This window comes from Pseudoalteromonas sp. S16_S37 (assembly GCF_014694405.1).
Lineage (GTDB): Bacteria > Pseudomonadota > Gammaproteobacteria > Enterobacterales > Alteromonadaceae > Pseudoalteromonas.
Genome location: NZ_JAAUWV010000025.1, coordinates 1 through 57,671, shown reverse-complemented (window position 1 = coordinate 57,671; position 57,671 = coordinate 1). Strand labels below are relative to the sequence as shown.

52 protein-coding genes and 3 pseudogenes (1 of these 55 running past the window's edge) are annotated in these 57,671 nt (G+C 40.5%); 26 read left to right on the top strand and 29 right to left on the bottom strand.

What is annotated here, in order from left to right; translation table 11 throughout:
• Window positions 1-118 carry the start of a 4-hydroxy-tetrahydrodipicolinate synthase gene (dapA, locus tag HC733_RS12465; protein ID WP_190365371.1) on the bottom strand. It extends 797 nt beyond the left edge of the window, so the window shows 118 of its 915 coding nt (coding positions 1-118); it begins with the start codon at window positions 116-118; its stop codon lies off the left edge, out of view.
• 220 nt (window positions 119-338) lie between these two features.
• Between dapA and HC733_RS12460 the strand changes: the two genes are divergently transcribed.
• Window positions 339-992 (top strand): DUF6058 family natural product biosynthesis protein, encoded by a 654-nt coding sequence (locus HC733_RS12460; protein ID WP_190365370.1) that lies wholly within the window; start codon window positions 339-341, stop codon window positions 990-992.
• Between the two features lie 46 nt (window positions 993-1,038).
• Here the strand turns inward: HC733_RS12460 and HC733_RS12455 are convergent, their stop codons facing one another.
• From HC733_RS12455 to HC733_RS12445, 3 genes are all read right to left on the bottom strand, one after another.
• A complete protein-coding gene (locus HC733_RS12455; RefSeq protein ID WP_190365369.1) occupies window positions 1,039-1,827 on the bottom strand; it encodes an MBL fold metallo-hydrolase in 789 nt (262 codons plus the stop codon).
• Between the two features lie 129 nt (window positions 1,828-1,956).
• On the bottom strand, window positions 1,957-2,220 hold the full coding sequence (locus HC733_RS12450) for a hypothetical protein (RefSeq protein ID WP_190365368.1): 264 nt from the start codon (window positions 2,218-2,220) through the stop codon (window positions 1,957-1,959).
• A 165-nt stretch (window positions 2,221-2,385) separates the two neighbouring features.
• Window positions 2,386-2,745: a cytochrome b562 gene (locus HC733_RS12445; RefSeq protein WP_238937538.1), complete on the bottom strand. Its 360-nt coding sequence runs from the start codon at window positions 2,743-2,745 to the stop codon at window positions 2,386-2,388.
• A 177-nt stretch (window positions 2,746-2,922) separates the two neighbouring features.
• On the opposite strand from HC733_RS12445, the gene HC733_RS12440 reads away from it, so the two are divergent.
• Together HC733_RS12440 and HC733_RS12435 are read left to right on the top strand one after the other, a co-directional pair.
• Window positions 2,923-3,981: an ABC transporter substrate-binding protein gene (locus HC733_RS12440; protein ID WP_190365366.1), complete on the top strand. Its 1,059-nt coding sequence runs from the start codon at window positions 2,923-2,925 to the stop codon at window positions 3,979-3,981.
• Between the two features lie 199 nt (window positions 3,982-4,180).
• Window positions 4,181-5,797: a S8 family serine peptidase gene (locus tag HC733_RS12435; protein ID WP_190365365.1), complete on the top strand. Its 1,617-nt coding sequence runs from the start codon at window positions 4,181-4,183 to the stop codon at window positions 5,795-5,797.
• 30 nt (window positions 5,798-5,827) lie between these two features.
• Here HC733_RS12435 and HC733_RS12430 read toward each other — a convergent pair whose 3' ends face one another.
• From HC733_RS12430 to HC733_RS12415, 4 genes are all read right to left on the bottom strand, one after another.
• Window positions 5,828-6,646 carry an EamA family transporter gene (locus tag HC733_RS12430; RefSeq protein WP_190365364.1) on the bottom strand — a complete coding sequence of 273 codons (819 nt, stop codon included), beginning with the start codon at window positions 6,644-6,646 and terminating at the stop codon, window positions 5,828-5,830.
• A gap of 1 nt (window position 6,647) precedes the next feature.
• Window positions 6,648-7,595, bottom strand: a complete 948-nt coding sequence (locus HC733_RS12425; RefSeq protein ID WP_190365363.1) for a kinase — start codon at window positions 7,593-7,595, stop codon at window positions 6,648-6,650.
• 133 nt (window positions 7,596-7,728) lie between these two features.
• Window positions 7,729-9,978, bottom strand: a complete 2,250-nt coding sequence (locus tag HC733_RS12420; RefSeq protein WP_190365362.1) for an acyl-CoA dehydrogenase — start codon at window positions 9,976-9,978, stop codon at window positions 7,729-7,731.
• A 466-nt stretch (window positions 9,979-10,444) separates the two neighbouring features.
• Window positions 10,445-11,281, bottom strand: a complete 837-nt coding sequence (locus HC733_RS12415; RefSeq protein WP_190365361.1) for an ion transporter — start codon at window positions 11,279-11,281, stop codon at window positions 10,445-10,447.
• Between the two features lie 411 nt (window positions 11,282-11,692).
• On the opposite strand from HC733_RS12415, the gene HC733_RS12410 reads away from it, so the two are divergent.
• The 3 genes and pseudogenes from HC733_RS12410 to HC733_RS12400 all read left to right on the top strand — a co-directional run.
• A complete protein-coding gene (locus HC733_RS12410) occupies window positions 11,693-12,541 on the top strand; it encodes a helix-turn-helix transcriptional regulator (RefSeq protein WP_190365360.1) in 849 nt (282 codons plus the stop codon).
• 63 nt (window positions 12,542-12,604) lie between these two features.
• The gene (locus tag HC733_RS12405; RefSeq protein WP_203219210.1) at window positions 12,605-13,156 is read left to right on the top strand and encodes a YbhB/YbcL family Raf kinase inhibitor-like protein; all 552 of its coding nucleotides are present in this window, start codon (window positions 12,605-12,607) and stop codon (window positions 13,154-13,156) included.
• Between the two features lie 50 nt (window positions 13,157-13,206).
• Window positions 13,207-13,461, top strand: a pseudogene (locus HC733_RS12400) (transposase); the annotation flags it as partial.
• A gap of 69 nt (window positions 13,462-13,530) precedes the next feature.
• On the opposite strand, the gene dcm reads toward HC733_RS12400, so the two are convergent.
• From dcm to ybaK, 5 genes and pseudogenes are all read right to left on the bottom strand, one after another.
• Window positions 13,531-15,213 (bottom strand): DNA (cytosine-5-)-methyltransferase, encoded by a 1,683-nt coding sequence (gene dcm, locus HC733_RS12395; protein ID WP_203219209.1) that lies wholly within the window; start codon window positions 15,211-15,213, stop codon window positions 13,531-13,533.
• Window positions 15,214-15,321: 108 nt separating this feature from the next.
• On the bottom strand, window positions 15,322-16,926 hold the full coding sequence (locus tag HC733_RS12390) for an MvaI/BcnI family restriction endonuclease (protein ID WP_190365358.1): 1,605 nt from the start codon (window positions 16,924-16,926) through the stop codon (window positions 15,322-15,324).
• Between the two features lie 180 nt (window positions 16,927-17,106).
• A pseudogene (locus tag HC733_RS12385) lies at window positions 17,107-17,223 on the bottom strand (transposase); the annotation flags it as partial.
• A gap of 160 nt (window positions 17,224-17,383) precedes the next feature.
• A pseudogene (locus tag HC733_RS23640) lies at window positions 17,384-17,539 on the bottom strand (RHS repeat-associated core domain-containing protein); the annotation flags it as partial.
• A gap of 72 nt (window positions 17,540-17,611) precedes the next feature.
• On the bottom strand, window positions 17,612-18,070 hold the full coding sequence (gene ybaK, locus HC733_RS12375) for a Cys-tRNA(Pro) deacylase (RefSeq protein WP_190365356.1): 459 nt from the start codon (window positions 18,068-18,070) through the stop codon (window positions 17,612-17,614).
• Window positions 18,071-18,172: 102 nt separating this feature from the next.
• On the opposite strand from ybaK, the gene HC733_RS12370 reads away from it, so the two are divergent.
• Entirely contained in the window at window positions 18,173-18,394 is a 222-nt protein-coding gene (locus HC733_RS12370) for a hypothetical protein (protein WP_190365355.1), read from the top strand.
• A gap of 60 nt (window positions 18,395-18,454) precedes the next feature.
• Here the strand turns inward: HC733_RS12370 and dnaJ are convergent, their stop codons facing one another.
• Entirely contained in the window at window positions 18,455-19,588 is a 1,134-nt protein-coding gene (dnaJ, locus tag HC733_RS12365; RefSeq protein ID WP_190365354.1) for a molecular chaperone DnaJ, read from the bottom strand.
• 131 nt (window positions 19,589-19,719) lie between these two features.
• Window positions 19,720-21,642: a molecular chaperone DnaK gene (gene dnaK, locus HC733_RS12360; RefSeq protein ID WP_190365353.1), complete on the bottom strand. Its 1,923-nt coding sequence runs from the start codon at window positions 21,640-21,642 to the stop codon at window positions 19,720-19,722.
• A 218-nt stretch (window positions 21,643-21,860) separates the two neighbouring features.
• On the opposite strand from dnaK, the gene HC733_RS12355 reads away from it, so the two are divergent.
• From HC733_RS12355 to HC733_RS12340, 4 genes are all read left to right on the top strand, one after another.
• Window positions 21,861-22,664 carry a thioesterase family protein gene (locus HC733_RS12355; protein ID WP_190365352.1) on the top strand — a complete coding sequence of 268 codons (804 nt, stop codon included), beginning with the start codon at window positions 21,861-21,863 and terminating at the stop codon, window positions 22,662-22,664.
• Between the two features lie 78 nt (window positions 22,665-22,742).
• Complete coding sequence (locus tag HC733_RS12350; RefSeq protein WP_190365351.1) at window positions 22,743-23,951, top strand: PqiA/YebS family transporter subunit; 1,209 nt, start codon at window positions 22,743-22,745, stop codon at window positions 23,949-23,951.
• On the top strand, window positions 23,944-25,599 hold the full coding sequence (gene pqiB / locus HC733_RS12345) for an intermembrane transport protein PqiB (protein WP_190365350.1): 1,656 nt from the start codon (window positions 23,944-23,946) through the stop codon (window positions 25,597-25,599). The genes HC733_RS12350 and pqiB overlap by 8 nt, the downstream gene beginning before the upstream one ends.
• A complete protein-coding gene (locus HC733_RS12340) occupies window positions 25,600-26,214 on the top strand; it encodes a PqiC family protein (RefSeq protein WP_190365349.1) in 615 nt (204 codons plus the stop codon). It begins immediately after the preceding gene.
• On the opposite strand, the gene HC733_RS12335 is transcribed toward HC733_RS12340, so the two are convergent.
• Window positions 26,189-26,695, bottom strand: coding sequence for a GNAT family N-acetyltransferase (locus tag HC733_RS12335; RefSeq protein ID WP_190365348.1), 507 nt, complete (start codon window positions 26,693-26,695; stop codon window positions 26,189-26,191). The genes HC733_RS12340 and HC733_RS12335 overlap by 26 nt on opposite strands.
• A gap of 52 nt (window positions 26,696-26,747) precedes the next feature.
• Window positions 26,748-29,627 (bottom strand): insulinase family protein, encoded by a 2,880-nt coding sequence (locus HC733_RS12330; RefSeq protein WP_190365347.1) that lies wholly within the window; start codon window positions 29,625-29,627, stop codon window positions 26,748-26,750.
• 111 nt (window positions 29,628-29,738) lie between these two features.
• Between HC733_RS12330 and HC733_RS12325 the strand changes: the two genes are divergently transcribed.
• The 3 genes from HC733_RS12325 to ushA all read left to right on the top strand — a co-directional run bounded on the left by HC733_RS12325 (window position 29,739) and on the right by ushA (window position 32,103).
• The gene (locus HC733_RS12325) at window positions 29,739-30,164 is read left to right on the top strand and encodes an MAPEG family protein (protein ID WP_190365346.1); all 426 of its coding nucleotides are present in this window, start codon (window positions 29,739-29,741) and stop codon (window positions 30,162-30,164) included.
• 100 nt (window positions 30,165-30,264) lie between these two features.
• Window positions 30,265-30,450 carry a hypothetical protein gene (locus tag HC733_RS12320; RefSeq protein WP_190365345.1) on the top strand — a complete coding sequence of 62 codons (186 nt, stop codon included), beginning with the start codon at window positions 30,265-30,267 and terminating at the stop codon, window positions 30,448-30,450.
• A 72-nt stretch (window positions 30,451-30,522) separates the two neighbouring features.
• Window positions 30,523-32,103, top strand: a complete 1,581-nt coding sequence (gene ushA / locus HC733_RS12315; RefSeq protein WP_190365344.1) for a bifunctional UDP-sugar hydrolase/5'-nucleotidase UshA — start codon at window positions 30,523-30,525, stop codon at window positions 32,101-32,103.
• Here the strand turns inward: ushA and HC733_RS12310 are convergent.
• The 4 genes from HC733_RS12310 to HC733_RS12295 form a co-directional block, all read right to left on the bottom strand.
• The gene (locus tag HC733_RS12310) at window positions 32,098-32,736 is read right to left on the bottom strand and encodes an acyl-homoserine-lactone synthase (RefSeq protein WP_190365343.1); all 639 of its coding nucleotides are present in this window, start codon (window positions 32,734-32,736) and stop codon (window positions 32,098-32,100) included. The two genes, ushA and HC733_RS12310, sit on opposite strands and share 6 nt — an antisense overlap.
• Before the next feature lie 17 nt (window positions 32,737-32,753).
• Window positions 32,754-33,122: a 4-fold beta flower protein gene (locus HC733_RS23635; protein WP_446727640.1), complete on the bottom strand. Its 369-nt coding sequence runs from the start codon at window positions 33,120-33,122 to the stop codon at window positions 32,754-32,756.
• A gap of 194 nt (window positions 33,123-33,316) precedes the next feature.
• Window positions 33,317-34,243, bottom strand: coding sequence for a hypothetical protein (locus HC733_RS12300; RefSeq protein WP_190365341.1), 927 nt, complete (start codon window positions 34,241-34,243; stop codon window positions 33,317-33,319).
• Window positions 34,233-34,964 carry a PhnD/SsuA/transferrin family substrate-binding protein gene (locus tag HC733_RS12295; protein WP_238937536.1) on the bottom strand — a complete coding sequence of 244 codons (732 nt, stop codon included), beginning with the start codon at window positions 34,962-34,964 and terminating at the stop codon, window positions 34,233-34,235. The genes HC733_RS12300 and HC733_RS12295 overlap by 11 nt, the downstream gene beginning before the upstream one ends.
• A 388-nt stretch (window positions 34,965-35,352) precedes the next feature.
• On the opposite strand from HC733_RS12295, the gene HC733_RS12290 reads away from it, so the two are divergent.
• From HC733_RS12290 to HC733_RS12280, 3 genes are all read left to right on the top strand, one after another.
• Window positions 35,353-36,213 carry a S1/P1 nuclease gene (locus HC733_RS12290; protein ID WP_190365340.1) on the top strand — a complete coding sequence of 287 codons (861 nt, stop codon included), beginning with the start codon at window positions 35,353-35,355 and terminating at the stop codon, window positions 36,211-36,213.
• Between the two features lie 29 nt (window positions 36,214-36,242).
• Complete coding sequence (locus HC733_RS12285; RefSeq protein WP_190365339.1) at window positions 36,243-39,341, top strand: TonB-dependent receptor; 3,099 nt, start codon at window positions 36,243-36,245, stop codon at window positions 39,339-39,341.
• A gap of 192 nt (window positions 39,342-39,533) precedes the next feature.
• Window positions 39,534-42,854 (top strand): TonB-dependent receptor, encoded by a 3,321-nt coding sequence (locus tag HC733_RS12280; protein WP_190365338.1) that lies wholly within the window; start codon window positions 39,534-39,536, stop codon window positions 42,852-42,854.
• Between the two features lie 57 nt (window positions 42,855-42,911).
• Here HC733_RS12280 and HC733_RS12275 read toward each other — a convergent pair whose 3' ends face one another.
• Window positions 42,912-43,346: a MarR family transcriptional regulator gene (locus HC733_RS12275; RefSeq protein WP_190365337.1), complete on the bottom strand. Its 435-nt coding sequence runs from the start codon at window positions 43,344-43,346 to the stop codon at window positions 42,912-42,914.
• A 128-nt stretch (window positions 43,347-43,474) separates the two neighbouring features.
• On the opposite strand from HC733_RS12275, the gene hmgA reads away from it, so the two are divergent.
• Window positions 43,475-44,770 carry a homogentisate 1,2-dioxygenase gene (gene hmgA, locus HC733_RS12270; RefSeq protein ID WP_190365336.1) on the top strand — a complete coding sequence of 432 codons (1,296 nt, stop codon included), beginning with the start codon at window positions 43,475-43,477 and terminating at the stop codon, window positions 44,768-44,770.
• A 68-nt stretch (window positions 44,771-44,838) separates the two neighbouring features.
• Window positions 44,839-45,465, top strand: a complete 627-nt coding sequence (gene maiA, locus HC733_RS12265; protein WP_190365335.1) for a maleylacetoacetate isomerase — start codon at window positions 44,839-44,841, stop codon at window positions 45,463-45,465.
• 2 nt (window positions 45,466-45,467) lie between these two features.
• Here the strand turns inward: maiA and HC733_RS12260 are convergent, their stop codons facing one another.
• On the bottom strand, window positions 45,468-45,698 hold the full coding sequence (locus HC733_RS12260; RefSeq protein WP_152087769.1) for a TIGR02647 family protein: 231 nt from the start codon (window positions 45,696-45,698) through the stop codon (window positions 45,468-45,470).
• 96 nt (window positions 45,699-45,794) lie between these two features.
• Here HC733_RS12260 and HC733_RS12255 point away from each other — a divergent pair, with 96 nt between their 5' ends.
• The gene (locus tag HC733_RS12255; RefSeq protein WP_190365334.1) at window positions 45,795-46,085 is read left to right on the top strand and encodes a DUF1496 domain-containing protein; all 291 of its coding nucleotides are present in this window, start codon (window positions 45,795-45,797) and stop codon (window positions 46,083-46,085) included.
• Window positions 46,086-46,109: 24 nt separating this feature from the next.
• A complete protein-coding gene (locus HC733_RS12250; protein ID WP_190365333.1) occupies window positions 46,110-46,355 on the top strand; it encodes a VF530 family protein in 246 nt (81 codons plus the stop codon).
• An 18-nt stretch (window positions 46,356-46,373) separates the two neighbouring features.
• Here the strand turns inward: HC733_RS12250 and HC733_RS12245 are convergent, their stop codons facing one another.
• The 3 genes from HC733_RS12245 to HC733_RS12235 all read right to left on the bottom strand — a co-directional run bounded on the left by HC733_RS12245 (window position 46,374) and on the right by HC733_RS12235 (window position 49,394).
• Window positions 46,374-47,069 (bottom strand): transporter substrate-binding domain-containing protein, encoded by a 696-nt coding sequence (locus HC733_RS12245; protein WP_190365332.1) that lies wholly within the window; start codon window positions 47,067-47,069, stop codon window positions 46,374-46,376.
• 122 nt (window positions 47,070-47,191) lie between these two features.
• Complete coding sequence (locus tag HC733_RS12240; protein WP_190365331.1) at window positions 47,192-48,304, bottom strand: arginase family protein; 1,113 nt, start codon at window positions 48,302-48,304, stop codon at window positions 47,192-47,194.
• Window positions 48,305-48,614: 310 nt separating this feature from the next.
• Window positions 48,615-49,394: a DUF2189 domain-containing protein gene (locus HC733_RS12235; protein WP_190365330.1), complete on the bottom strand. Its 780-nt coding sequence runs from the start codon at window positions 49,392-49,394 to the stop codon at window positions 48,615-48,617.
• A 155-nt stretch (window positions 49,395-49,549) separates the two neighbouring features.
• Here HC733_RS12235 and udp point away from each other — a divergent pair, with 155 nt between their 5' ends.
• The gene (udp, locus tag HC733_RS12230) at window positions 49,550-50,305 is read left to right on the top strand and encodes a uridine phosphorylase (protein ID WP_190365329.1); all 756 of its coding nucleotides are present in this window, start codon (window positions 49,550-49,552) and stop codon (window positions 50,303-50,305) included.
• A 64-nt stretch (window positions 50,306-50,369) separates the two neighbouring features.
• Here udp and cdd read toward each other — a convergent pair whose 3' ends face one another.
• The 3 genes from cdd to ppc all read right to left on the bottom strand — a co-directional run bounded on the left by cdd (window position 50,370) and on the right by ppc (window position 54,572).
• Window positions 50,370-51,236 (bottom strand): cytidine deaminase, encoded by an 867-nt coding sequence (gene cdd, locus HC733_RS12225; RefSeq protein WP_190365328.1) that lies wholly within the window; start codon window positions 51,234-51,236, stop codon window positions 50,370-50,372.
• 44 nt (window positions 51,237-51,280) lie between these two features.
• Window positions 51,281-51,649 carry a hypothetical protein gene (locus HC733_RS12220; RefSeq protein ID WP_190365327.1) on the bottom strand — a complete coding sequence of 123 codons (369 nt, stop codon included), beginning with the start codon at window positions 51,647-51,649 and terminating at the stop codon, window positions 51,281-51,283.
• Window positions 51,650-51,938: 289 nt separating this feature from the next.
• Entirely contained in the window at window positions 51,939-54,572 is a 2,634-nt protein-coding gene (ppc, locus tag HC733_RS12215; protein ID WP_190365326.1) for a phosphoenolpyruvate carboxylase, read from the bottom strand.
• A gap of 120 nt (window positions 54,573-54,692) precedes the next feature.
• On the opposite strand from ppc, the gene HC733_RS12210 reads away from it, so the two are divergent.
• From HC733_RS12210 to HC733_RS12195, 4 genes are all read left to right on the top strand, one after another.
• On the top strand, window positions 54,693-55,076 hold the full coding sequence (locus tag HC733_RS12210) for a thiol-disulfide oxidoreductase DCC family protein (protein WP_190365325.1): 384 nt from the start codon (window positions 54,693-54,695) through the stop codon (window positions 55,074-55,076).
• Window positions 55,069-55,791 (top strand): SDR family NAD(P)-dependent oxidoreductase, encoded by a 723-nt coding sequence (locus tag HC733_RS12205; protein WP_190365324.1) that lies wholly within the window; start codon window positions 55,069-55,071, stop codon window positions 55,789-55,791. The genes HC733_RS12210 and HC733_RS12205 overlap by 8 nt, the downstream gene beginning before the upstream one ends.
• A gap of 32 nt (window positions 55,792-55,823) precedes the next feature.
• Window positions 55,824-56,474, top strand: a complete 651-nt coding sequence (locus HC733_RS12200) for a flavin reductase family protein (protein ID WP_190365323.1) — start codon at window positions 55,824-55,826, stop codon at window positions 56,472-56,474.
• A 171-nt stretch (window positions 56,475-56,645) separates the two neighbouring features.
• Window positions 56,646-57,383, top strand: a complete 738-nt coding sequence (locus HC733_RS12195; protein WP_190365322.1) for a tetratricopeptide repeat protein — start codon at window positions 56,646-56,648, stop codon at window positions 57,381-57,383.
• Window positions 57,384-57,671: the final 288 nt, after the last annotated feature.

Here is a 57,671-nt window from a genome sequence, read left to right as displayed (position 1 = left end):
CAATCTGTGCTTCTACCAGCTCATCATAAGTATCTAGATCAATTTCACCGTTGACGTTGTAAGGTGTTTTGATTGCCGTAATTAGGCTCGCTTGTTTTATCGTTTGAATCGTTCGCATAGTGCTCTAATTTTGCAGTTGTCGAGTTTGCGCACTGTTTTACCACAAATCACTTTATTATCCGAGGGTCAAAGCGCTAAATTTTTCCAAAAAAAGTAAATAGCTCAATCACACACCACCTTTGTTTACCATGGCTACGGGGCAAAACTATCTTTTTGCTTGAAAAAGACATAAACATGGGTCAAAATCAAAACACTGTACATATATCCAGTTAACTACTATGAGCTTAACTAACTATTTAAATACCTATTTTTACCACACCGACGAACTCTGCCACGCATTGAAGATTGATGCTGAACAACTGTTTGCTTGGCAAGAACAAGGATTATTCCCAAAACCAAGTTACAGTATTCAAAATCAAATAAAATGCAGCTCTTTTTTAGGCATTTATGAATGCGAAGAATTTACCGACTATTACCCTAGAGGCTGCGCCCAATGGGGGCTTGATTTAGTTAAGCATAAAGCTTCTAACTCTGCTCATGCCTATGAACTTTTTTATCAGCAATATATGCAAAGTTTGAGCAAGTACCAACAACAGGGCTTTAGCTGCCAAGACGAACGCTTTAATGACGATTTATGCGAGCAAGTGCAAAATGCATGGCAACAGTTTCTATGTAGTAAATACGGCGCTATTAGCCAAAATGGACTGGTTGAAGAGCTTGTACAAATTGAATTAGGTCGCGCTATAGTAGATGAAATAACTGAAGACAGAACAGCTGCAAGTATCAATCAAGAACTGCGTCCAAGATTATTACAAGCCATTAAACTACTTAACCGTGCCTTTAGTCATCCGGCAAAGCATGAACGTAGTCTCTCATTGCGTGAGCGCTACATCGACGCATTAATTTTAAAATATGATCTATCAATTAAGTAGTTGCGACTACCCTGTAGCCGCAACTTCGGTGATTGTTAATTGCGACTCAAAGCTTCTTGTCATTATCTATTACTGAAACCGTTCTTTTTATAAAACGGTGAAACGCTTTTTCTGGCAAAAACTGCTTTTGCTTGTCGTAGTTAAATTTTTCAATGAGTGCTAATATTTGCGGATCATTGGCAATGTTAGATGTAGTTCTACCCGCAGTATGAAGCGTTTTCACTCTGTCTATCCACGCTAAAGTATTTTTTTTGAACGCTCTTAATTGCGCTTTATCTGCAATACGGCCATGGCCAGGCACTATAATGGTCTGCTCATCACCTATATTTAAAATTTTGTCTATTGCTTTGGTAAAACCTTTGACGCCTCCGACATAAAATGTAGGGTGCCAGCTGGTATCAAACACATCGCCTACAAATACAACATTGCTTTGCGGAACATAATACACAAAATCATCAGAGCTATGAGAACGCATTTCATAAAGTATGATGCTAGCGTTTGGTTGATTAACCACCGCACCAAGGCGCTCAAAAAATGCATTGCCACCGATATGATCAGAGTGTCCGTGAGTATTAAGCACATAACGAACTGGGGTTTGACTATTGTCTAAAGATTGGATGGTGTTGTGTAAACGACTAAAGTGCTCGTTTCCGGGCATGGGATCAATTAAAACCAATCCTTGTGGTGTTTTAATTAGACCTATATTTGTCGAGCTATCGCTGCTTTTCAGCAGAGTAACCTGCTCTGTAATAGGCTGCACAGCAATTGTGTTATTGCCATTGGCGTAGGCTAAATTGACTATAACAAATAATAAAACAGATAATATGGGCTTCATAAAACTTCCTTTGTCAAACGCTTAAACGCAGTTAAACATAGACAAAGGAAGTAGATATTGCAAAACAGTCAAATTGGTACATTATTACACAAGATTACGTGAGTTCAGATATCAAAAACAATATATAAACTATTGATATTCCTGCTCAAAATGAGCCCTCATAACTTCAAAAGCCTTTAACACATCAAGCTGGGATTGACATAATTCATCGTACCAATTATCGAACTTTTCATCGTCGTCTTGTTCGCTTAATGCCTGATACTGGGCTAAAAGCTCGATAATATCGCTGTGAGTACAAGCTAGTCCATCCAGCTTTTCAGTCAATGATGAGTGGTCTTTATTTTTTAATGTCGCAATGACGCTATTATCTAATTGTTGGTTTTGTTCCGTCATAGCGGCTCCCTATTAAACATTACGCTCTATTATTTATATCAGGCTGGCTACGAATAGCTAGCCCAATTCTGAACAGTTGCACAATATTCAAACGGTTTACGACAAAAATTAATAATACTGACTTTTTAGTAGAGGAATTAAACAAAACCCAGTCTCAGTTGTTGGTTAATTCCCGAACAACAAGTCCCAAATACTGGGGGGTTCATGTAATTTGTGATATTGCTTTCTCAATTCGTCTATTTCTTGTAGCCTCATTTTAGCTTCGGCTAACTTCCCCTGCTCGGCCAATAATTTACTGGTGTCGATAACATTCAAGACTTTGTTAAGCCCTTGTTGCGATTCATCTTGCAACTTTGCTGTAAATGTATGCTGTTTGCTAATAAGCAGGTGCTTTTTGAATTCATCAATTTGTGCTACTAAGTCTTGCTGTGATTGACTTTTCATAGCTTGCTTGTATGCATGGCCCATATTTTTCATTGTCACTTCTAAATCGCTGCTTTGCTTGGCTAAAACAAGTGAACTCATACAAAATAAAACTAGGCAAAAAATTCGATACATATATCCTCCCAAAAGTAGAGTCGCATTATAGTGATCTTTTGAACTCGAACAAAGTGATACCAAGCAGGCATTACTTTTGTAGAGCACGTGTTTTTATATTTTTGTGCCATAATAATTACTTAAATAAAAATAAGGAGGTAGGCGTTGCTAAAAAAACTCGTGTCTTTGTTGTGTATTTTATTTTTTGCTATGACTTGCCAAGCACAACAGGTAAAAATCACTTTTGTTAATCCTGGTTTCTCGCAAGATAATCCAACAGGGAGCTTTTGGCTAAATGTATCCGCCTTTATGCAAGCTGCAGCAGATGACTTAGATGTCGACTTAAACATTATGTATGCTGAGCGTAATCATATTCAGATGAAACACGTCATAAACAGTGCTCTAACGAGAAAAGACCATTACATTATTCTTGTAGATGAAAAGTCAGCAGCAACACAAGCATTACTGACGTCAACACAAGTACACGACAAAATCATCTTTTTGTTAAACAAACCGACAAAACAAGAGTTGATCCGCTTAAGAGCACGTGGTTTTGGTATTTTGGGATCTATAGTTCCTGATAATTACCAAGCGGGACGTCTGCTGATACAAGAATTAGAAAACCGTGTAATAAAATCGAAGAAAAACCCCACCATTAGCACGCTCGCTTTGCTTGGAGAGTCAGCAACAGACGCAGCGAAACTGCGTGAACAAGGTTTGTTGAGTTATAGCAACCGTTCTTACTATTTAAAACTTTTGGAAAGAGTGAACGCGAATTGGTCTGAGCAAGAAGCTTATAATATTACGAAAGGTTTGCTGCAACGCTTTAACAATACAAAAATAATTTGGGCAGCAAATGACGCGATGGCAACTGGTGCTGTCAGGGCGGCAACTGAACTTTCTATGCGTCAACATATCCTGATCGGTGGAATAAACTGGGATAAAGATCAACATACAAGGCTTGATGTATCTGTAGGAGGTCACGTCACTTTAGGTGCTTTAGCTATCATTAAAATTGCTGATTTTGACGTAGATAATAAAAACTACATAGGAGATTTGAAACTACCTATCTTTAAGGCTTACAAACCAAAGTATGAGAGTTTGTATAAAGCTATACATACAAAAGAATTGGGAAAAATCGACTTCAGATACTTTTCGCACACACACACTACTCCAGCCCCACAACCATTCACCCTAGACAATATGACAGCGCTAGTAAAATAAATTTTTAGTTAAATAAAACAAAGCTTGTGTATATTTTTTGTTCAAAATGGTTTTTAATTTAAAGTTTCAGACCATATAAATTTATTCATAAATTAAATATCCACTCACACCAAACAGCTCAAAAAACACACTATTGACATGCTTTAATTTACCTGTTTTATTTACAGCGGTTAACAACATGTAAAAAAGGTAACTTAAAATGAAAAAAATGGTTTCTAACAGCGCAAAACTTTCAATTCTATCAGCATGTATCGGGGCTGCTCTAAGTGTAGGCACCGCATCTGCAGGTGAAGGTCAACGCGTAATCGTAACACTAAAAGACAACGCAATCAGTACACTACCGTTATCTGTATCTGCGTCAGATGCTGCAAACTATAAGCAACAAGCGCTTACTTCATTTGCACATCAATTAAATCTGGACCCAATGACAGCGCTGCCAAGTGTGAACGCAGTCGTTATGGAAGTAACACCCGAAAAGCTTGAGGAGCTTAAAGCAAACCCACAAGTTTCTAATGTTGAAGAGGATCCTAAGCGATTCCTGATGGCTGAATCAACGCCATATGGCATCACTATGGTTCAAGCAAATCAACTAACTGACAACATGAGCGGCAATCGCAAAGTATGTATCATGGACACAGGTTATACACTTAACCATCCGGACCTTCCTAGCACAGGTATTACAGGTGATGATGGTTATGGCTCAAACGACACTGGTAACTGGTATAACGACGGAAATGGTCACGGTACACACGTAGCGGGTACAATTGCAGCCATCGGTGGTAACGGTCAAGGTGTTGTGGGCGTGAATCCATCTGGTCAACTTGGCTTACACATCGTAAAAGTATTTAACGACCAAGGTAAATGGGCATACGGTTCTGACCTAATCAAAGCAATTGAGCAGTGTGAAGCAGCTGGTGCGAATGTAACAAGTATGAGTTTAGGTGGCAGCGGCAGCTCAACAGCTGAACGCAATGCGTTCCAACAAAGTTATAACCGTGGCGTATTGCACATTGCAGCTGCGGGTAACGGCGGAAATAGCAGCCTAAGCTACCCAGCATCTTACGATGCAGTTGTGTCTGTAGCTGCGGTTGATAGCTCTGAAAACAAAGCATCGTTTTCACAATACAACAGTCAGGTAGAAATTGCGGCGCCAGGTGTGGGTGTTAACTCTACTTGGAACAACAATGGCTACAAGTCAATCAGTGGTACATCAATGGCTACACCACACGTATCTGGTGTTGCGGCTTTAGTATGGAGCCACTTCCCTAACTGTACTAATGATGAAATTCGTAAAGTACTAAACAATACCGCTAAAGATAAAGGCGCGGCTGGCCGTGATACATCTTATGGTTACGGTATTGTACAAGCAAAAGCAGCGTATGATTACATCGCACAAAATGGCTGTGGTGACCCTGTTGGTGGTCCAGTTGCAAGCTTTAGCTTCAGCGTAAATGGTACTACTGTTAAGTTCACAAACTCATCAACAGACGCTCGTAGCTATTCTTGGCAGTTCGGCGATGGTGCGAGCAGTTCTGATATGTCTCCTAGCCACACTTACGCAGCAGCTGGTACGTACCAAGTAACGTTGACTGCAACTGATGGTGCAAAATCAAACTCGGTGACTCAATCTGTACAAGTTGGTGACGTAACACCTCCAGGCTGTGACGGTATCTCTGCTTGGTCTGCATCAAAAATGTATCAAGTGGGTGACCAAGTTTCATATAAAAACTACAAATATGAAGCAATTTGGTGGTCTCGTTCGGCGCAACCAGACATTTTCAGTAATGTTTGGAAACGTTTAGGTGCTTGTAACTAAGCCCGATTTTGCGCCCACTCTGTGGGCGCTTTACCTTACTAAAAGCCCACTGAATAACAATACACATAACACGCCACACAATTGCCCTTTACTAATTTGTTCCTTGTACGCAAATACGCCAATCATCAGCGCACTTGTAATTCCTATCGCACGTTTTAAACCTTCAACGATACCTGGTTGAAGCTGCGTGATTGCAATGAATTGCAAAATAAGCGCGCAGGCTAAAAGCACCACAGATAATAGCCACCAAAAAGTCTTTTCTTTGACTTTCTTGTAGTCCAGCTTTACCCGTAGCAATAAGGCGGTGGCAATCAATATAATAAATGTGATGTAGGCAGCATGAAATTCTTTAGAACCATATTGCAAAGCAAACTTATCAAGCACAATACAAAAGCCCCAACACAATGCCGCTAACAGTGCCTGCCAGATACCCTTTTCATTTGTTTTAAAACGCCCTCCGAGAACCAAGAAGGAACTGACCGCGATACCTACTATCCCGATACTCTGATTGAAACTAAGGGGGTCGGATAACCATAACCATGCAAGTATTGCCGAACAAACTGGCGTAAACGACATCATCGGCAATACAATAGCAAGTTTACCAACTGACAGTGCTCGAATAAACGACACACTGCCAATAGCGCCCATCAAGCCACTAGCTGTTGCCACAAAGTAATAGTTACTTGATGGAAAGCTAGCTTCTCTCATCAGCCACATACACACAAAAATTGGCAAAACAAGCGCACTAAAAATAACCGACATTAATGGCGCATCGTATGACTTTGAGAGCTGTTTTCGACAGGTGTCAAATCCAGCCCAACATAAAGCGCAAAGTAAGGCATATATCATGCTATTGGCGAACCTGTGACAAAGTGAATGAAGTATGCTCAAGCATATACTGATTTATTTTAAAATGGTCAGGTTTCCACCCTAATAAAAATCGATGAAAGTCAGCCCAAACTAGCGGCCACAAAGCTTGCCAATGACTAACAATATCCAGAGCCTGCTGCTCTGATAACAAAGCTTCTAACTGGCTAACAAGTTGTGAGAAGTAAAATGCTAATAGTTCGTCAGCATAGGCATATAAGCTACTTTCATCAAAAACACTGGTAAAATATAGCATAACATCTTGTACCCCTACCCCAGCTCCCACATATTGAAAATCGTAACCAATCACTTCTAACGCGTCATTTAGAGCAAAGTTCGCGGCTTTAGCATCCCCGTGTATTGTACATTTGTATCGACATTCGGTGATCAGCGCATTAATATGTTGCACATGGGTCTTTAACGCATGATGCTGCATTCTCTGCAATTCATCTGGCCTTGTGGCTAAATGCCAATATCCTCCTTGCTGCCACCCAATTCCTTGATACCTATTAAGCGAACGGCTGTGAAAATGTGCCAACCAGCTCAATATTGCATGATGCTGTTTTAGCGATAAATCTGTATGTTGTACAAATCCATCTTTGTTAAAATCTCTAAGTACCAGACATGTTGAATTATCCTGCTGCGCAGTAAATATCAGTTTTGGTATAGCGCACTGCTTTTGAATACTGCTACTGTGCTGTTGATAAAACTGTAATTCAACAGCGTAAGATTTTAATTTTCGTGATAACGCAAAATCAGATTGCTCAATATGCCGGTGTGCCAATTGCTTGGGGACCTGCGAGTATTTAACAACAACGTCTTGTCCATCAAGCGACATCCTTTTTACTTCACCACACCCACTCCAAAGTACAGTGTGTTTATCTTTATCAATAATGTCGTTAAATTTTTCACTTAGAAACTGATATAACATAATGTTTTTAGGGTTAGTTTTTATCAGACCCTAGCACGTTTTAGGCATAAAAAAAGCCCCTAAATATATCAGGGGCTCTGTGTTTATAATTAAGTGCCGATACTGCTGACACTTAGGCATTGTTGAATGTTGTTTAGCTTGCTTGCTGCACCTTACCAATTGGCTGAGCATTGTCATCTAGCAAGTTTAAGTCAAAGTCGAACTCATCAACTCGAATCGCTTTTTCACGTTTCTTGTTGTAGTCGATTAACTGCGCATATTCTTGCGAGCTGATTAAGTTTGCCGCTAGCGCATTATCAAGCGTTTGTGCAAAACGTACACCTGCTTTTATCTCTTTGCTACGAAGCGCTTTTTTAACTTTAGCTAACAAGTCTAGACATGCCATTTTTGCTTTATAGGCTTGTTCATTAATGTCATGACCATCGCCTGCTGTTGGCTTGATAAGATGCGTAAGCTGCGCTTTAAATGCGGTGTCCATTTGTGCTGCTTTAGCAAGCTCACGTACCAAGTCATCACTGATAGCTGGCATTCTGTGCGTGTAATGCATAGTAATAACACGCATAAACTTACGAGTTACAGGTGCTGGGAAGTTATCTAAAAACTTATGTAGTGCGTTTTCAGCGTTTTGCAAAGCCCAACGTGTCGCGTAATGGAAGTAAGGCGCCGCTGCTTGTCTATCTGCTACCGCTACTTTTTGCTCGTAATACTTAATAGACGCCATAGCTGCGTACAGGTAACTCATTACATCACCTAAGCGTGCTGAAAGCATTTCTGCTTGCTTAAGTTTGCCACCTAATACAAGTAGCGAGAAGTCGGCGTATACAGCAAGTTTTGCAGATAACTGGTGCGCCGCTTTTTCATAGGCTTGTACTTCAGGTAATGAAGATTTGCTACCAGCAGTAAACGGTAACACACCTAAACGCAATGCACGTAAGCTATTCGCTACACTGTAACCCACCGTTTTACGTAAAATCTTGTTAAATGTTTTATCTGCGTCTTTGTCTTCACTGTGAATCGACTCAACCATAGACTGAAGATATGGATGACAGCGCATTACACCTTGACCAAAAATCATCAGGTTACGAGTTAAGATATTTGCACCTTCTACCGTAATAGCAATAGGCTGAGCAACATAACCACTGGCAAGGGTATTTTGTGGGCCGTTTTGAATTGCTTTACCCGCTTGAATATCCATTGCTGAATCAAGCACGTCTCGACCGATTTCAGTCATATGGTACTTCGCAATTGCAGTAACAACTGACGGTTTTAAGCCCATGCCTAAACCTTCGGTTGTTAGCACACGCATCGCTTCTTGAAGGTAAGTTTTACCTGCAATATCAGCCAGCTTCTCTTGAATACCTTCAAATTGACCGATAGACAAACCAAACTGTTCACGAACTGCAGCATATTCTGATGCTGATTTAAGCGCTACCTGAGATGTCGAAACACCTAATGCTGGCAGTGAAATACCGCGACCCGCACCTAAACAGCTTACAAGCATCTGCCAACCACGGCCGATGTTTTTCTGCCCACCAATGATAAAGTCCATTGGAATAAATACTTTTTCGCCACGTGTTGTACCGTTATAAAAACGAATACCCATAGGATCATGACGATTACCTAATTCAACACCAGGGTGTGATTTTGGAATAAGCGCACAAGTAATTCCTAGATGCTCTTTACCACCTAACAAGCCATCTGGGTCTTCAACTTTAAATGCTAAACCAAGTACTGTCGCAATTGGTGCAAGCGTAATATAACGCTTATCCCAAGTAACTTCTAAACCGACAACTTCTTCACCATTGTATTGGCCTTTTTTAACAATACCAATGTCTGGAATACCACCTGCATCTGAACCAGCTTCAGGGCTTGTCAGTGCGAAACATGGAATTTCGCGACCGTTTGCAAGACGCGGTAAATAATGTGCTTGTTGCTCTTGTGTACCGTAATGAAGAAGTAACTCACCTGGGCCTAACGAGTTAGGAACCATGACCGTTACAGCAACTGCAGATGACTTAGTTGCGATAGTGCCAACAATGGTAGAGTTTGCATAAGGGCTGAACTCAAGACCACCAAATGACTTAGGAATAATGAGTGAGAAGAATCGTTCTTTTTTCAAGAACTCTAAAATATGATCAGGCAGATGTTTGCTGTTTTGAATAACAGAATCATCAATCATCGCCATTAATTCTTTTACTGGGCCGTCTAAGAATGCTTGTTCTTCAGCGGTTAGTTTTGCTTCAGGCACTGCTCTTAGCGCGTCAAAATCAGGCTTACCACGATAGATAGACCCTTCAAGCCATACATCACCTGCATCAAGTGCTTCTTGTTCTGTTACTGAAATGCTAGGTAAAACTTTTCTTAGTTGTGTTCTTAAACTCATAATCAACTCATCCGACCAGATAGATATACCTACATTACGGCACAAAAATGACAATAGATCAATCACTCTAGAAACATTTTTTACGAGTTCTTTACTGCAGTTTCATTTAATTAAGAATATTTGTAAGTAAATTAGCGGCTTACACGTGTACGCTGAAAGCGAGCTTTTCCTGACAAATTGGATTTACGTGCGCGGTGTGTTTCTTATTTATCTAAGTGCATTGATTATTAAGACTTATAGTAAAAAAATGCCAACCGCTTTATCTGACAAACACTGTCGATATCTTCTTGTTCGGATTAGAATTTGGCTAATGGTTGCGCTTTATTAGGTATGTACTAATCTGGGAATCTGCTGGTGATGGCTAAACTCGGCCTTTGACGCCATCTAACCCAAAGCAAGGGTTGCACTTTGCTTTGGGTTAGATGGCAAACAATTAATGATTGTTACGCAATAGTGCCTTATCGCCTTACAAGGCGCTTTCTTTTTCTGTTACGTCTTTGGTACTTTGCTGTTGTTGTACAATCAAGGCTTTTAACTGTTGGATCTCACTATGTAAATCTTCTATGGTCGGTATATTTTTAGCCTCTTCTTTGGCCTTTCTCAGCTTCGAGCGCTCCTCTTCCATAACGTTAACCACGATACCAATAACCATATTTAAAAATGCAAACGCAGTGAAGAAAATAAAGGTTAAATAGAACACCCAAGACATAGGATATACTTCCATCGTCTCATATTGGATATCAGTCCAATCTTCAAAAGTCATGATCCTAAATAGCGTTAGCATAGATATTGCTATATCTCCCCACAGCTTAGGGTTTATGTCTTTAAACACAAAGCTGCCAATAGCGGCATAGATATAGAAAATAATAAACATTAATAAAATGACATAACCCAGTTGTGGCATCGCTTTTAATAGTGAGTTTATTAACACCCTTAGCTCAGGTACTACTGACACCATTCGCAGTACCCTAAACACTCGAACGAGTCTTGCAAGTAAAGCCATTTCACTGTCGTTGATAGGAATTAAGCTAATCACAACCACTAAGGTATCGAAAACATTCCAACCCTTTTTGAAGAAGCTTTTTTTATCATCATCGGCAATGAAACGCACAGAGAGCTCAAATAGGAAAAACAAAGTAATAAAAATATCAAGCACATGAGTAACAGAAATTGCACCACTGGAGAGTGGGAATGTCTTGGCACCTATTTCAAGGGCTGAAATGATGATCACTGCAACTACCGATAGCTCAAATGCCTTGTTGTTTTTTAACGCGTTTAGTTGGGATTTAATATTTTCGTACATACGTTACCAAAAGTTAGACCGTTACAATGGTTACTGATTAAATTGGTGAGGATTATATCCTAATGGCATCAGAAGTAGATGAAAATTTCGTTCCTCTTTGAGATAAATTTTTCCTACTTAAGCTTGCGCAAAAAACGCCCAAATTCATATCGCATTTATTCCATTATCCAACAGCCATCAGGGAAAAAAGATACATTCTTAAGAGTTTGCGCTTTTAATTTAAGCTTTATATGTATTTTAGGTTGATGCTGCTCTGTGCAACTTAGGCATTGGGTTAAAGTAGCTGTTTACGTTATTTACAAAGCAGCTCAAAGCGCGTTATTTTACTGTATCACAATTTGAGTAGATCACTGGTTCTTCTATATCGTCTGTGATAATTAAAGTTATAAAGCAAGTTAGTTGAGGAGCCTAATGCAGGCATTAATTCAAAGTATTAATTCGGTAACATCTATAGGCATCGACTTACCCTTTGCTATTTATCGAGCATATCACGAGCAGAGACTATTCGATGTGCCCGTTGCTAAGCCTACGCTGGTTGTCGTAATTAACGGCAGCAAACAACTTGGTAAACTAGGGAATATTATGTGTAATGCGGGTGAATTTGTTTTTTTATCTGATAGTCCTAAGCTCGATATGCGTAATATTCCCAAAGACGATATCTATCAAGCCTTGTTGATTGAGTTCGATGCCAACGACTTTACTGTTTTTGAGCGTTTACAAATAAACCGTGAACGCAAAAGTATTATAAGTGAGCATTACAGCGCCCCTTTATCAAAAGAGTTACTGGCTTGCATTACGCAGTTTGTAGATAGTGTATCTTGGGCTAACGGCGATATTATTAGGCACAGAAAACAAGAAATATTGTTATTACTGCACACATTAGGTTTTGAACACATTCCATTTATGACTCACCGTGTTAGCCTAAGCAATCAGATATATGGAATATTTAAAAGCAATGGATTTCAAGAGCTAAGATTAGCTCAGCTGTGTAGTTTACTGGCAATGAGTGAATCAACACTTAGACGAAAATTACAAGCTGAAGACGTAACGCTACAACAAATAAAAGATAAAGCGAGGCTGGGCCATGGACTACATTTATTGCAGGCAACATCCAAGCCCATAGGTGATGTAGCAAGTTTATCAGGGTACACCTCACAATCCCGCTTTACAGAAAAGTTTAAAAGTCACTTTGGCATCACCCCATCAGAACTAAGAAGTACAAAGTTGAAGGATATGGGCGAAAACTTGACTGTTTTTTAATAACACTCGCTGCGCTTAGAGTGGCAATATGCGCGTAATGAATTAACAAAAAGGTTTCACCACATGAAAACAATAGCAAATCACCTTTTGGTACTATCTATGATGGCTCCCTTTGCTAGCACAGCGCTGACATTAACAAGCAATGACATTGCACAAGGTGAGTTCATGAGCAAAAAACATGAGTTCACAGGGTTTGGTTGCAGTGGCGATAATTTATCCCCGCATTTAGCTTGGCAAGACGCTCCTAAAGGTACAAAGAGTTTTGCAATTACAGCCTATGACCCGGATGCACCAACAGGAAGCGGCTGGTGGCATTGGCAAGTTGTAGATATACCTGTCTCAGTCGTTGAGATGAAAACGGGTGTAGGGATTAATACCCAAAGCAAACTACCAGACGGCGCTAAGCAAATCAGTAATGATTATGGCGTTGAAAACTTTGGCGGTGCTTGTCCTCCTAAAGGTCATGGCGTGCATCGATACCAGTTCACCATTCATGCCCTTTCGGTAGAAAAACTCTCATTGTCAGCGTCGCCATCATCGGCATTAGTTGGTTATATGATCAACGCAAATAGCCTAGGTTCAGCAACGTTAGAGGCGTTGTATCAAAGAAACTAGTCATAAAAAGGCACATTTAAATTATGTGCCTTAAAGCTCAACAGCTTGCAAGTACTATCTTCAATTACCCTGAAGACATCAGAAAAGCCATTTACACCACTAACGCTATTGAATCGCTGAACTCAGTTATCCGCAAAGCGATTAAGAAGCGCAAGCTGTTTCCACATGACGATTCGGCTAAAAAGGTGGTTTACTTGGCTATTGAGCAGGCATCTAAAAAATGGACAATGCCGATAAGAAATTGGAAATCGGCCTTGAATCGATTTATGATCGAATTCGAAGACCGATTAAAAGATGTTATTTAAAACTGGCAGTTACACAAAATGTGTTACAGGGTCGTTGGAAATGGAAAATGTTCCAACGCACAAGCTTAGTTATCTGTTTGATTGTACGATTAATGGTTCTAGTAAGTGTGCAACAGCTCTAAACACAGGAACTACAACTGAGTTGCCAAATTGCTTATAGGCTTTGTTATCAGCGCATACTATTCTAAAGTCTTTATCGAATTCACCATTTCTATACTGAGGTGGTTTTTCGAATCCCATTAGTCTTGCACATTCTTGCGGAGTTAGTCGTCTTGGGGTTTTATATTTAGCATCAAATTGTGCAGCATATCGGCCAAACTTTTCATCATATATAGCCTCAGCTTCTTTAGTTAAAGATTTTATGACTTCTTTGTCTTCAGCAGAGCTTTTCTCAATATGCTTGGAAACATAGTCTAAACAAAACTCTTCTCGCTCTCGGTTTTTTTCAATGGCTGGTTGCTTTCTAGAATTTAGATATTCTGTTTCTAAATCATGTTGATTCACTAAAATTTCAGAACCGTCTTTATAATAACGAGCAGAGAGAGTTCGTGTAGTTGCGTTCTCATCTTTTGGGTTTACTAAACCAAAACCGAAGCCATTACCTTTTGTTTGGTGCTTGAGTGCATAGTGATACAGATAGCTCCACAAGTTATTTGTAAGAGTGTACTTTTTCTTAGCATCATCATCTAAATCACATAAGATTTCTTGCAGTGTATATCTTTTCTCAGGGTAAAACTGCGCAACATTTTTTAATGAAAAATCTATAAAGTTTGGGTTCTTCTCAATCAAATCATTACGAATACCAACAATAACAACTCTTTCTCTATGCTGAGGAGTAAACTCTGCACCATTCAAAATAATAGGTTCAGGTTTTCGTTTTTTTACTTTGCTAATAGCTTCTTCTATATCGCCACCAGCTTCAGAAATATCCGCAATAAAATATCCCAAATTATGTAAAGCACGAATGATAGTGGCAAAAGTTTTGCCCTTATCATGACTCTTTAAATTTTTTACATTTTCTAAGACAAAGAATTTGGGCGTTCTAGCTCCAATAATTTTTTCAACATCAAAAAAGAGAGTCCCTTGAGTTTCACACTCAAAACCATGTGAACGGCCTAAGCTATTTTTTTTCGACACACCGGCCAAAGAAAAGGGTTGGCATGGAAAGCCGGCGAGTAATACATCGTGTTCAGGAATATGTTTTAAAATGTGTTCTTTTTTTTCTTCTGAGCCTATAGACTCATTACCGCTTAGAGTAATTTTAGTAATGTCCATTAAGCTAGAGTTTTTTGCAGGGTTATCTACCTCTGAGTCTATGAAATAAGGCAGTTCTGCTTCATCAACATAGTAGTTCGATAAATACGTTTTTCTTGCGTCGGCATCCCACTCCGATGTAAATACACATTTACCACCGATCTCCTCAAACCCTTTTCTTATACCACCAATACCGGCAAAAAGATCTATAAATTTAAATGACGGGTTATCCCAGTGACTAGGTTTTTGCGGCAATAGTGCCTGCTTGATCTTTTCAATGGTATTTTCGCTTATGATAATATTACTTTCGGTTGGTGCCTTTTTCCATTGGTTGAGTTTCTCCCTAGTAACTTCTTTTATGTTCAAACCAAGTTGGTCATCATTTAACTTTTGAGCAAGTGACTTTTGGTCATAAATAGTAAGTAACAGCTTGAGAAGTCTATCGGTATCTTGCTTTTGCTGGTGGATTCTATTTTCAGCTTCTTTATCAGCAAGCATAATTTCTTTGTGATACATCTTAAGAAGAATCTACAAAAAGGGAATTAATAGTGTGAATCTATCACACATTTTTCCCTTTTTATATAACAACTGTTTAAATAAACAGTGTTAAAGATCTACTAGCTCAACTTCATCATAGAGTTTAGTAGCATCTCTGTAGATGTCATTTATTCTCCATTGTGATCGTCTCTTATTGAGCTTGGGGTTACTTTCAACATATTTAGGTGCAGGATCTAAAATGATCGTACCGTCATGAATGGAATTAAAAAGTCTCGATATTTGAGTTCTTTGACACCATATAGCTTTAGTATCAAATTCCACTAAGAACTTATATCCTTGTTCAATTTGAGAAAGGTTATCGTTTGTGAGCTTTTTGACCGGGTAATAAACTGTTTCATTGTGTTTCACGCCCCAGCTATTTAACAATCGCTCAAAAGACCATACAGCCGCTTCTAGGCCTTCATCGTCAACTAGTGCCACCCTTAAATTTCTAGACTGAGCATCAATGCTTCGCTTAGGGTCATAATCAGACAATATAAATTCGTCTTTACTCTTACCTTTATCTAGATATAAGATTTTTAAAGTGAGCTTTGATTTTTCATTACGAATGTTTGCTCTATGAATGCCAGTAAAACGGTATTCATCTTCTCCCTTAACATATCCATACTTTTTCATAAATTCAGGAAAACTCTGCTGGTAAAGACCGCCATCAGGCTCAGGTGTAAACAAAGTCACCTTTTTCTGTGAAATAGCTTTTAGCTCTATTCCAAAAATATCACCATCCTTATCTGCATTTGGCTTAATGCCAAGCGCATGTTCTAGTGTATACCCACATACTTGTGTTCCTGTAAATGGAATTGTATTGCCGTCTTTATCTAATCTACAGCCCAGTAAGGTTTTACCGGAAATTTTTTCAATTAATAAAGTCTGTAAATCATTTGTGCGATCGTCAGCTTTACCTAGCGATGCACTCTTAATGACCCCAGAACTAACAGCATTTTCCAACAGTTTAAAATCACTTGAAAACTGTTCAGATGGGTCAACAATCATCATTGCTATGGCTTCGCCGGAGCGAGTTGCACCAATAACTAAATATCTATCAGGAATATTTGCTAATTTCGTATACTCGACTGACATTGAGCGTGGCATTTCATTTTCTATGGTCTGAAAGCCTGAGAGACGTGTTTCAGGGTATTGTGCATATAAAATTGCGCGGCAAGCTTTTACTGTGTGAAGAGTGTTGTTTTTTGATAGCCATGAAAAACGAGTAAACACAGCTTCGGGGATTCTTTTACCGGGTTTTGATGCTCTCTTAGTTACGCTAAAAGATTCATCCCGCTCTTTAAATTTTAAGTCAAAAATTGAGTTAAAAACACTGATGCTTTTATGGATGTAGACTTGGTTTTTATCGTTATTATTCGTTGAGAGCTTTTTTAAAAAGAGGGATTCGCAATGATGTGCTTTTAGGCGGGTAAATACATCATGTAACGATTCTATATCATTCAAGTCTAAAGAATTTAAATTATAAGAGTCAGACTTAAGCGTACATGAATCTAAGGGGTTGGTCTTTGCTGAATCAGAACTTTTGAAGTGGGAGTAATAAAATTCTTTTTTACAACTTTTACATATTAATTTATAAGAAGAATGGTTGCGGTTTTCAATTCCGTTTTGTATTTCTCTTTTCCCACCACATATACATTGCAACTTTTTCATAAAGTATTTATTCCGTTAACTTGACTCTCATACTTAATAGTAACTTTATCTCTTAGAGAATGCTCCTAATTTATTGATAGTGTTGATTATTAAACTTTTTTTCCATCAGCTCGAAAAGGCTTTTTTTAATCATTTAAGTGATATCACTTCCTATGGCTTGTGCCTTTCTTAGCTGAGTAAGTTGTAAAATGTGCCTGAAGAAACTCTCATCTCTCTGCAAATATCGTCAACCTTTGTTCCTGCTTCATGTTGTTTAATCGCACGAAAAATTTGTTCTTCTGAGTAACATTTTTTCATTTTTAGATCTCCATTGTCTCCAGTTTATTGGTAAATCTCATCAAAGTCATGGTGTTAAATTTGGGGGAAAGGTCAGTATCAGTAAAACCCAAGCTATATTACCCATGGTAACAGTACAGCCTACTGCATTTTTTCCTTTAATACTCGTCCCGGTAGAACAATACCCACTCGGATCCGTCCCCGCCAGCGGATTATTCATAATATACGAATACGGATTTATCGACTGACTATTCCCCGGACTCTGTATAACAGGATCCACACTCATAAACCGACCAAGGTTATAATCATACAACCGACCGTTCATATGAACTGATTGAACCATCTCATCCAGAGATTACTGCAATTGCGTTTTGCTTTTCCTATCAGCGTTTAGTTTATTAAGTCTCCGCTAAAACTGTGCAACCGTTGCGCTGCACAGTTTTATGCAGTCGTTGGGAGCGATAGCCACTTCTAATCCTCGCTTGCCGGCGCTGACGTAGATTTTATCAAACTGCTGCGCGTCACTGTGTAATAAGGTGTTTAAACGTTTTTTTTGTGCAAAAGGGCTGATCCCCCCAATTAAATAGCCTGTGGTATTTTGTGCTTTTTTGGCATCCGCAAGCATGGCTTTTTTACCCTTACAAGCTTTAGCAAACGCTTTTAGGTCTACCTGACGGGTTGCTGGCAAGATAGCAACATGCAACACACCATCCACATCCACCAGCAAGGTTTTAAAAACTTGCTCAGCGTTTAAATTGAGTTTTTCTGCGGCTTCATTGGCAAAGTTTTGTGAGCTTGGGTCGTGCTCAAATTTAAGCACGTCAAAATTGATTTTTTGTTTTTCTAATAATTTGATTGCCGGTGTCATAACGTCTTCCTTTCAAAGTACTTTTAAAATACCTAAAGTTAGACAAACGTCAACTCTCGACTAAAATCTAAGCTATCACTCAGAAATGAAATGAAGTGCAATATGTACAAAAAAGCGCTGTTTTTCATGTTCTCGGTGATTGTGGTGTTTGCATTTTTGAACTTTATGCACAACGAGTATGAGGTATGGAGTAACAATCTAGCCTGTGATGCAAAATGCGAACTACTCGGCTGTAAAACAGGGCGGTTATTATTGGGCCAAAACAACCAAACAATTGCCTGTAAATGTGAAAGTAAACATGATTATTTAGTGCTGTTAAATTAATAACGGCAAACAAAAACGGCGCAAAAGCGCCGTTTTTTTTACTTAACTCGAAGAGCTAACTTACTTAGTTAGGTCGTCAAAAAACTTTTTTACACCGTCAAAGAAGCCTTGCGCTTTAGGGCGATTTTTACTGTTATCTCCCCCCATGCTTTCTTCAAATTCTTTGAGTAGCTCTTTTTGACGCTCGTTCAAGTTGATTGGTGTTTCAAGTACCACTTTACAGATCAAATCACCCACAGCACCGCTGCGTACTGACTTAACGCCTTTACCGCGCATACGGAACATTTTACCTGTTTGGCTCTCAGCTGGGATCTTAAGATTTGCTCGGCCATCTAGAGTTGGCACTTCAATCTCACCACCCAGTGCTGCTGTGCTAAAGCTAATTGGCACTTCGCAATATAAGTTATTGCCATCGCGTGTGAAAATTGGGTGTTCACGTACTGCAACCTGCACGTATAAGTCGCCCGCTGGTGCGCCATGTAAACCTGCTTCACCTTCACCCGAAAGACGAATACGATCGCCCGTGTCAACGCCAGCTGGAATTTTCACAGACAATGTTTTGGTTTTTTCTACACGACCTTGACCATGACACTTGTTACAAGGGTCTGAAATAATTGAACCCGTGCCCTGACACGTTGGACAAGTTTGCTGTACAGCAAAAAAGCCCTGACGCATCTGAACTTGGCCAGCGCCATGACATGTTGTACAAGTTTTTGGCTTAGAGCCTGCTTTTGCACCACTACCATCACATGGGCTACAACTGACCCAAGTTGGTACTTTAATTTCAACTTCTTTACCACGAACCGCTTCTTCAAGCGTCAGATCCATGTTGTAACGTAAATCTGCACCACGTTGCTGGCGAGATTGACGACGACCACCGCCACCAAAAATATCACCGAATACGTCACCAAAAATATCGCCAAAGTCACCTTGACCGCCACCGAAACCACCGTGGCCACCACCATTTTGATCAAAGGCTGCATGGCCGTATTGGTCATACATCTGACGCTTTTTGCTATCAGTTAGTACTTCGTAAGCTTCTTTTACTTCTTTGAACTTAGTTTCTAGCTCAGCATCGCCCGCCGTACGGTCTGGGTGATACTTCATCGCCAAGCGTTTATACGCTTTTTTTATGTCACGTTCGCTGGCATCTTTGCTAACGCCTAGTACTTCGTAATAATCACGTTTTGACATAGTTATCACATTACTCTAGTTAAATGGTGAGCTTATGCTTACCAATAGGCTAAACAAAAAGTCACCCAAAATTTACATACACTAAGGGCGCGTCAAGCGAAATTCGCCAGCGCGCCCTTGCAAGTCAACAATTACTTGTCGTCTTTAACTTCTTCAAACTCAGCATCAACAACATCGTCGTCTTGCTTAGAAGAACCTTGCTTAGCACCCGCATCAGAACCTGCTTGGCCTGCTTGCGCTTTAGCCTGAGCAATTTCCATTAGCTTTTGAGATTTCTCAGCTAATGCTTGTACTTTAGCGTCGATCTCTTCTTTGCTGTCGCCTTTAATTGCTTTTTCAAGGTCGCTTAGCGCAGCTTCAATCGCTTCTTTGTCTTCTGCTGGTAATGCATCGCCCGCTTCTTCAATTTGCTTACGAGTGCCGTGAGCCATTGCATCAGCTTGGTTGCGTGAAGATACTAGCTCTTCGAACTTTTTATCTTCTTCTGCATTCGCTTCAGCGTCACGTACCATTTTTTCTACTTCTTCATCACTTAAACCTGAAGAAGCTTGGATTGTGATCTTCTGCTCTTTACCTGTATCCTTGTCTTTAGCAGATACATGTAAGATACCGTCCGCATCAACATCAAAAGTAACTTCGATTTGTGGTACACCACGTTGCGCTGTGCGAATACCTTCTAGGTTAAATTGACCTAGAGATTTGTTATCGCTTGAACGCTTACGCTCACCTTGCAACACGTGAATTGTTACCGCTGACTGGTTGTCTTCAGCTGTTGAGAATGTTTGCGACTTCTTGGTTGGGATAGTCGTGTTTTTCTCAATCAATGCTGTCATTACTTGACCCATTGTCTCAATACCTAGCGATAGAGGACATACGTCAAGTAGTAGAACGTCTTTTACGTCACCAGCAAGTACACCACCTTGAACCGCAGCACCTACCGCTACCGCTTCGTCAGGGTTAACGTCTTTACGAGGCTCTTTACCGAAGAACTCTGCAACCGTCTTCTGAACTAGTGGCATACGAGTTTGACCACCAACCAGGATGATGTCGTTTACATCGCTTACTGACAAATCAGCGTCAGCAAGTGCTTGTTTAAGCGGCTCGATTGTCTTGGTAACTAGGTCTTCTACTAGTGACTCAAGTTTTGCACGAGTTAGCTTAACGTTCATGTGCTTAGGACCACTCGCATCAGCCGTTACGTAAGGTAAGTTCACCTCAGTTTGCTGTGCAGAAGAAAGCTCGATTTTTGCTTTTTCTGCTGCTTCTTTAACACGCTGCATCGCTAGCGGGTCATTTTTAAGGTCGATACCTTGGTCTTTTTTGAACTCTGCAACTAGGTAGTTGATAACACGGTTGTCAAAGTCTTCACCACCTAAGTGCGTGTCACCATTAGTTGCTAGTACTTCAAATGTGTGCTCGCCATCTACTTCATCGATTTCGATGATAGAGATATCGAATGTACCACCACCTAAGTCGTATACTGCAACAACGTTGTCGCCTTGCTTTTTATCCATACCGTAAGCAAGCGCAGCCGCTGTAGGCTCGTTGATAATACGCTTAACTTCAAGACCTGCGATACGGCCCGCATCTTTCGTTGCTTGACGTTGTGAGTCATTGAAGTATGCAGGTACTGTGATAACTGCTTCTGTTACTTCTTCACCTAAGAAGTCTTCTGCAGTTTTCTTCATTTTTTTCAGTATTTCTGCTGAAATTTGTGGTGCAGCACGTTTTTCGCCACGTACTTCTACCCATGCATCGCCATTGTCTGCCTTAACAATTTTATAAGGCATAATGCCGATATCGCGCTGTACTTCTTCGTCCTCGAAACGACGACCAATCAAACGCTTAATTGCAAATAAAGTATTTTGTGGGTTTGTTACCGCTTGACGCTTAGCCGGCTGACCTACAAGTGTTTCACCTTCTGCTGTGTAAGCAATGATTGAAGGAGTTGTACGATCGCCTTCTGCGTTTTCGATAACGCGTGCTTTATCACCGTCTAGTACTGCCACACAAGAGTTAGTAGTACCTAAATCGATTCCAATAATTTTACCCATGAATCTTCTCCGACTTCAAAATTCGTTGTTCTGTTAGATGCTTTGTAAATAGGGGCGAGAAAATTGAATTCAAGCGCAAATTTAAAAAAAAATGCTGTTTTTTGAAATTTTTTTCTGTTTGTGCCTTTTTTGGTCAAAAAAAGACAATAAAAAGGCAATTGACATACTGGTTTGACCAGTTAAGCTAAACAAAATGATAAATAATTTTAGGTAATTCCATGACATTTGATCAGCTTATCAATAATCCAGCACTTGCGAATAATGATAGCCAGTTAAGTTTTCCTGAAAACTGGTGCCAAGGGCGAACTGCGTTCGGGGGCTTATCAACCGCATTTATGCTTAAAAGCATGCTTTACAGATTAACCGATGATCGTCGTTTATTGTCTTTAAGTACAAACTTCGTAGGGCCACTTTTAGCTGGTGAGCCGTTCCAGATCACGACTCAAGTTTTACGCAGCGGTAAAAATGCCACACAAATGCTTAGCACACTGACACAAGCTGGAAATGTTTGCCTGATTGCGCAAGGCTGCTTTGCAAAAGACAGAGATTCAGCCATTGAAGTGCCAAGTGCCGACAAATGTACTTTAGGGCCTGTCCAAGAAGCGCATATATTACCCTATCAAGAAGGCGTGATGCCGGCATTTTTTCAGCATGTAGCATTGAACGCGCAACAAGGGGCTTTACCTTTTAGTAATGCCAAAAGCTCTAATTTAGGCGGTTGGATGAAATTTAAGGTTGAACCAGAACATCACCTCAACGCACTTCATTTACTTGCTTTAGCTGACGCTTGGCCACCAACACTGCTGCAAATGTGCCGTGCACCGTCACCTGCTAGCAGTATGTCTTGGTACATTGAATTTCTAAGTGATATTAATTTACCTAAGGATGCGTGGCTTGGTTTTGAAGCAATTACACATCACAGTGCAAAGGGTTACGGCGTAGAAGATGCCAATATTTATGGCCCTGACAGGCAATTACTTGCATTGAGTCGCCAAACCGTGGCGGTATTCGATAACCAGTAAGTAGTTAATCCTTAGCAAATTTGCACTCAATCAGCATTTGCCGCAAACTGATATAAATATTAGTTTTTAGGCAAAATTGTGATTCTCGCGTGCAAACACTGTGACAAATTGATTAATGTTGGGCAAATAGGGCGTCAGCAACGTGCTATCTGCCCTATTTGTCATACACATCTTGTAAGTTGTAAAAGCGAGCAGCAACAATGGCTAAATGCTTTTAGCTTCGCATCTTTGCTGTTTTTATTCTCAAGCTTATACCCGCCTTTCATATCGTTTTCACAGCGCGGTTTGAGCCAACAAATGAGTTTATGGGATGCGGTGTTCTTGCTGAGCGATAAATACAGCACAGCACTGGCATTAATGTTCATATTTACCATTTTAATAATGCCCCTAATTGTTTGCTTTTTAGTACTACTTACCAACAGTCGCCTGTGGAACAGATTAAACCCTCATAATGCACGTTGGATAGCAAAAACGCTAAGCTATATTATGCCCCTCAACTTGGCGGATATTTTTCTTGTTGCAGTGCTAGTTAGCACATTTAAGCTAATGTCTTATGCCGAGCTATCGATGGGATATGGTTTTTGGGCCTATGTGTTGTTCGTGTTTTGTTTTGTCGAATTACTCACGTTAATAGACGCCAATACCCTATGGCAGCGACAGCAAAAACAATTTGAACCCAAGCCATTGTTGTGCGGAAAAAGTGCACTATCGCAATCATTAAAACAATGCAGTGTATGTGGCCAGCTGACCTCTCAAAGCCATTGTCCGCGTTGTTATGCGAAAACACATTTTAGAAAGCCTTATGCCACTTCAAGAGCATTTGCTTGGATGCTCACTTCACTGGTTTTAATGCTACCGGCAAATATGTTGCCGATAATGAATACCATCAATCTTGGGCAAAACACTTTTGCGACAATATTTTCTGGCATTGTTATTATGTGGCAAGATGGCTCTTATCCAATTGCTATTATTATTTTTGTAGCAAGCATCTGTATTCCTCTGTTCAAAGCTGGGGCATTGTTTTATCTGCTGTTTGAGGCAAAAATGTGTAATAACCCAAAACGGGCTAGTCAATTATATCGATGGCTTGAATGGATGGGAAAGTGGTCGATGATAGATGTATTTGTGGTTATTATATTGGTTTCTTTGGTGCAACTGGGCACAGTGTTAACGGTAGAACCGCAAATTGGCATCGTGTTTTTTGCCGTAATGGTATTGTGCCAAATGATGGCTGTGCATAGCTTCGATCCACGTATTTTATGGGACAAATTAGAAACCAATGAATGAACATGCTTATATAGAATCCAAGCCTAAATTTTCCGTGATTTGGTTCGTTCCCATCATCGCTTTGTTTGTAACAGCGTGGATGCTCTATCAGCATCAGCTCAATCAGGGTCACACTATCTTTATAAAAATGACTAATGCAGATGGCATAGTTGCAGGTAAAACAGAAGTACGTGTGCGCAGTGTAAAAATAGGCACAGTGCAATCTCTGCGTTTGCAACTTGATCAAAATGCTGTGATAGCAAAAGTACAAATTGACAATATGTATACTTCTTTGCTCACTGATGATGCAAAAATTTGGGTTGTAAAGCCGCGTATAGACGAGTCAGGAATATCCGGCATGAACACCTTGCTGTCGGGTATTTACTTAGAGCTTGAACCTGGTAGTAGCTCAGTTAAATCTTCATTATTTACTTTGCAAGATGAGCCTGCATTAATTGGCTCAGATATCAAAGGAAAAAGATACAAACTCAAATCACGTCATGCCGAAGTATTGGACGTAGGGACCGGTATTTATTTCAGAAATTTTAAAGTGGGTCAAATAGAGTCAGCCAACTTTAATACCGAGAGTCTTGCAATGGAGTATGGTATTTTTGTTTTCTCCCCATACGATAAACTGATATCCAATAACATGATTTTTTGGGTGTCATCTGGTGTATCTGTAAACTTATCAACTGAAGGTATCCAAGTTTCAACAGGTAGCCTTTCTAAATTGATCAAAGGGGGGATTTCCGCTGATTACCCTCCAAATCAAAAGCCAAACGCCGAGGCAACTCAAAACTCAGGCTTTACGCTTCATGAAAACTTTTCCGTTGCGCTTGAGCAGCGTTTTGATGATTTTGACTTTTACCTTATTGAGTTTGAGCAATCGGTTCGAGGGCTCAGCACTGGTGCACCAGTAGAATATCGCGGTCTGCGCATTGGTACTGTTGAGCAAGCGCCGGCTCAATTGCAACGTGATGGTCAACCACTTTATTTTCAACAAGGGAATACGTCTATACCCGTGCTTATTCGCATTGAATATGGCCGAATATTTGAAAAAAGTCAGCTTGCCAAAGAGTATTGGCAAAAAAATATAGAACAATGGATTAGAAATGGATTGAGAGCATCATTAAAAAGTGGCAATATGTTAACAGGTGCGGTGTATATAGAGTTAGACTTCTATCCTGAAGCACCAAAAGCCAGTGTGACCACAGCTTCGCTATACCCAACACTGCCAAGTGTTTCTAGCGGCTTTACAGCACTGTCTGAGCAGGTTACTAAATTGTTAAACAAAATTAATGACCTGCCACTTAACGATACATTGGTACAACTGGACGGAACGTTGGAACAATATAGGCAAATGGCAATGGAAATGAATCAATTAGTTAGCTCTTTTAACCAAAGCGGTACGGCAAATAAAGTGAACGAAAACTTAGATAACATCAGCACAACGCTGACTCAGCTTACCTCTAGCTTAAAACAATTTGAAAAAACCTTAACGCATTATCAGCAGGACTCTTCGATGGTGGAGCAATTAACTGACACCCTAGAAGAACTAGAAAGCCTGTCAAACACATTAAAACCTTTTGCTAAAAGTTTGAATGAACAACCAAATATGCTTATTTTTAATAAGAATAATATTGCTGATCCAGAGCCAAGGAAAAAATAAATGCGTTTAATTGGGGGGTGTTTAATCGCTATATTGCTTGGAGCTTGCACCGGAGCAAGCAACAATGTCAGTAGTTATTACACATTTTCGATTCCGCTTGCTCAAAAGCAAAGTAATCCTGCTAAAGATAGCAATTTAGTTCTTTTACTAGATCAAGTGAAAGTGGTGGGTGTTAGTGATCAACAGAGCTTAGTACAACTGCTAGAACACAACAGAGTCTCTGTGGCGCAAAACAACTTTTGGGCAGAGCACCCTAGCTATATGCTTAATAAAGCGTTGTTAGCTTCTTTACAAAACGATTTACCCCAGTGGCAAATTTTAAGTGCCAACACTCCTTCGCCTACGCCAACGCCTCTAGTGCTGAGCGTTGAGGTGAACGAGTTAGCAGGCCATTATCAAAATGGTGCGCTAATTAGCGGTCACTGGTTTATTTATAAACAAACAGAGCAAGAAAAACAGTTACTGACATATAAGCCGTTTGTCTTCACCACTGAGCTAGGTGATAACGGCTTTGCAGCATTAGTTGCTGCACTACAAACATCTTGGTTAGAGTTAGCGCAGCAAATTGCGTTGGAGTTAAATCACTATGCTAAAAATCCAAACGATAAAGATTAGACTCTTTGAGCGTGGCATCCAGCACCACTTTGGACTGATACTTTAAACCTACTGCATTGAGAAGGTTAATACTCGCTTGATTGTTTGGCAAAGTGATCGCCAAAATTGAACTGAGTTTAAGCTTATCTTTGGCAAAGTTTAATAACGATAAAATCGCTTCTCTTGCGTAACCCTGCCCCGTAAACTCGTCAAGAAACGCGTAACCAATATCAGGTACATTGAAAACTGGTCGTTGATAAAAGCCTGCAATCCCAATGGCAGTACCATCTTTGAATGTCACTATATAGGGGGCTTTTTCACCTAATTCATAGGCATCAAAAAACGCTCCTTTTATATAGTTACGCGCATCGTCTATCGAACGAATGTGTTTATCGGCAATGTTGTCAATAAAACTGCGTTGATTTAACAAAGTAAAAATAAAGTCGCTGTCATCAAGCGTTGCCTTACGGATAGAAAGACGTTCTGTATTGATTATTATCATTATTATTCCACAAAAAGGCCAGTACCTGTTGAGTATACTGGCCGATTTTTATTTATTGCAACGTAATATGCTTATATAACTCTTCAATTGAAGCTAATTTTTTTTGCTTAGGTAGCTGAGCAAATGGCTTATCTTGGAACTTCTTCCCTCGCAGCTGAATATTAAGGCGCGCAGCCGATGGGTTCAGCATTGTTTGCTGATAATATGTTTTCACATCAGCCAAAGTTACCTGCTCTACCGCTTTAATCAGTTTCTCTTTTGAATCATATTGGAAATTTTCTCTGTACCAGTCAGACAACAACGGAGATAACTCTTCACTTAAGTTTTTGGGTGCTTCATTAAAAGATACTAACAGTGCATTTTTGAGCTGCAAGAAAGTATCGTTGTCCAATTCTTCTAGAGCTTTGGCATATTGTGTTTTGTACTGCTCAAAACGAGCTTGCATAGATGCCACATCCATAACTGGGGTTTGAATGTAAAAACCAATAGCAGAATAGTCGTCAATATTCTGAGCTGTTGCACCTACCGCATAACCTAATTGTTCCTCAGTACGCAACGTATCAAAAATATGTGTACGTAAATGGCTCACAAGCACACCTGCTGCAGCTTTTTGCTTAAAACCAGCCTTGGGATGAACAACCAAGTCGAGTAAGCCAACGTCCGCGACATCAAGGTCTTGTTGCCAAACCAACGTTTCTCCGCTCTTAGGCTGCCAATATGCTGTTTTAACGTAGTCAGTGATCTGCTGAGATTTAGGCAAAGCCCCTTTGACTGCTTTGGCAACGACAATCAAGTCCGCCTTATCGTAATTACCATAGCCAAAAATACGTACTTGATTATTCGTCAATAACTGTGATTGGATTTCATCAAACTGTTTCAAAGTTAATTGACTAGCAGCGTTTAGTAACGCCTGAGTATCAAAGCTGCCAGCTCTAATTAATCTATGATATTGACCAAACACTTGACTGATTGGAAATTGCTTACCTTCATTTTGCAGACCTCGACGGTATCTATCTATCGCTTGAGCAAACTCTTCCTGAGACACTGAGACTTTTAACGCTCCCATAGCTTGTGACAATAATAGTGATTGCTTATCAGTAAAGCCTGAAACGTTCATAACCAGTCCATTACTTGGTGATAGTGACATTGACATGCCTGCAACACTGGCCTCAGTTGCTAGTTTACTTTGTCTCATAGCAAACAAGTCAGCCCACACAGCTAATGCAACATCTACATCGATATTAGTCATTGGTTCTGGTGAATTGATATAAATGTGTAAGCTTCCTTTGGGTTGGTGAGCAAATAGTTCACTCGGCGTGTGCCAAACTGTAACACCATTTTCTTCAAACACTTTTTGTACGCCCATTTTGCCCTGCTCTGGCGTTGTTTTTATGGCGAACTGCTCAGGTAGTAAGCGGTTAACACCTGGCAACTGCAATGCTAACTTGCTAGGTGCTTTCCAGCTGTCAATTTCATCTTGCGAAATATCAGCCACTTTATATTTACCATCGTAAAAATGAAGCTGCTTGTCTGTTGGCTCCTCTTTACTGATGTACCACACTCGCAGGTGTTCAGCATCTAATTGCGCCAACACCGATGCCACTTCTTTAGGGTCAAACTTGGCATAATGGAAGCCAGCATTAATCGCATGATTTATAGGGTATTTTTGCATGTTATCGGCAAGGTCGCTGACATAAGCAAATTCATCGCTTTTTTCCAAAAACTGGAATTGGTTGTTTAGTGAGGTGCGAATTTCATCAAAGTATTTACTGTCTACGCCTTCGCGCTTAATAAGGTCGATATACTGCATCACTGTGGCAACCACAAGCTCGCGGTTTTCCATGCCTTTATCAGTTAGATTAATATCAACACTCAGTGCACCGTAGTTACCATAAATACCGGGATCAGCTGAGGCTGTTAATTCTGAGATCAATCCCTCTTTTTTCAACACTTGCGCTGGGCTGCCTGCCATCTCATTACTCAATAAATAAGTAACAAAATAGTTTGGCTTAACGGCAAATTGGTCACGGTTATTTTCGATAGTAAAATCGAGTTTTAACTGTTTAACATCTTCATTTGGCTTGTAGTGAATTCGCTTCTTTCCAACTTTGTCAAAGTCTAGCTTTGCGCTCACTTTGGGCTTTTCAATTTGCTTATTTTTTATAGTAGAGAAGTGTTTTTTCGCTTTTTTAGCCATCTCTGGCAATGGCTCATTTGACAACATCACAACTTTCATAATGTTTGCTGAGTAGTAACGATTGTAGAAATCAACCGTTTCAGTATGCAGCTTACTTCCCTCTTTATCACCTAAGGTCTCTAAGTTACCAGGTAAGAAGCGATTAGCAGGATGTTCTCCCATCAAGTTTCTAGCTAACTTAAATTGACCAAAAAAGTCCAGTTCACGGCGCATCGACCATTCAGCATTCACTGCATTTTTTTCTTTTTCTGTATACTCTGGATATAATTTTGGTGCTTTAAAAAAGTCAGAAAAACGGTCTAAGGCTTCATCATAAGCATTATTGTTTACCTTAAACATGTAGTTGGTAATATCCAACCAAGTATAAGCATTGTGCGCACCGCCATTTTGCGTCATAAAATCTGAATACCCTTTAGTATCAGGAAAGCGCTCGGTGCCTAAAAACAACATATGTTCGAGATAGTGTGCCATCCCTTGCTGGCTCATTGGATCATGTAATAAACCAACACCAACGCTCAGCGCCGCAGCTGACTTTTCAACGCTCGGATCAGAAACTAGAATAACGTCAATACCATTATCTAAAGTCATTGTAAGATAGTTTCGATTGTCATTTGGGCTGATCACTAGCTTTTCGCTAACAAGCGTAGTGGCAATAGGGTTAGCATTTCTGTCCGCACTCGTACACGCGGTCGTAACCAGTAAACTTAATACACTTATTGTTAATAGCTTTCTCATTATTATTCCATTTGAAATTTGCTTATTGGGTCCAATAATCTTTACTATGGAAATAATTTGCAACCTTTATCAAAAGTCGATTGTAACACTCTGTAAACCTAGGACTATATTATGCACATCACACCCACTTTAATCGTCATTGCTGCCATGTTCGTGCAAACCACGCTCACTTTCGCGGTAATGATAGTTATGGGCAGAAGACGTTTTGCTGCCGCTCGCCAAGGCCAACTTGAGAAAGAAGATTTTAAGACAATGCAACTAGGTCATGCACCTGAGCCTGTATTGTTAGCGAGCAGAAATTTCGAAAATCAATTTGAGATACCTGTACTATTTTATGTTGTAAATTTACTCGCCTTACAACTCAATAATATTGGATGGATATTTGCCATTTGTGCCATTTTGTTCGCCTTTTCGCGTGTTTTCCATAGTGTTGTACACATTACTCATAACCATGTTAAAACGCGCTTTAGGCTATTTTTAGTCGGATGTGGGCTGGTATTTATTCAATGGCTGACCCTGTTAGTTACATTTATATAACCAAACAGCATTAAAAACATTAAACATGTAACACTTTGTTCTTTATCTAATCGTACATTTTGTTAGCATGTATCGCCAATAAACATAGAGGATGAAAACAATGAATAACGAAATGCCAATATGTGATTTTGGACTACATGCTGGAGAACCTTATACAAAGTTGCCAGCCAGTTTTTTGAATTGGATGGTCGAAATAAACCACGATAAATCGCAGTTTGCTAAACAAGAGCTTCTGCGACGTGAAGATGCCGTGCTTTCAGCATGTAACAACACTAAAAATTCATAATTTTATCCCTTTCTCTTTAGAGTTTTTAGTTTAAAATGGGCGCATAGTTAGTTTTACCAATAAATGGTTTTTATGCGCATTATTTTTACGGTACTTTTGTGTGCCCTTTTGTCATCATGTCAGCTCACACCTTCTGACTCTCCCAAGTACCTAACCGTGTTACACACTAATGATAACCATGGTCGCTTTTGGCACAACGAAAAAGGCGAGTATGGTATGGCTGCGCGTAAAACTTTGATAGACAGGTTGCGCTCTGAAGCCCAACAACAAGGGCACGCCGTGTTGCTACTCTCGGGTGGAGATATCAACACTGGTATCCCTGAATCTGATTTGCAGTTTGCTGAACCAGACTTTAAAGGCATGAGCTTACTAGGCTACGACGCGATGGCCATCGGCAATCACGAGTTCGACAATCCCTTAGCCGTTCTTGATAAGCAGCAAACTTGGGCTAATTTTCCGTTGTTGTCGGCTAACATCCTGCATGAGAAAGACAATAGCCACGCTTACCAACCTTACGCAATCGTCAAAAAGTCAGATTTAACTATCGCGTTGATAGGTTTAACCACAATTGACACAGCTAAAATTGCAAGCCCTGAATATTTGGGCGATTTGGTATTTGCCGAGCCTGCAGAAATATTGCCTACTGTTGTTGAGTCTATCAAAGCACAACATGCTGTTGATGTTGTGATAGCAGTGACGCATATGGGTCACTATCATGATGCTAAGTTCGGTATCAACGCCCCTGGTGACGTTACCCTCGCGCGAAGGCTTGCCCCTAATACCATAGACATGATCATTGGCGGTCACTCTCAAGAGCCGGTATGTGTTGATGCACAAGGCAATGAAGATACGCAATTCGCTCCTGGTAAAGCATGCACACCTGACCAACAAAATGGCGTGTGGATCATGCAAGCACATGAGTGGGGAAAATACGTTGGTAAAGCACAATTTAAGATTGAAAACGGTGTAAAGTCGTTACTCAGTTACGAACTAATCCCTGTCAATTTGAAAGGTTCAGATGGTGAATACGTTAATGACTATATTCAACCAGATCCTAAGCTTGCTGAGTTTTTGAAGCCTTACCAGACATTTGGCGAACAAAAGCTTAAAGGGAGTGTTGGCTACGTTGACAACTACCTCGATGGAAAACGCTCTACCGTGCGTTTTAAGCAAAGTAAATTAGCTACTTTAATAATAAAGGCACAAATGGAGTCAGTAGATGCTGATTTTGGTTTGATCAGCGGCGGTGGCATTCGCCATAGCATAGAAGCCGGAAACGTGAGTTATAAAGATATCTTAAAAGTACATCCATTTAAAAACCGCATCACGGTGATGAACTGGAAAGGCTCTGAACTATACGACTACTTGAACACGGTTGCACGCTTTCCACCCGACTCGGGTGCTTACATGCAGTATCATGGACTTTCGTTTGATTTTATCGATGGCAAGCTGAGCAATGTACTCATAAACAATAAACCATTAGACAAAAATGCAAACTACCGTATGAGTATAAATAGCTACAATGCGGCAGGTGGAGATGGCTACCCGAATTTAACAAGTTTAGCTGGATTTGAACCTACCAGTGCAACCGATGCGCAGGTGCTAAAAGAATATTTGAAAAAGCACTCGCCAATTAGGGTTGGATTACTATAATTTTAAAAAAGAGGCCATTGTGCCTCTTTTTTCACATCCGTAAGATAAAACGTTGCCATAAATACCCGCTTTATTTCTTACTACCTCACACGCTTTATGATTTACTAATAACTTCCCTGCCCTGACCCTTTTGCCATCGTCAGCAATCGACTCCTCTCCTAACCAATGAATTGGACATCCATTATTAACAAATACGCTTTTCCAATAAGCCGGAACCATCACGCCAATATTATGTTCTAAACAATACTCAAGATACGCTAATATTAACTCTTGCGCTGCTTGCTTTCTCTGTTTAGGGCATAAATCTTTATCCAAACAAAAGCGGCTGCCTTCCCAAACTTTAGCTGTCGCAGGCAAGCTTTCGTAAGATACTAGGTGAGAAAAAACATCTTTCAACATGTAAGGTTTAGTTGTTGGATACAACCTCGCAACACCTTTAACTTGCTTGTTGTAACGCCATATAAAGTAAACCGTTGCAGGGTTATCATATTGGTCATATTCCATATTATCAATAAAAGGAGCATTCCAAGCCTGACCTTCTATTAGGCATTTATATCTAAGCCGGTGCTGTTCGGCGATAGGATTACCTTCAAACCTATGCGCAGTACTATTTTTAATACACTCAACCGTCATATTTAACTTTAGAAATACTATTGCGATGTCCAAGTGGCAAAGGATTCGTCAGCCCAGCCACCAGATGGCCGACATGGTCGTGACGGTTTAAATGGTGTTACTTGTCGTAAAGGTTTTCTAGGTCGAGATACGCGTGACGAACGCCACGGCGTTGACGGTCTAGATGTGCCTTTTACTAAGTCGTGCGGATTCCAAGCCAAAGGTTGCCCTGATTTATTTAAACAAACTAAGCCATTGACAGGCCCTAGCCAATTGTTTGTTTTAGCAGACCAAGCATGGCCCTTCTTAAGGTATGCCACCCAGTTCATCTTTGTATCAAAGATATGAGCATTGGGTAGTAACCAAGCAACTAATTTGCAGTTTTTATCGAATAATGGGAAAAGCACAATTCTCTCCTTGAGTACCTGATAGTAAATTTGCGAGTATTTTGATCAAGATTATTTCATCTAATACTTCGCAGACTTTTGCACACAAATTAAACTGACTACAAACGCTACCACCTACCCATTTTAGGTGCAAGCTAAACCTCGTTCATTTTTAAATTACTCAACTGAGGAGTAAAAGTATCGAGCTTACAATGCTACCTTCCTATTACTTCAACATCTTCAAAACAAATATCTGGCAACCCATAGCTATGCAGTTTGGAGCGAGAGCCCTCTCCGTACGCTTTTGGCGGGTAGTACTTTGATTTAAGTTCTGGGTGCTCTGTAAATGTCTCATCCAATGCTGCGCGGATCTCGCTCAGCGTTTTCTCTAGACTATTAGAAAAATTAGGCTTTTTTCTAACCGTATGACCAAGCACAGTCAAACGCTCAAAATACCTGTTTGCAATTGAGATTAATTCTTCTGGTACGTCTTTATTTGGATTCAATATAATATCTGAATTGCCATCACAAAACTCAACCAACGCAATGTAAAAGCAAAGAGGTTTATTTGCTAACTGAATTTTTTGACTCTGATTAGTACTTAAATAAATACATTTAGTATTTAAATTAAGTACTAATTTGGGCTTTTCAGCTTCGACTTTCGTGGCTGGCACTACCTTATTCTGACTATTAAAGGTGTAAGCTCTGAGATACATAAACCACGCAATACATGCGAACAAAATAGGTATACAGTAGCTGATGGCATTATGCGCTTTATTTACACTATAAGTGATGGCCGTTTTTTTATGGGCAGCCTCAAGAATTAACACATCTTTTTCAGCGCTGTTTTGCAACGGCTCTGCACTGCTAATATCCAATAAACTGACACGAGAATTGTTAGCTTTGAGCATGTCATTTATTTCTTGAATATACTTGGTTACTTTTTGCTGGTCGCCACTGTAATTGAACAATGGCTCCGCTACAGGCAACATTTCTAAATCTAAAGCGACCCGTGTGGCAAGTTGGCTTATGTCATATTTTGCATCACGTTCAATGATATAGCTTTGAGAAAAGCTAAATAATACCCAAAACAATGCAACAAGTAATATTAAGCTAATGAATATCTGCGGCTTAGTTCTCATTTTCATTACCCACTATAAACCCATAAGGTGCAATATCACATTGCCAATAATGCTTAAGCTTGTTGAAGTAACTCGACTGAATATCATTAACCACATCACTAATTGAGCCTTGCAACGCGCAAGCCAAATCGGTATTTTCATCGGTCATTTTTATATACCATTTACTGCCGCTCACATTATCTGCAATGGGCGTAATGTAGTTTTGAGAAAACCTTTGTTGGTCCTGTTCTTGCCAATATGACGCGATGAGATCTACTTCACCTTTGGATAGCAGCTCCCGCAGAGCGCTATGAGAGCTAGCATACACAATTTTTAAAGCCGACAAGTCAATGTCTAGCTGCTTAAAAACCTGTTTAGGAAGAATGTGCGCCGATCGACTCGTTGGATAGTCAACCAAACCTATTGTTTTATCGAGAAAGTAAGCTTTGTCAATTCGAGGTTTTTCACGAGCAGAAATAAAAAATGCGGTATAACTTGGATAGCCGATCAATGGCATATAATTTTGCGTAGATTCTGCCATCATCGCTTCCATAACATTGTCTTTGCTAAGAATCACATCCGCTATTCCTTTGGCTAAAAACTCAATTTGTTCCGCAAGACTACCACCCCAATAAATTTCTATTGAACCATACTGCTTTGCTATAACTAGGTCAGAGCAAAGCGGTTTTTTTAGCTTTTCGGCGAGGCTTCTGACAGGAACGTGCACTCTAAATACCGCCAAACTCGATGACCCAGAAGTTTTACATATATATGAATATGAACCAACAGGTGAAAGCTTATTTAATTCACTGTTAACAAGCACGCTAGGCAAAAACCAGTTTGCTAGCAATAAGAGTATTAGCACTACAAAAAAAGTGCATTTTTTATTCAGAATTGGAATTTTGTTCAAAACTTAAAGTTTCTTGGCTTACGGACAACGCCATTACAACAAGTTCTCTTACTTATTACAATAGGTAACTTTACTCATATATCATAAGCCACTGTTTTATAAGATTTATTAACAAGAAATTATGAATACCGTTGACTCCTTTTGTTTTCTTGAAAAACACGGACAATTGACCTTATTGAAATAGCGGTTTTTTATCGCTTTCTGCTCAGAGTAAAAACACATGTTAACGAAAAAATTATCTCATTTGGTAATCGCAGCGGCGGTTGTAACTTCATCGCAAGCATTCGCTTGGGGCGCAAACGGTCATCGCATCGTTGGCGAGTTAGCTTCTGAACATATCACCCCAACGACTCAAAAGGCGTTGCAGCCTCTATTAGAGGGTGAATCTCTAGCACAAGTTTCTACATGGGCGGATGATATGCGTTCGGACAGCAGCACATTTTGGCGAAAAAAATCCTCAAAATGGCACTATATCAATGTAACTGATGCAGAGAATATGCATAAACATGTTCATCACGACATATCATCCAAAGAACAAGTTAAGAATATCCTAGATGGTATTTACTACGGTATTAATGTACTGAAATCAGAACGGGCTTCTATCGACGAAAAGCGATTTGCGCTGCGCTTTTTAGTTCACCTTGTAGGCGATAGTCACCAACCTTTTCATGCAGGTCGAGCTGACGATCACGGTGGCAACAAAATCAGTGTTACATTTTTTGGTGATAACACAAATCTTCATAGCACTTGGGATACTCGCTTAATTGAAAGTGAGCGCTTGTCTTACACTGAGTTTACAAATTTCATAAAAACGTCAAATAACGCTATTATAGAAGACTATTTAAATAGCGAACCCGCTGATTGGTTGCTTGAATCGCATCATATTTCTGAAAAAGTTTATGACTTAAATGAAACTGACATAAGTTACGGGTACATTTACAAATATATGCCAACAGTTAAGACCCGCTTACAGCAAGGGGGTATTAGACTGGCAGGCTTATTAAATCAAATTTTTGATAAAAACGCGCAGCCACTAAAAGAAGCGCTCAAGACTTCTAAAACTGCGACATTAAATAACTAGTAAGTTCTAAAAATACGGGAAACAATATAATGAAAACTCTTTTGCGCAAAACGTCACTATCGCTGGCGATTGCAGCTAGCTTAGCGGCAAGTGGTGTAGCATTTGCAAATGACACAGCGTCGAGCCTTAAAGGCCAAGTGGTTGGCCCTATGGGTAACCCCGCTGCAGGCACGAAAGTTACAATTATTCACACCCCTTCAGGCTCAGTAAAAACTGCAGTAGTAAATGAAAGTGGTGTTTTCTCAGCAAAAGGCTTGCGTGTCGGCGGTCCTTACCAAATCATTGTAGATTCAGACAAATTTGAAGATACCATGATTGAAGACATTTACCTCTCTCTTGGTAAAACTTACCCTTTATCTGTTCAGTTAAAGTCACAACAAAATATTGAGCAAATCGTTGTTACTGGTCGCCCTGTTACTGCTCAAACGGGTGGTACAGGTCCTGCTACTCATTTTTCTTTGGCAGATCTTCAAAGCAAACCAGCTATCAACCGTGATATCAAAGATATCGTACGCACAGATCCACGTATTTATGTAGACGAAAGTAACTCAGGCGCAATTCAGTGTGCTGGTGGTAACCCGCGTTTCAACAGCTTAACTGTTGACGGTATGCGCATGAATGATAACTTTGGCCTGAACAGCAACGGTTACCCAACTGAACGTATGCCGTTCTCTTTTGACTCAATTGCTCAGGTAGCTGTTGAGCTTGCGCCATTTGACGTCCAGTACGGTGGCTTTACCTCATGTAACATCAATGCTGTAACAAAATCAGGTACTAACGAATTAACTGGTGGCTTATTCTTTGACTATACCAATGATTCACTTTCTGGTGATGAAATTGATGGTCAAAAGCAAAACACGGGTAACTACACTGAAAAACGCTACGGCTTTAACTTTGGCATGCCACTAGTTGAAGACACGCTATTCTTGTTCACCAGCTATGAAAAACTTGAAGGCTCACAAATCTTTGAGTACAAACCATATGCAAATGGTAGAATAAGCAAAGCTGCTATTGACGAAATCATCACTATCACTAAAGACGTGTATGGTTATGATGCAGGTTCAATGGTGCCAAGTATGCCTGTTGAAGATGAAAAGCTACTTGTTAAACTTGATTGGAACATCAATGATGACCATCGTGCAAGCTTTGTATATAACTACAATGACGGCTTTTCTCTAAGTCAATCAGATGCTGACTCTGATGAAATTGCTTTGTCAAACCATGTATATGAGCGTGGTGCAGAACTACAGTCTTTTGTAACATCAATTTACTCAGACTGGAGCGACGTATTTACAACTGAAGTACGTATTGGTTACTCAGAACTTGATAACCGTCAAATTTCTATCGACCGCGCTTCTGGCTTTGGTGAATTCCAAGTTAAAGTAGGTGACATAAACGTATATATGGGCCCAGATGACTCTCGTCAGGCAAACAAACTAAAGTACGACAACTTATCTCTTAAATTCGCAGGTACTTATTACCTTGATGATCATGAACTTTACTTTGGTTATGAGCGTGAAGAGTTAGATGTATTCAACATGTTCATACAACACAACGAAGGCGAGTTCCGTTTTGGTAGCATTGACGACCTTCGTAACGGTGTGGCACGTGTATATTACGGTAACGCGTCGTCTCACAAGCCACAAGACGCTGCTGGTGAGTTTAAATACGCTCTAAATACCTTGTATTTCCAAGATAAGTTCGATTTGATCGACTACGACATCACGATAACAGCCGGCTTACGCTATGACAGGTATACTAGCAATGATGTTCCTGCAAACAACCCGAACTTTAAAGACCGCTATGGCTTCTCTAACCAGCAGAACCTTGATGGTGTTGACTTACTGCAGCCTCGTTTAGGCATCAACTGGGTAGTTAATGACCAGTTAGAGCTGCGCGGTGGTATCGGTCTATATTCAGGTGGTAACCCTAACGTTTGGATCTCAAACAGTTATTCAAATGATGGTATTCGCAACATTCAGACAGATAAAAAAAATCTGCAATTGCTTGGTCCTGATGCAGTGGCTTTCGTTGATGGTGGTAAACCAGGTTATGCCATTCCACAAGCTTTATATGATACGATCAGCACCGGTAGCGTAGATGACAGCACAAACGTAACAGATCCTAACTTTGAAATTCCTTCAGAGTGGAAGTTGTCGCTTGGTGCAACTTACGTAACTGAATCAGATTACGTATTCACCGCTGATTATCTTTACACGGACAAGCAAGACTCTGCTATTGTTAGAAACCTTGCATTATCTTCAAATGAAACAGCACCAGACAGACGCCCTATATACAACGACTCAATTCACTCTTTTGAATCTGACTTGATGCTTACAAATGTTAAAGGTGATGATGGCTACAGCCACGTGATCTCATTTGGTATGAATAAATCGTTCGACAATGGTATTGACTTAGCGCTTTCTTACGCTTATTCAGTAGCAAAAGACGTGCACCCGATGGACAGTTCTGTTGCATTCTCAAACTTTCACAGAATCGCAACATACGACCCGCAAAACCCAGGTCTATCACGCTCTGATTACGAAGTTCCGCATCGCGTAACAATGAACCTATCTTACAACACCGAGTTGTTCGACGGTTTGGAAACTAAATTCAGCCTATTCGGTCAAGCAAGCGTAACTAACCCTTATTCTTACACTTTCGAAGGTGGCCGTTCTAGCATGTTCGGTTATGCTGATGCAAATCGCGACCTACTGTACGTACCTGAAGTTGACGCAACTAACGTCGTGTACGGTGAAGACTTCGATAAAGCTGCATTTGATTCATGGGTAGAGCGTGAGGGCTTGAAGCGTGGTTACATTCAAGGCCGTAACTCACAAGACGGTGAGTGGTGGGTGACGTTTGACTTGAAAGTTGAGCAAGAGTTTGGCGGTTTTGCTGAAGGTCATAAGGGTTCAGCGTTCTTCGTAATTAAAAACGTTGGCAATCTACTAAATGACGATTGGGGCACACTTAACAAAGGTAACTCAATGCAAAATGCTGTAACAGCGTCAATCAATGATAACGGACAATATGTATTTGAAAAGTTCAATAACCCATCGGGTACTGACTTTGAAATCAAGCCATCGTTATACGAAATCCGCTTTGGTGTTAAATACGACTTCTAAGCAGTAAATCCTATCGATTGAATTTATTAAACAAACAATCACGGTTAGCCCCTTTACAGGAGCTGGCCGTGTTTTGATGTAATTTTGATGATAGGTACAAAAATTTTAGCTGAATGAGATTTGAACACGGAAGCAACCATTTAGCTTTATTTATTTAAATTGAAACAACCTAAACACATGGGAAACAACACAATGAGAAACGTTCGCTTAACTAAAGTGGCCGGCGCATTAGCATTAGCTCTTGGCGTATCAGCAAGCGCATTCGCAGCTGACACTTCATCGGCAATGCGTGGTAAAATTACTACTCCAACTGGAGAAGCTGCCGCTAACGTTAAAGTTACTGTTATTCACGAGCCTACAGGCACAATTAGCACATTTACAACTAACGAGTCTGGTGCGTTTATCGCAAAAGGTCTTCGTGTTGGTGGTCCTTACCGCGTAGTGCTTGACTCTGACAAGTATTCAGACGCTCAGCTTGATAACATTTTCCTAGAGCTGGGTGATACACACCGTATCAACAGTCAACTTGAGCCGTTACAAAAAATTGAGAAAATCGAAGTGACGGGCTATAAAATCGTTCAGCAAGCTGGCGGTTCAAACAGCGTATTTGGCGCTGACACAATTGCTAACGTACCAAGCTTCAATAACGATATCAAAGACGTTGCACGTTTAAACCCGCTTGCTAGCATTAACGGTAACGGCGAACTAACCATTGCTGGTAACAACCCAAGAACAAACGGTTTAACTGTTGACGGTATTGGTCAAAACGATGACTTCGGCTTGAACTTTGGCGGATATCCTACAAAACAACCTCCTGTAGCGTTAGATGCTGTTGAACAAATCTCAGTTGACGCTTCTCCTTTTTCTGCAAAAAAAGGTAACTTTGGTGGTGGTACCATCAACGCAGTAACAAAGTCAGGTTCGAACGAATACACATTCACTGGTTTCTATGAGACAAGCACGCCTAGCTTAGCTGGTAAATCTGACACTCTATCAGAGAAAAAAGTTCCCGAAACAACCATAGATAAAGATGGTAAAGAGAAAACTGAATACGTAAATGTTTTTGATGAAGATGGTCAAAAAGTTTTCGAAGCCAACAGCACAGACCCAATTTTAACTGAGACACGTTTTGGTTTTAGCACCGGTGGTGCAATTGTAGAAGATGAGCTTTTCTATTTCGTAAACTACAACTCTTGGAAACAAGAGAAGGAAATGGACTACGGCTTTAAAGGTGATGGCGTTTCACACACACACCAATTCAACGTTTCTCAGGCAGATTACAACAAGTTCATCACAACACTGAATAACACATACGGCCTTCAAGATAGTTTCGGTGGTAACCCAGAAGATACAAGCGATAGCTTGCTAGTTAAGCTAAGCTGGAACATCAGCGACCTTCACCGCGCTGACTTCACTTACCAATGGCAAGATGAAGAAGAGGCTCGTGGTGAAGCTAGTGGTGGTGGTACTGTAAATATGGCGTCTCAGCGTTATCAGTACACAACCAAGTTCAACAACTTTGCAGCTAAATTATATTCAGATTGGTCAGATGATTTCTCATCAGAAATCGGTTTGGCATATAAGAATGTTACTAACGATAGCATTGCAAACTCTGATTTAGGTACTGTTAAGGTCTATGTTTCAGGTGGTCGAGGTGATTCTTTTGAATTCGGTCGTGACGTAAATCGTCATGAAAATAAATCTGAAACTGAAACTTTTGCACTAACGTTCGACGCGACTTACTTGCTTGGTGAGCATGAAATTAACTTTGGTGCGCAACTAGATAGCATGCGCCTGTACAACTTGTATGCGAAAAACTCTCGTGGTTCATGGACATTCGGTAGCATTGAAGACTTTGAAAATAAAAAGCTTCATTTTGTCACTGACCGTAGAAGTCAAATTGACAACTACAAGTTTACCTATGCAAATGCATACACTGGAAACGCACAAGACTTAGCCTATGATGCAACGCGTACTCAGTTAGCACTTTATGTTGAAGATAAGTTCTACCCTACTGATGACCTTGAGTTGACTGCGGGCTTGCGCTATGAGCGTTTATCATCTGATGACAAACCTGCACTAAACACGGCGTTCCAAAACACATATGGTTATACAAACCAAGAAAACTTGGATGGCGTAGATATCATCCTGCCGCGTATTGGATTTAAGTACTATGCAACAGAGTCTTTAACGATTAATGGTGGTATTGGTCGCTTCCAAGGTGGTATTCCAAATGTGTGGTATAACAACCCATTCCAAAACGACGGTATTACCTACGTTGAAGCGTCGCAAAATGCAATCAACAACTATTTCTCAGGTGTTGATCAAGTAGATTTCACGCGTGTTCCAGAACAAATTAACACATCACTTGTTAAAGGCGCAGGAAGTACAACGTACACTGACCCTAACTTTGAATTGCCATCAAGTATTCGTGCTCAAGTTGGTTTTGAATACGACTTTGATTCCGAGATGTTAGGTGATGGCTTTAAGTGGACTGCTGAACTTGCATACCACAAGAAAGAAAATGAAGCGATTTGGCGTAATACAGCAATAAAACCTAAGTTAGATGAAAATGGCGAAATTGTTCGTTCTGCAACAGGTCGTATCATTTATGAAACACGATACTCTGGTGACTTGAAAGATAATTACGACATCATGATGACCAATGCTGACGTAAGCCCACGTTCAATTATCTTCTCTACAGCGCTTGCTAAACAATGGGATAACGGTCTATACGTATCTGCAAGTTATACGCACCAAGACGTTGAAGATGTGTCTCCAGGTAGTGCATCAACTGCCGATGGTAACTATAAACACGCTACAACGCAGAGTCGTAACGTTGATTTAGTTGGCCGTGGCCACTATGAAGTAGAGCATAGCTTGAAGTTAAACCTTAGCTACAAAACAGAGTTCTTTGAAGGTTATGCGTCTAAATTTAACGTATTCTTTGAGCGCCGCTCTGGTCGTCCATTTAGCTACACTATGGGATCATTTAACGATGGTGATTTCGGCGATACACGAGGCCTAGATGGCACATCAGCATACTTAGCATACATTCCAAGTGGTCCTAATGATCCAAATGTAGACTGGGTTAAATCAGCAAACCCAGAAGGTAGAAATGAGACACCAATGACATGGGAAAAGCTAGAGAAGCTGCTAAACCGTGCGGGTATTACTGAAAGAGGTCAAATCCTTGGTCGTAACACTGGTACGCAACCTTGGGTGACTACTATGGATGTGAGCTTTAAACAAGAGATCCCTGGGTTCTATGAAGGTCACAAAGGCGAGCTTTACATTATGGTCGACAACTTTGCAAACCTACTTAATAGCGACTGGGGCATCGAGAAGAAGATCTCTTACTCTGACCAAAAGTTGTATGACTTCGGTGGTCTAGAAAATGGTAAGCTAATCCTAAATGAGCGCTACCAAGGTTCTGATGTACGTAACTACACAGAAATTGTTAAGGGCTCATCTGCGTGGCAAGCTAAAATCGGTATTCGTTACACTTTCTAATCCCGATTTAATTAGCGCATAAAAAAGTTAAAAGGCCAACATCATGTTGGCCTTTTTCTATAATTTATCTACTTCACGCTCTATTTTGTCCATCATGCTTCTCAGCAGCGCTCGCTCGTCATTCGATAATTCCACTAGGAGCTCTTCCTCCCACTGAAGTGCCTTTGGAGAGAGTTGCGCATAAAGTGCCTCCCCGCTTGGCGTCAAACTCAGCAATTTTGCACGCTTGTCGCTGGGATCTGCACATAGTTCAATCAACTGCTTATCTGTGAGTTGCTTCACCGCACGTGACATAGTCGATTTATCTATTTCCGCCAAATCACATAAACGCTTTGCAGAGCACATCTTTTGCTGTGCCAAATGCGCAATAGCACGCCACTGAGGCACGCTCAAACCAGCCTCTTCAAAGTACACACTTGAAAAAGCGCTACTGACTTTATTTGCCAACTTTACGAGTCGATACGGTAAAAACTCGTCTATTTTTAGTGACACCTTGCTCAACGCCTTTTGCTCCTCGAATACATTCGTAAACAATTATATACAAACTCATTTATGAAAGACACTTGATAATACTCTCACATGAGAGTATCTTGATTTCATCTACTAAGGAGTCAAAAATTATGAGCAACGAATTTCAATACCTAACAGGCTTTGGTAATGAGTTTGAAACCGAAGCATTACCTGGCGCATTACCAATTGGCCAGTTTTCTCCACAAAAAGTAAAATACGACCTGTACGCAGAACAATATAATACAACCGCGTTTACAGCTCCGCGTGCCGACAATCGCAGAAACTGGTTTTATCGTATTCGCCCATCTGTTGTACAAGGTGATTATCAAGCGATGGACAATGGCTTGTTACGCACCGCGCCAATCACTGAAGTACCAACACCGCCAACGATGTTACGTTGGAATCCAATTGAGATCCCATCAGAAAAAACAGATTTCATTGATGGCTTAGTGACCATGGCTGCAAACGGCAGTGCCAACGGTCAATCAGGTATCGGTATTCATGTATACGTTGCTAACGCTTCAATGGAAGGCCGTTACTTCTACAATGCTGATGGTGAGTTTTTATTTGTACCTCAGCAAGGTGAGTTAGTACTGCACACTGAATGCGGTAAATTAGCACTGCGTCCAGGTGAAATCGCCGTTATTCCACGTGGTATTAAATTCTCAGTAGAACTTATCAGCGAGCAAGCACGTGGTTATATCTGTGAAAACTACGGCCATCCGCTAATTTTACCTGAGCGTGGACCTGTAGGTGCAAACGGCTACACCAACGAGCGTGATTTCCAATACCCAGTTGCAGCGTTTGAAGATAAAGAAGGTGACTTTGAATTAGTTGCTAAGTTTAACGGTAACCTATTCCGTTGTGATATCGGTCACTCTCCACTTGATGTGGTGGCGTGGACTGGTAACAGTGCACCATACAAATATGATTTAGCACGCTTTAACGTAATGAATACGGTAAGCTTTGACCACCCTGATCCGTCAATCTTTACTGTTTTAACTTCTCCTTCTGGCACAGCGGGTGTTGCGAATGTTGACTTTGTGATCTTCCCACCACGTTGGATGGTTGCAGAAAACACTTTCCGCCCTCCTTACTATCACCGTAATATCATGAGTGAATTCATGGGCTTAATTGAAGGTGTTTACGATGCTAAAGAGCATGGTTTTGTACCAGGTGGTATGAGCTTACATAACTGTATGTCTCCACACGGGCCTGAAGCAGATGTATTTGAAAAAGCATCAAATGCAGAGCTTGAGCCACAACGCTACGAAAATACCTTAGCGTTTATGTTTGAATCTCGTTATGTAATTTCTCCAACCAAATATGCACTTGAAGGTAAAGAGCGTCAGCAAAATTATCTAGATTGTTGGAAAGGCATTAAAAAATACTACAAAGGCGCGTAACATAGCGCTTACCAAAAAATGATAAGGCACTCTTTTGAGTGCCTTTTGTCGTGATTAAGGAACAGACTATGAAACTCTATACATATTTTCGCTCATCTGCCGCTTATCGTGTTCGTATCGCTCTGAATTTAAAGAATATTGCACATGAACTTGTGGCGGTAAACCTACTAAAATCAGAACAACAAGGTGAGCAGTACACCAGCAAAAACCCACAAGGCTTGCTACCGGCTTTAGAAACCGAGCAAGGTGTTTTAGCTCAGTCATTAGCCATTTTAGAATGGCTTGAAGAGACTCATACAGATACCCCATTACTGCCAAACGATCCTTGGCAAAAAGCACAGGTTCGCAACTTTTGCTATGCCATAGCGTGTGATATCCACCCAATCGATAACCTTCGAGTGCTTAAATACTTAAGCCAAGAGCTGAATGTTGATGATGAACAAAAAAATACTTGGTATCGTCATTGGATCATAGAAGGGTTTAAAAAGCTTGAATTAATGCTAGGCGACAGCGAATTCTGTTTTGGTGATAAGCCCTCACTCGCAGATGTTTGCTTAGTGCCTCAGGTATTCAACGCGCTACGTTTTAATGTTGATATGACCCCCTTCCCTAAAATAGCTGCCATTTACGAGCGTTGTAATCAATTACCCGCATTTAGTGATGCTGCGCCAGAGAATCAACCTGACGCACAGTAATATCATTGCAATGCACAATGAACTTGGTCTAGATGAGAGATCAAGTCCAAGCCCAGATCGGTAAGATAACCGCCATCTGGGCTATCTATAATTCCTTTATCATACAGCCTCTGTGCTGCGTCAATTAAACTTTGCTCAGCATCACTGTGTATTTTAATACCTTGATGCATACTGGTTCGTGGAAATTTAGCTAATAAGGTAAGTTCTGCCATCATATTTTGATCAAACGCCATTGCGATCCCCTTCTTTTGTTTTTATCTTGTTATAGTTACTTCTGCAAAGCGTATAACTGCTTTATTTAAAGATTAGCCAACTCTGGGAGTTCTGCCATGAAATCACTTGTTTATATCGCTTTAAGTGCTTTATTAATAACAGCAAGTTACTCATTTGCTGTTGATTCGAATCATGAAAAGGTCACATTGCTTGAAATGCCACATCGAGTTTGTTGGTATCAAGGTGCGCAATATAGCGAGGGGGCGCTAATCAAGCAGTTTGATTTGTTATTTATTTGCAGCCCCAAATACAGTAACCAACCACAGAGTCAATTAGTGTGGTTAAAAGCAAATAAAGAAGGCCAACCTATTAGGCTAGACCCAGTAAAGACAATCAGGGTAAACTAGCGGTTTTGTAATTAGAGTGCTTTCATGACGCAACAGCAGCCAAACAACCCATTACATGGTGTAAAACTAGAAGACATCATTATTAAACTAGAGCAAGAACTTGGCTGGCAAGCACTGGGGGAGGCGATTAATATTCGCTGTTTTACCCATGACCCAAGCGTAAAGTCTAGTTTAAAGTTTTTGCGAAAAACGCCTTGGGCGCGAGAAAAGGTAGAACAGCTTTATCTTGATACTTTTCATGGCTTTGTCTGGCCTTCGATCAAAAAATAATGCCACGCCATAGCCATATTATTCGTAAAGTGATTTATATGCCTCAATGATTTTGCTTTTGGTTCTTGGTGCAAGCTCTTTGTTACAAGCAAAGTACAACTTTGCACCAAAATTAGGTAATGTGTACTTCTTCTCTAACATTGTGGTCATGTGTTCTGTTTTGCTTTTATGCTCAAATTGCACATCACTTAAGATCACCAAATCTATAAAGCCTTTTCTTGTTGCCAATAGTTCAAAAACATTGTCAAAGCTAGAGATCATGATTAGGTGTCTATCTTCTTCAAACCCCCGCTCTTTGAGATACAGATGACTAAAGTTTTGTCTTATTACCGCTGTTTTGTAATTTAATGCGTCGTCTAACTTATTGATATTATATTTTTTATCACGCAAACCGTAAAAAGATGTCGAAAAGGTACTGATAGGAAAAAGCCAGTCAAATAGCTGTTCTCTTGAGTCTGAACGAGCGATAGAAAAAATGCAGCTATTGGGGTTTCGTTGCGCAGCGTTGTAAGTTACCGACCATTGATTAACACTAAAAACATAGTCTATATCGGCTTTTTGCAAAACGGCTTTGACTTTATCCACCGCTGAGCCAACTAACACACCCTCTTTATTGGTGTATTGAAAATCAGGGAATTCCTCTGTCATGACATTGAGCGAATTTGCCTGAGATGATAAGCAAACACAGCTCAAAACCACTAACCATAATCGCATTCAGTAACTACCTGTAACCATGTGAACTACAAGAAATATAGCGTACTCACCTTGGTTAGAACAGAAATCAAACAAAAACGGCCGCCTTAAATAGCAGCCGTTTTTAGAATTATCACAAAAGGTTACGAGTTGTTGATAGCGTCAATCAAGAATGCAGATAGTTTTGCACCTTCGCGTAACGTCGTTTCTGAGCTAGTTTGCCCAACCAATGAGCTATCGGTGAAAGGCGCTATTTCCATCATGTCGGCACCCGTAATAGGAAACTCTGCACGTAGCGCTTTTAATATGGTCATCGCCTCATCAGGCGTCATACCATTGCCCTCTGGTGTGCCTGTTGCTGAAGCGAATTCCTCATCCAGCGCATCAATATCAAAACTGACATACAATTCATCAACATTATCCGCTTTAAGCTGCGCAATTACCTGCGCAGCAATGGCATCAGCGCCTTGCTCACGAATTTCGTGTGCCCAATGCTGTTTAACACCAAATGTTGACTCCCAGTGTGCTTTGTCTTTACCACTTGAACGAATACCGAATTGGATAAGATGGTGAGGTGCTGGTAAAAACTCAAGAATATGCGTGCACCAAGAACCAAAACATAAATCAATTCCTAAACGTTCAACTAACAAGTCTGTGTGTGCATCAAAATGAATGATTGCCGTGCGCTTGCCTGCATCACGTTTAGCTTTTAAATATGATTTTGTTAACGGGTAGCTTATTGAGTGGTCTCCACCAATACCAAATATGCCTTTCTCTGGATATTGTTGATAAAAGCCGTCGCATACATCTTCTGTAATAGATAGAGGTGATACGTAATACTCACTGTTTTCATTTTGATACAGCGCTTTTTGGCAATTACTGATTGTCGCTTGATTTAAATATTTGTCGTGAAGAAGATGTGGAATAACGCGAACATCACCTAAATCAAAAGCCCTCACGTGTGGTTGCTGCTCGATGAGTGTTGAGCGCAGAAATAATGGTCCCCAGTTAGCGCCTCTTAAAATACCACCGCCACAATCAGAGCTGATCCCCAATATGGCGGCTTTATGTTCACTTTGTTCAATGTTTGCCAATGATGCTTTCCAAAGCGCGTCAACCCCTTCGGTTTGACCATACAATTTGGTTCTTAATGCATCTTTTCTTTCTTTTGCTGTGTTTACAGTAAATACACCATCTCCAGGGGGACACAAACAGTGCTCAAGTTTTTGTATAAATTGTTGTTTTGTATTCGCCATTTGAAGCCTCCAAAGATAACGATCTTGCATATTAATGCGCTTTGCAATTTTTTTCTTGCTCTATCAAGCAGCCTTAGGCATATGCTGCCTAGTACCAAGCTTTAGTAATGAGAGCGTAGATAGTGAAAAATATAAATCTTTTATATACAACATCTTAAATAAAAAACTCAAATATTAAGGCGTTGGCAGCGCAGTGATAAAATCAAACTTAAGGGAGGTATAACATCGTGATTGTTAATGTCAACCACGGCATGCAATGAAGGGCATTAACGCCGTGGTTTAATATTCATAACTAATGAATAGTTAAAGGTTATTCGTATCCTCTTGGCTTTTTAGTTTTAATAATTGCAATGTAACCATGCCAACTGGCGTAGCTTAGCAATGGCATGATAATAATAAACCCTGCCGTTCCCGTTAAAAATCCTAAAAGGACGAGAAGCACTATCAACGCACACCATACTAACATTGCGCCTACATTCGACTTAACGGCATGCATTGAACTTACTACAGCGGTCATAATATCAACTCTGCGCTCCATCATAATTTGTGGAGTAAACGCTGAAATCGCAAATACCGACGCCATAAGAACTCCACCCACTAAAGTGCCAAGTGTTAGAAAGGCCGACAATTGCTCAAAAGTTGGGTCTGCAACATTTGGGTATAAAGCATGGATAAGTGCAGCTAAACGCATCCAAACTATCATTATCACCATCAGTAAAACTGCAAAACCCCACTCTCCTGCTGGGTTTCTAAACATAGACTTAAGGCTATGCATAAACGTCGGCGTGTGACCTTTTTCAAGCTCCCAAGCAACATCATACAAACCCGCTGCAAACGCAGGCCCAATAAGTGCAAAAGCAACCGCTGCAGGTAAAATGACAAGATGTGTTCCAGATTGATACACAAGCCACATAATAGTGGCGGGAATAATGGTAAAAATTAAACCGTAGATTAAGCTAAGCATTGGCGCTCTTGTCATGTCTTTAAAGGCAAGTGCGAGCCAGTGGAAAGCCGCAAAAGTGCTTATCTTGTTGCTTTCAAAGCAACGTGCAAATTCGGTATGTTTATCAATCGGTGGAGATGCTGGCATAATAAGTCCTCTTATATTGCTACACTTAAGGTTTAGAAGATCAAGCTTAAAGATGCAAGTAAGCATACAATTGCAACCGCAAAATCGGACATCTGTCCTGTACTTTAAGGCCAGTAATAACAAACATTACGCTTTAGATAAAAATAAGGTTTACTATGGATAAGGTATTTCATTTAGGGCTAGATAAACAGGCACTTAACGGTGCTACTCTAGCAATTGTACCGGGCGATCCTGAGCGCGCAAAACGTATCGCACACAAGCTAAGCGACCCTTTCTGTTTGGCCCAAACTCGTGAGTTTCATGTCTACAGAGCAACGCTAAACAACCATTCTGTGGTAATTTGCTCCACGGGTATCGGTGGCCCATCTACTTCCATCGCGGTTGAAGAATTAGCGCAATTAGGTGTTCGTACTTTTTTACGTGTTGGAACGACAGGTGCAATACAGCCTCACATAAATGAGGGAGATGTTTTAGTCAGTACCGCATCCGTTAGACTAGATGGCGCAAGTCAGCATTTTGCCCCTTTGAGCTACCCTGCTGTGTCAGATTTTCATTGTACACAAGCAATGGTCAACGCATGTGAAGAGTTAAATATTCCGCATCATATCGGCATAACCGCGTCTAGTGATACGTTTTATCCCGGCCAAGAACGTTACGATACCTATTCAGGTTATGTGAGCAAAGCGTTCCAAGGTAGTTGTGCTGAGTGGCAAAAGTTAAACGTAATGAACTATGAAATGGAGTCTGCGACTTTATTTACTATGTGCGCAACGTTAGGCTTAAAAGCAGCTTGTGTGGCGGGTGTTTTGGTTAACAGAACACGTCAAGAGATCCCAACCGTTGATCATGCAAAAGTAGAGCACGATTCAGTGGCTGTTGTGCTAAAAGCGGCAGAAATACTACTAAAATAATTATTTTACTCTCATGGCCTCTATTCCTAGAGGCCATCTAAACTCATTATTGCAATGCGCCAAATTATGCGTATTTTGCTGTCACGTGTTTAATTTGCAAATCTATGCCATAACTGTCTAAAACGGCTTCAGCAACCGCCTTTTGATTCTCAAACCCTTCACTTTGCACCAAAGTAATATGGCTAATACCAGCTTGCTTTGCAGTCAATCCAGCCAATGCAAGCTGACTTAGTGCGCTTTGCATAGGAGATAAACTTGGGCTGTATGCGGCATTTTCCGCGTAGCGACCGTAAAAGTTGCCATTTGAGACTGTACATATTTCGACAGCTGAGATGTTCTTTGAATAAGGCGCATAAGCGCTTTGTAGGTGTAATTTTAACGACTCGCTTATCTCACTCGACAAACTGATAATTTTTGCCTCACTGCTTGCTAGCAGACGCTCAGAATTGTCTAACTCTTGAGGACCAAACGCACTTGGCAACAACTCACCAAGCTGAGTATTGAGATTTGGCAGCATAATATTAAGCGCTTGTGCGGTTGATAGCTCATTCATAAATTGTCGGCAGTAGCCACATGGCGCATCGGTGATTGCCATCGCACTTATTTCTTTAGCGTCATTTAACCATGCGTTATTAATTGCTGATTGTTCTGCATGGACTACCAAGCTTAAAGCTTGATGTGAAAACTCAAGATTTGCCCCTAAATAAGCATTGCCGCTGATTTTATCGTATGCAACAGCACCAACATTAAAATGAGAAATAGGTGCTTGAGAAAATGTTGCCGCCACCGGTAGTAAGGCTTTGAGTAATGATTCCAAAGTGCAGTCTAACTGCTTTTGTAAATCGCTTAATTGGGCTTTTGAAAAATGACCGCGTGTATGCTTGGCTTGTTCTTGTAGTTGTTTTATTTGTTGCGGATTAAATACTGCCATTACTAAAACATGATTGATTAATGGCAGGACAGTGTAAGCACAATCTACAAATTACACAACCATTGCTTTGCAGTTTTAAAGCATTCAAAATTTTCAGCATTAACGTTATATCGCTTCGCTTTTTGCAAAATCAGGTCATGCATGTAGCCTTCAAAACCAACGACTCTTGCAATCGTAAAGTCTCGCATGTAGTGCGCAACTTTTGGCATAAAGTCAACAATGTCGATGGCCTCAAAACGATGTTCTACCTCGCTCAAATCAATCAAAATCTTTGAGCTATTGTGCGCTTTTGCATAGTCATTTGCGATTCGATAAACACTCACAACATCGTCAGCGCTAACGCAACCACGTAACGTCATTAAAATTAGCGATGTCGTATCATCGTAAGTGATACTAGTAGATAGTGTTGACATTGGACCTCAATAAAAGCGATAGCGAATTAAAAACTGGTAAGTTCGCTCATAAATCGACCTACTGGTATTACCAGTCGGTCGATTTTAAGTAAATGAGAACCAATGTCAATAAATTTAATCAAAAACACCTGTTTTTTCTTGTGCATTTAATACTTAAGGATTGGTTTTGCTAAATCGAGCCTACTGCCTGTTTGAGAAGCAGTGCCAGCATAGCCGCAAAAGATGGCAAAAAGACTGACACTGAAGATATGTTGCTTAGCGCTACCCGGTATGCGTTACCCAGTATGCGTTACCCGGTATTACGCATTCCCGCGGCAATTCCTGTCATAGTGATCATTAACGCATTATCAATGTCATCGCTGTGTCCTGAGCGAGCTCGATTTAATAACTCAACCTGTAGCACATTGAGTGGATCGGTATAGGGGTTTCGCAGTGCAATTGATTCTTTTATCCAAGGCTGCGCCGACAACAATGTAGAATCAGGCGCTAAGCGTTGCACTAAATCTCGGGCTTGGCTTAGTTCGTCCCTTAATTTTTTGCCCAAAGGCTTATAGTCATCATCGACCAAACCTTGCTCATAATGTTCACTGAGCCAGCTGTCCGCTTTACAAAATACCATCTCTAGCATTTCTAGCCGTGTTCTAAAGAACGGCCACTGCTCACTCATATGTCTCAACGTTTGCTCTGAATATTCTTCAACAGCCGCTTTTAGACCTTGCAATGCACCTAACCAAGCTGGCAGCATGAGGCGGTTTTGGCTCCATGCAAATATCCAAGGAATAGCGCGTAAACTTTCAACCCCACCATTAGGATTACGCTTGGCAGGTCTAGAGCCTAGCGGCAATTTTGCCAATTCAACTTCAGGAGTTGCCATTCTAAAATACGGTACAAACTGCGGGTCTTCACGCACAATGCTGCGATAATGCTCACATGAGGCACTGCTGATAAGTTCCATCACCTCTTGCCAACTACTCTCTGGTTGAGGTGGAGGCAGCAAATTGCTCTCTATAATTGCGCCGCTATAAATAGCTAAGCTTTGCACTGCCACTTTGGGTAAACCAAATTTAAAGCGGATCATTTCGCCCTGCTCCGTTACCCGCAAGCCATTTTTAAGAGAGCCTGGGGGTTGTGAGCGTAAAGCTTGAGCTGCAGGAGCGCCACCGCGACCAATGGTTCCACCTCTGCCATGGAATAGGATCAGTTCAATGTCTTGCTGTTCGCAGATATCTACCAGCTTTTCCATTGCACTGTATTGTGCCCATCCTGCGGCCATCATCCCAGCATCTTTGGCTGAATCGGAATAACCTATCATCACAAACTGCTTGCGATTAATGTGCTGCCTGTACCAAGATTGTGCGAACAACTCTGTCATTACTTGCGCACTGCGATTTAAGTCATCAAGCGTTTCAAACAAAGGAGCGACTGGGAGTTTGAACTTGCAGCCACTCTCTTGCAGCAATAGCTCAACCGCTAAAACATCTGATGCATTTTGCGCCATCGAGATAATATAAATGCCCAATGCATGCTCATCTTGATTGGCTATCACCTCGAATGTATCTAACACTTCTTTTACGTTGCTGCTAGGCTGCCAATGTTTTGGTATTAAAGGCCTGCGTGAGTTTAACTCTGCTAGTAAAAATGCTTGCTTGTCTTGCTCTGACCAATCTGCATATTTGCCAAGACCTAAGTAGCCCGTCAGCTCACTGAATACCTCGGTGTGGCGTGCCGAGTCCTGACGTATATCTAACTTACATAAATTAACGCCAAAACAATTTAAACGACGGATCACATCCAACAACAGTCCATTCGCAATTACATCCATATTTACCTTACATAAAGACCGATAGATGAGCTCTAAGGGCGCTTTTAACTGCGAAACGTGGGTAATTTTGTCTTGTTTTTTGGTTGGTTCATTTTTTATTTTGTGTTCCAGAGCAAAGATTGTTTCACTCACTTGAGACTTAAGTAGTTTTAATAAGTAGCGATAAGGCTCACTTTGCTCACCAATTTGCTCTTTGAGCTCATCACTTGCACAGTGCATTGATAATTCTGCACTAAGCTTATCGAGGTCTCTGTAATACAAATCAAGCGCCATCCAGCGGCCATGATCTAACACGGTTTGCGTAATTTGCGCTGTTACAAATGGGTTACCATCTCTGTCGCCGCCCATCCATGAAGTAAAAGTGATAGGTGAAAAATCTTCAGGTAGCTTCAGACAAAGGATTTCTTCGCTGTAGCTGTGAAATTGGCGAATAAACTCAGGAACAGCATGCCAAAGGCTATTTTCTATAACCGCGAATCCCCATTTTGCTTCGTCCAACGGCGTAGGACGCTTATCGCGTATATCATTGGTATGCCATGCTTGGCAGATTAACTGCTCAATTCTATCAAGCAGATAGTCTTGATGATGTTCATCCAAAATATGTAATTCAAGTGCTTCTAGACACTCACTTAACTCTACATGTTTGCTTATGATAGTACGTCTTGTTACTTCGGTGGGGTGCGCTGTAAGTACCAAATCCATTTTCAAATTTGCGATTACTTGTGCGACTTGATTCAGATTCAATGACCCTTCATCAACGTTTGTCTTTAGCTGTGTTAGGGTATTTTTTAATGTGCTAAGCATGCCATCAGGCGCGCCTTGTTTTGATATTGTGTGAAACTGCTCAGCAACGTTAGCAAGGTTTAAAAAGTGATTAAATGCGCGCGCTACTGGCAGTAATTCCTCATCGGTCAAACCATGCAGCGTGTCTATGAGTAAGGCGCGATCTTGTTCATTGCCATTGCGCGAAGATTTAGACAACTTGCGAATTTGCTCAACTTTATCAAGCACTTTTTGCCCTTGGGCCTGCTGTATTGTTTTTCCTAGCAGTTCACCCAACATGCTTACGTTAGTGCGTAACGTTTGATATTGCTCAGTCATAATGCATCCTTTGTCGAGATTTTATACTACTCACTATACCGAGATTAATTCGATTTACGAGCGATCTATTTTTACCTGTTGACCGTAAGCTACTGTATCAAAATTAAAGTTAGACGTGACATGAAAATATTTTATGATAGCCGTTGCCCCCTGTGTGTGGCTGAAATGAAAAACTTAAAGTCTCACGACAAACATAATCGAATTACCCTTGTTGACTTGCATAGCGACAATTTTGCTACTGAAAACCCGAATATTGATAAGCAAAGAGCGCTTAAAATTCTACACCTGCAAGACGCTCAAGGCATAGTATGGCTCGGTTTAGATGCCACCTATCAAGCTTGGAAAGCGGTAGGAAGACATCGGTGGTTGATATTATTACGCCTTATGCCTATGCGCTGGTTTGCAGACAAAGGCTACTTGTTCTTTGCTAACAATCGCATGGCGATATCAAAATTATTATTACCGAATCAATGTACACGGTCGGGATGCGATATCAATGAGTAAAGATAGTGTCATCGTAATCGGGGCTAACAGCGCAATCGCTCAAGCATTTATACAAGAGCAAAGAGTCAGATCCCCCAATAGTCAACTTATCACTGTCAGCCAAAGTGCTATGTCGCAGTTAGACAATAACCATACTCACTTTGAGTGTGATTACTCTGAGGCGCAGATATTACTTCTAGCAGAAAGCATAAAATCACATATCCGATTTGCGAAAAGTATCAGCATATTCAATGGTCAGCTCCATAATGAACAATTTGGACCTGAAAAGCGCCTTGAAGACTTCAACGAGCACTACCTAACTTGGCTTTTGAAAACAAATACCATCACGCCTATGCTTTGGCTTAAGGGTATTGGTCAGCATTTAACTCACCAAAGTACGTGTGTGATCACCTTTTTAAGCGCAAGAGTCGCTAGTATTGATGATAACGTATTAGGGGGTTGGTACAGCTACCGAGCCAGTAAAGCTGCTCTAAACATGGCAGTAAAGACAGCATCAATCGAACTTGCAAGACGTGCCAAGCGCTGTAAATGTGTGCTGTTTCACCCCGGTACAACCGACAGCCCACTTTCCAAACCATTTCAAAACAATGTTCCAGAGGGAAAGCTATTTTCCCCATCATTTGTTGCTCAACAGCTCAGCAATTTGATTGAATCAAGAGAGCATAACGGGCTGGTGGACTATATTGACTGGCAGGGAAATAGCATCAACTGGTAATTATACATCGCAATTATCGAAGGCAAAATTATATGCATTTTACAAAACAAGATATTGAAAACTTAGATAAACAAACTCGAGTGCACTTTATTAATTCGTTGTCTGGATTCAAAAGCGCTAACCTTATCGGTACAGTCGATGATCAAGGTCAAGAGAATTTAGCAATAGTGAGCTCGGTATTTCATTTGGGCGCTCATCCTCCATTAATAGGTATGATAATGAGGCCGCACTCTGTGCCTAGAGATACTCTAGAGAATATCCTTCAAACTGGCCAGTACACCATCAATCACATTAATGCAGATATAGTTGAAAAGGCACACCAAACATCAGCACGTTATAACAAGGATGTATCTGAATTTAAAGCTGTGGGTTTAACACCATACTATACCGGCAGCTGCATCGCGCCGTTTGTTAAAGAAAGTAAGTTAAAAATGGCTGTGGAGCTTAAAAGTACGCAAACCATAGAGCTAAACCAAACAGTGTTAGTGATTGGAGAGATAACAGACGTTTATTTAGAAAACGATAAAGCTTATTGCCAAGATGGTTTTTTAGACTTAGAAAAATTAAATACCGTTTCCATCAGTGGCCTTGATAGGTATCACACTACCTCTGGGTTGATACGCCTAAGCTACGCAAAGCCCAATGAAGCGTTACACCCTCTCAGTATTGCACCCTGTAAATAAGTTCTGACTTCTCTGTATTTATAAAGGTAAAGGCCAAAACAACATTCTTCTCTTGCACTTAGTTTACTAATAATGGTCCAATAGAATACATTCATTGTATTGTTTGCTTTATCTTTGTGATTCAGTAAATTATTACAACAACTGAGATTGTCAAATAATAGGAGACGTAGCATGTGGCAAAACAAATTTAGAGTTGCCCTGTGTGTCGGTATATTGACATGGGCACTCCCAAGTAACGCAGGCCTTGAAGAAGGAATAGAGGCAGCCAACAAAGGTGAGTTTGAAGTCGCCTTGAAAGAATTCAGATATTTAGCTGATATGGGTTACGGCCCAGGTATTTATGAGTTGGCAAAAATGTATGAGGGAGGCTTTGGCGTACCTAAAGACCTAAGAAAAGCCGCCCAACTATTCCAAGATGCGGTGAACACAGGTGTTGCTGATGCTATGTTCTCGCTTGCAGTTATGTATGAACAAGGCAGAGGTGTTAAACAAGATAAACAGCGCGCTGTTGAACTGTACACGCGAGCAGCTCAGAAAAACCTAGCAGCGGCCCAGTTTAACCTAGGTGTTATGTATACCAATGGTGATGGTGTAATTAAAGATTATAACGTCGCTATGGACTGGTATGAAAAAGCGGCGGCCAGCAATTACACATTGGCACAGTTTAACCTAGCTTTGATGTATTATCAGGGTCTTGGAGTAAGTAAAAATATCGAAAAGTCTTTTATTTGGAACACGATTGCCGAATACAATGGCAATCAGCAAGCCGCTAAAAGCCGTCAGTTAGATGAAAAGCAGCTTTCTCCTTCTCAAATAGAGCAAGCCACTGAAAAAGCGACTGAAATATACTATAAAATTCAAGAGCGTAAATATATTCCGGAAGTAAGACCACGCAAAACCACATATTAAACGCTACTGGTCACTCTAGCTCATACCCACTCTTTATACTGGATGAAAAACGTTAGCATAAAGGTTGGTATGAGCTAGTCATCATTAAATGAGTTTAAAACGCCTCATAAAAAGGCTTGTAATTGTTGTTATCACGATGGGTGACAAAATGAATTGCCTATTCGTTCACTTCGACCCTGTAACAGATTCTGTGTAACTGCCATTTAGTTGATATGTCTTTCGAGGCGTTCCTCGAATTCGATAATAAATCGACTCATCGCCTGACGCCAGTTTTGAATGGGCATTGTC

Excerpts from the sequence above, each read along its gene's own strand:
- HC733_RS12255 (WP_190365334.1), top strand. The coding sequence starts at position 45,795 with ATGAAATCACTTGTTTATATCGCTTTAAGTGCTTTATTAATAACAGCA.
- HC733_RS12320 (WP_190365345.1), top strand. The coding sequence starts at position 30,265 with ATGAATAACGAAATGCCAATATGTGATTTTGGACTACATGCTGGAGAA.
- hmgA (WP_190365336.1), top strand. The coding sequence starts at position 43,475 with ATGAGCAACGAATTTCAATACCTAACAGGCTTTGGTAATGAGTTTGAA.
- HC733_RS12330 (WP_190365347.1), bottom strand. The coding sequence starts at position 29,627 with ATGAGAAAGCTATTAACAATAAGTGTATTAAGTTTACTGGTTACGACC.
- HC733_RS12430 (WP_190365364.1), bottom strand. The coding sequence starts at position 6,646 with ATGATATATGCCTTACTTTGCGCTTTATGTTGGGCTGGATTTGACACC.
- HC733_RS12460 (WP_190365370.1), top strand. The coding sequence starts at position 339 with ATGAGCTTAACTAACTATTTAAATACCTATTTTTACCACACCGACGAA.
- HC733_RS12370 (WP_190365355.1), top strand. The coding sequence starts at position 18,173 with ATGTACAAAAAAGCGCTGTTTTTCATGTTCTCGGTGATTGTGGTGTTT.
- HC733_RS12310 (WP_190365343.1), bottom strand. The coding sequence starts at position 32,736 with ATGACGGTTGAGTGTATTAAAAATAGTACTGCGCATAGGTTTGAAGGT.
- HC733_RS12410 (WP_190365360.1), top strand. The coding sequence starts at position 11,693 with ATGCAGGCATTAATTCAAAGTATTAATTCGGTAACATCTATAGGCATC.
- HC733_RS12340 (WP_190365349.1), top strand. The coding sequence starts at position 25,600 with ATGCGTTTAATTGGGGGGTGTTTAATCGCTATATTGCTTGGAGCTTGC.
- HC733_RS12450 (WP_190365368.1), bottom strand. The coding sequence starts at position 2,220 with ATGACGGAACAAAACCAACAATTAGATAATAGCGTCATTGCGACATTA.
- HC733_RS12280 (WP_190365338.1), top strand. The coding sequence starts at position 39,534 with ATGAGAAACGTTCGCTTAACTAAAGTGGCCGGCGCATTAGCATTAGCT.
- ushA (WP_190365344.1), top strand. The coding sequence starts at position 30,523 with ATGCGCATTATTTTTACGGTACTTTTGTGTGCCCTTTTGTCATCATGT.
- HC733_RS12250 (WP_190365333.1), top strand. The coding sequence starts at position 46,110 with ATGACGCAACAGCAGCCAAACAACCCATTACATGGTGTAAAACTAGAA.
- maiA (WP_190365335.1), top strand. The coding sequence starts at position 44,839 with ATGAAACTCTATACATATTTTCGCTCATCTGCCGCTTATCGTGTTCGT.
- HC733_RS12435 (WP_190365365.1), top strand. The coding sequence starts at position 4,181 with ATGAAAAAAATGGTTTCTAACAGCGCAAAACTTTCAATTCTATCAGCA.
- HC733_RS12205 (WP_190365324.1), top strand. The coding sequence starts at position 55,069 with ATGAGTAAAGATAGTGTCATCGTAATCGGGGCTAACAGCGCAATCGCT.
- ppc (WP_190365326.1), bottom strand. The coding sequence starts at position 54,572 with ATGACTGAGCAATATCAAACGTTACGCACTAACGTAAGCATGTTGGGT.
- HC733_RS12290 (WP_190365340.1), top strand. The coding sequence starts at position 35,353 with ATGTTAACGAAAAAATTATCTCATTTGGTAATCGCAGCGGCGGTTGTA.
- HC733_RS12235 (WP_190365330.1), bottom strand. The coding sequence starts at position 49,394 with ATGCCAGCATCTCCACCGATTGATAAACATACCGAATTTGCACGTTGC.
- HC733_RS12245 (WP_190365332.1), bottom strand. The coding sequence starts at position 47,069 with ATGCGATTATGGTTAGTGGTTTTGAGCTGTGTTTGCTTATCATCTCAG.
- HC733_RS12285 (WP_190365339.1), top strand. The coding sequence starts at position 36,243 with ATGAAAACTCTTTTGCGCAAAACGTCACTATCGCTGGCGATTGCAGCT.
- pqiB (WP_190365350.1), top strand. The coding sequence starts at position 23,944 with ATGAATGAACATGCTTATATAGAATCCAAGCCTAAATTTTCCGTGATT.
- HC733_RS12335 (WP_190365348.1), bottom strand. The coding sequence starts at position 26,695 with ATGATAATAATCAATACAGAACGTCTTTCTATCCGTAAGGCAACGCTT.
- HC733_RS12415 (WP_190365361.1), bottom strand. The coding sequence starts at position 11,281 with ATGTACGAAAATATTAAATCCCAACTAAACGCGTTAAAAAACAACAAG.
- HC733_RS12200 (WP_190365323.1), top strand. The coding sequence starts at position 55,824 with ATGCATTTTACAAAACAAGATATTGAAAACTTAGATAAACAAACTCGA.
- HC733_RS12445 (WP_238937538.1), bottom strand. The coding sequence starts at position 2,745 with ATGAGTTCACTTGTTTTAGCCAAGCAAAGCAGCGATTTAGAAGTGACA.
- HC733_RS12325 (WP_190365346.1), top strand. The coding sequence starts at position 29,739 with ATGCACATCACACCCACTTTAATCGTCATTGCTGCCATGTTCGTGCAA.
- HC733_RS12260 (WP_152087769.1), bottom strand. The coding sequence starts at position 45,698 with ATGGCGTTTGATCAAAATATGATGGCAGAACTTACCTTATTAGCTAAA.
- HC733_RS12455 (WP_190365369.1), bottom strand. The coding sequence starts at position 1,827 with ATGAAGCCCATATTATCTGTTTTATTATTTGTTATAGTCAATTTAGCC.
- udp (WP_190365329.1), top strand. The coding sequence starts at position 49,550 with ATGGATAAGGTATTTCATTTAGGGCTAGATAAACAGGCACTTAACGGT.
- HC733_RS12355 (WP_190365352.1), top strand. The coding sequence starts at position 21,861 with ATGACATTTGATCAGCTTATCAATAATCCAGCACTTGCGAATAATGAT.
- ybaK (WP_190365356.1), bottom strand. The coding sequence starts at position 18,070 with ATGACACCGGCAATCAAATTATTAGAAAAACAAAAAATCAATTTTGAC.
- dnaK (WP_190365353.1), bottom strand. The coding sequence starts at position 21,642 with ATGGGTAAAATTATTGGAATCGATTTAGGTACTACTAACTCTTGTGTG.
- HC733_RS12425 (WP_190365363.1), bottom strand. The coding sequence starts at position 7,595 with ATGTTATATCAGTTTCTAAGTGAAAAATTTAACGACATTATTGATAAA.
- HC733_RS12195 (WP_190365322.1), top strand. The coding sequence starts at position 56,646 with ATGTGGCAAAACAAATTTAGAGTTGCCCTGTGTGTCGGTATATTGACA.
- HC733_RS12420 (WP_190365362.1), bottom strand. The coding sequence starts at position 9,978 with ATGAGTTTAAGAACACAACTAAGAAAAGTTTTACCTAGCATTTCAGTA.
- dcm (WP_203219209.1), bottom strand. The coding sequence starts at position 15,213 with ATGCTTGCTGATAAAGAAGCTGAAAATAGAATCCACCAGCAAAAGCAA.
- HC733_RS12240 (WP_190365331.1), bottom strand. The coding sequence starts at position 48,304 with ATGGCGAATACAAAACAACAATTTATACAAAAACTTGAGCACTGTTTG.
- HC733_RS12300 (WP_190365341.1), bottom strand. The coding sequence starts at position 34,243 with ATGAGAACTAAGCCGCAGATATTCATTAGCTTAATATTACTTGTTGCA.
- cdd (WP_190365328.1), bottom strand. The coding sequence starts at position 51,236 with ATGGCAGTATTTAATCCGCAACAAATAAAACAACTACAAGAACAAGCC.
- HC733_RS12210 (WP_190365325.1), top strand. The coding sequence starts at position 54,693 with ATGAAAATATTTTATGATAGCCGTTGCCCCCTGTGTGTGGCTGAAATG.
- dnaJ (WP_190365354.1), bottom strand. The coding sequence starts at position 19,588 with ATGTCAAAACGTGATTATTACGAAGTACTAGGCGTTAGCAAAGATGCC.
- HC733_RS12390 (WP_190365358.1), bottom strand. The coding sequence starts at position 16,926 with ATGAAAAAGTTGCAATGTATATGTGGTGGGAAAAGAGAAATACAAAAC.
- HC733_RS12220 (WP_190365327.1), bottom strand. The coding sequence starts at position 51,649 with ATGTCAACACTATCTACTAGTATCACTTACGATGATACGACATCGCTA.
- HC733_RS12405 (WP_203219210.1), top strand. The coding sequence starts at position 12,605 with ATGAAAACAATAGCAAATCACCTTTTGGTACTATCTATGATGGCTCCC.